This is a genomic window from Lacticaseibacillus daqingensis, from assembly GCF_003946115.1.
In the GTDB taxonomy this organism is placed as follows: Bacteria; Bacillota; Bacilli; order Lactobacillales; family Lactobacillaceae; genus Lacticaseibacillus; species Lacticaseibacillus daqingensis.
The window spans coordinates 55,613-112,799 of record NZ_RHOH01000007.1; the positions used below are offsets into that span (position 1 = coordinate 55,613).

A 57,187-nucleotide genomic window follows, 5' to 3' on the forward strand; every position below is an offset into this window, starting at 1 on the left:
CAGCCGGTGACGGCTGGTTTGTTGCAGGCGCAAGAAGCGCACCGCCACCGTCAAGCCGTCAGCCAACTGGCCGTGCACCGTGGCCAGCTGCGCTTGGGTCACGATAACGGGGTCAAACCCGGCCTGCTGCAGTGCCGCGGCAACCGATCCGCCCCGTGCCAGCGTCTGGCGCATCTGCCGCCAGCGGGGCGCGGCCCGTGGTTGGCTGACCCGCAGGTAGGTAAGGCCATCGGCCAGCGAAAATCCTACCGACAGCAGCGTGATCAAGCGCTCGCAGGCCACGAGTTGGTCTGCCAATTTTAGCTTAGGCAGTTTCTTCATGCACCCGTCCTCCCTCATCCACGACGCGCAGCACCACTTCGGGATGCGTCACCGGCGTGTGAACCAGCCGCACGGCCGCACTAGCCACCAGCGCGGCCGTCACGAGCGCGGGCGCGACCCCTAACCCCACCAAACGCGGGGCCACCAAAGCGGCAGACCGCGCGTGCACGGTAGTCAGTACCAAGTGGCCGCTGATGGCCGCTTCACAGGCCTGTTGGGCCGTGTCAAAGTCGCGCAGCTCCCCGATCAACAACACATCCGGCCGGTGGCGCAAGGCGGCCTTGAGCAGCGCCGCGTAAGTCATCCCGGCGGCCGGGTTGACCTGCAGTTGCAAGAAGGCGGGCTGCACGATTTCGACCGGATCCTCGATGGTCATCACCATCTGCTCCTGCGCCAGCGCCGTGGCCAGTTGATACAACAGTGTGGTTTTGCCACTGCCGGTCGGCCCGCTCACGGCGACCATGCCCCGGGCTTGGGCCACGGTTTGCAGCCGGGCCACGAGCGGCGCGGTAAAGGCATCCAGCGCAGGGACCCCGTAAAGCAGGCGCGCGACCAGGGTTTCTTGGCCGGTGTGATCTGCCACGGTGCTCAGCCGCAAGGGCACGGCAAGCTGCGGTGGCGTGTACGCACCCAGTTGCACGCGCCGGTGTTCGGTGACATTCATCCCCGCTTGATACTTCAGGTAATTGAGCCAGCGCTGACCCGTTGCTGGGCTGACCACATCAAGCGCAACGAGCCCACGTGCCTGACGCAGCACCACGGCGTACCCCGCAGGCTTGGGCAACAGGTACACGTCACTCGCGCGCGCGGCCACGGCCTGCGCTAAAACGGCGAGTAAGTCCTCCATGGCACACCTCCTACTCTATATTCTGCCAATCGCGCCGGTTTCCCTCGAAGGTCACCAAAATTTGGTCGCGGACGCAAAAAAACCGGCGTGATGCGCTCCCGTGGGAGTGGCATCACGCCGGTTTGATCGTCTGAATTAGTCTTCGTCTGGCCATTCAGCGCTGGTGTAGACGTTTTGAACATCGTCATCGTCTTCCAGTGCATCGATCATGTTCTGCATGGTTTCGAGCTTTTCCGGTGGCACGGGCACGGTGTTTTGCGGCACCATGGTCAGCTCAGAAGTCGTGAACTTGAAGCCCTGGGCCTCCAACGCATCGCGCACGGCGGTGAAGTCCTTGGGGTCTGTATAAACGGTGAACTCGTCGTCCGTCGTTTCCAGGTCTTCAGCGCCGGCCTCAAGCACGGCTTCAAACATCTGGTCTTCATCGACATCGAGGTCTTCGCGGTCGATCACGAACATTCCCCGGCGGTCGAACATGTAAGACACCGCACCGGCGCCTGCCATCGTGCCACCGTGGCGCGTGATCGCGACCCGAACAGAGGAGGACGTCCGGTTTTTGTTATCGGTCAAGGCTTGCACCAGCACCGCGATCCCCGCCGGCCCGTAACCTTCATAGGTCACTTCGTCGTACCGCGTTGCGTCGCCGCCATCTGCTTTATCTAGGGCACGCTTGACGTTGTCCTTTGGCATGTTAGCGGCACGCGCCTTATCCATGACTAACCGAAGCGCCGGGTTGTTGTTGGGGTCAGAACCACCTTGCTTTGCTGCCATGAAAAGCTCACGGGAGATTTTCTGGAAAATTTTGCCACGCTTGGCATCTTGGGCGTTCTTACGACCCTGGATGTTATGCCACTTACTGTGTCCTGACATCGTTAAACCCTCTTTTCAAATTATTCGTTGCACATACGCGCATATTATACCAAAAAGGAACCGAGGCGACAACGCCCCCAAATGCAACTCAGCGGCCGCGCCGGCGCTGGCGAAGCGCGATGGCCAAAACGACCCCAACTAGCGCGCCACACGTGTCGAGCATCACGTCTTGAAACAGCGGCGTCCGGTTTTGCGTCAGCATCTGGTGAAACTCATCCAAGGCGGCCACCCCGGTGCTGCTCAACAGCGCCACGATCGCGGTCAGCCCGCGGTCGCGAATGAAGCCGCGCAAGCCGCGGGCCGTGGCAAAGCCAAAGCACAAGAAAATGGTAAAATGCGCCCCTTTGCGCAAAAACCACTCGCAAAACGCAGGAAACCCAAGAGCGGCCGCGGACACCTGCGTCCCCGCGTAGGTAAAATCGATCGCCCGCAGCCACGCGAACGGCGCGTTCTTCGGCACGATCCCATCCAGTAGCGGCACAACCGTCTGCTGCTGGTAGGTCATGCTGGAGCTAATGAACAGCACCCCGATGATCGCGAGTGAGAGCCACAACCAGTTATATTTGCGGAATAATGTCAATGCGTTGTCCTCCAAGTCAGCCATTTCGCCTCCTAGCATACCATATGGCCTAAGATTAGGTTACAATGAGAGAATCCTAACACTCGGAGGCAAACACATGACGTATCCCATCAATTGGCAACTCGATAACATTTTCCCCGGGGGCATCGACTCCCCGGCGCTCAAGGCGCGCATTCAGGATGTGCAGGCCCAACTGCCGACCCTAGCGGCGCAGATCGATGCGTGGACCGCGCCAGAAGATCCCGACTTCACTGGCTTCACGGCCATCATGGCGCGCTGGGAGGATGTCGGCAACGGCCTGCGCACGGCCGGCACCTTTGCCAACATGATCCAGTCCGCCGATTCGGCTAACCAGCAAGCCGGCGTGGTGATGAACCAGATCCAGCTGATCGCCAACGACCTGACGGCGGCGATCACCGCCCTGACCAAAAAACTGGTCGCGTTGGACGATGCGACCTTTGCGCGTCTGACCGCCACCCCGGCACTTGCACCAAGCCAGTTTGGCCTCGGCGAGATGCGCACACAGGGCAAGGAACTGCTGGACGACCAGACGGAAGCGCTGATCAACCAGCTGGCTGTCGATGGCTTCCACGGCTGGTCCACGCACTACGACACGCTGAGCGCCAGCCTGCACTTTGACGTGACGCTTGACGGAACGCCGTTGACGCTGTCCGCTGGCCAAACGCAAAACCGCTTTGAGTCCGACCTCGACCCGGCTAACCGCGAGAAGACCTTCACCGCCTGGACCAACACCTGGGCCCAAAACGCCGCGCCGTTCGCCGACACCCTGAATCACCTCACCGGGTTCCGCCTGGCCAACTACCACGCCCATGGCATCACCGATTACATGCACACCCCACTGCAACTCAACCGCCTGAGCCAGGCCAGTCTCGACCAGATGTGGGCCACCGTCAGCGCCAACAAGGCGCCGTTTGTCGCCTTCCTAGACCAAAAAGCCAAGCTGATGGGTAAGCCCAAGATGGACTGGTACGACCAGTGGGCCCCAGTTGTCGTCGGCGACTACACGCCGAAGCACTACACCTTCGATGAGGCCGCCGAGTTCATCATCACCAACTTCGGCAAGTTCTCGCCGAAGATGGCCGCCTTTGCCCAGCACGCTTTTGAAAACGGCTGGATCGAGGCCGAAGATCGACCCGGCAAGCGCCCCGGTGGCTACATGACCGAGGTGCCAGACGTCAAGGAGGCCCGCATCTTCATGACCTTCGACGGCTCCGCGTCCGGTGTTTCCACCATCGCCCACGAGCTCGGCCACGCCTTTCACGCCAGCATCTTGAAGGACTACCCAGCCCTGCGGCGCGACTACGCGATGAACGTGGCCGAAACCGCCTCGACCTTTGCCGAGCTGATCATCGCCGATGCCACCGTGAAGGCTGCCACCAGCCCCGAAGAAAAGCTCAACCTGTTGGACGCCAAGATGAGCAACCCCAAGGACATGCTCCTGAACATTCACGCCCGCTACCTGTTCGAGCGCAGCTTCTATGATGCCCGCCAAACCGGGACGGTCACCGTGCCGCAGCTGCAACAGCTGATGCAACAGGCGCAAGAAACCGCCTACGCCGGCGGCCTCGCCAGCTTTGATCCGATGTACTGGGCGGATAAGCTCCACTTCTTCATCGATGACGTGCCGTTTTACAACTTCCCGTACACCTTCGGCTACCTCTTCTCCAGCGGCATCTACGCCAAGGCGCAGGCCCAGCCGGGCAACTTCGAGGACGACTACATCGCCCTGTTGACCGACACGGCCAACATGACCACGGAAGAACTGGCGCAAAAGCACCTCGGTGTCGACTTGACACAACCGGACTTCTGGCAGCAAGGCATCGACCTCGCCGCCGCCGATGCCCAGGCCTTCATCGACCTGAGCAACCAGCTGCGCTGACCCCACGCAAAAACGCGTGCTCCCTCACTTAACGGGGGGCACGCGTTTTTGCGTGGGGCTTATTCCACGGTCACCGACTTGGCTAGGTTGCGCGGCCGGTCCACATCATAGCCGCGGTCTAGGCTGGCAAAGTAGGCCAAGAGTTGGGCCGGTATCACTGTCAACAGCGGCATCAAGCAGGCGTCCAAGTCTGGCAGCCGCAGCTGGTCGCCTGGCTCAGCCAGCGCGGCGCTGGCAATGCGCAGCACCTGCGCGCCGCGCGCGGCCACCTCTGCCGCATTGCTACGGGTGTGAGCTGCGGTGGCAGGATCAGTGATGAAGGCGATCACCGGCGTGTCCGCCTCGATCAGCGCAATGGTGCCGTGCTTCAGCTCCCCAGCGGCAAAGCCTTCCGCCTGGATGTAGGAGATCTCCTTGAGCTTCAGCGCCGCTTCCAGGCTGACCAGCCAATCGGTGCCGCGGCCGATGTAAAACGCGCGGGTGGCGCCGGTGAACAGGTGTTGCGCCGCCTCGTGCAGGCGTGGCGCCTGATCGATCAGCTGGGCCTGACCGCTGGCTGCCAGGCTCAGCTGATGCGCCACATTAAAGGCGGCCGCGGCCGGCTGTGCCTGCGCGACCCCCAACCCCTGCGCGAGAATGGCGAGCAGCGCCACCTGTGCGGTGTACGCCTTAGTGGACGCCACCGCGATTTCCGGGCCGGCCGCCAAACTGAGCGCCGCATCGGCTTCGCGGGCCAGCGTACTGCTGGCCACATTGGTCAGCGTCAGCGTCGGCCACCCCTCGGCCTTGGCCTTCAGCAGCACCTGCCGCAGATCGGCGGTTTCCCCACTTTGCGTCAGAAAAATCAGCAGAGGCTTCGCCGCCATCAGCTGCTGGTGGTACGCGAACTCGGAGGCCAAGTGCACCTCTGTCGGTACACCAGCCAACTGCTCAAACAGCGGCTTGCCCACCAGCCCAGCGTGGTAGCTGGTCCCCGCCGCCACCAGGTACAGCCGATCGGCCGCCTGCAAGGCCTGTAGAACGGCCGCAGGGAGCTGAACCTGGCCGTCCGCCGTGTAGCGGGCCAGCAGTCGCCGAAGCACCGTCGGCTGCTCGTTGAGTTCCTTGAGCATGTAAAACGGATACGCCCCCAGTTCCGCATCCCCATCGGTCAGGCGCACCGTCTGTGGGGCGCGCACTACCGGCGTCCCATCCAGCGCTTCAATGCGTACGGTGGTGGCCGTCAGCGTCACCAGCTCATGATCCGCCAGCGCAATGAACTGGTCGGTTTGATCAAGCATCGCCAGCGCATCCGAGGCGACCACGTTGAAGCCGGTCCCCACCCCGATGAGCAGCGGACTCTGGTTTTTGGCCACGAACAGAGTGCTCGGATCCAGCCGGTCCACCAAGCAAAAGGCGTACGAGCCCTCGATCAGCTGTAGCGCACGGCGGAAGGCCGCCTTAGCCGACAGCCCGGTTTGCGCAAAAACGGCGATCAGTTGCACGACGACCTCCGTGTCCGTGTCGCTGGCCAGCGTGACGCCTTGCAGGTACTGGGCCTGTAGCGCGGCCGCGTTCGTGATCACCCCGTTGTGCACCAGGTAAAACCGCTCATCGGCCGACACGTGCGGATGCGCGTTGGCCAGCGTTGGGCGGCCATTCGTCGCCCAGCGCGTGTGCCCGATCCCCATCGTCCCCTGAACGCTTGCATCAACTGCGGCCTCAAGCGCGCTAATGCGCCCGACGCGCTTCACCAAGAAGTCGTGGCCCGCCTGGTCGTTCACGTACAAACCGGCCGAATCATACCCGCGATACTCCAGCTTCGCCAGCCCGGCCAGCAAGACCTCAGGGGCGTTGGGCACCCCAATGACACCAACAATTCCACACATTGCACTCGTCTCCGTTCGATTGGTCTAGTTTTTATCACAAGATTGGTTGTGATAACGCAATGCCTAATTTAAGCGAAAATAAGTCTAGTGTCAACTAAAAATAGTAATTGGTATAGCTAATCTTAATAATTTTGGTCTAGTTCATTCTAGTGATCGACCCACGCAATCTCGCAGATGAAATCGGTGTCATGGCCGGCCAGCCGCCACGACTCGGTGATTGGTCCAGCCCGCTGAGCGACGCAAAAAACGACCCGCAAGGCCGGCGTAACGCCAGGCCTTGAGGATCGTTTTGCGTGTGCTTCGCAGTGAATTAGCAGCCCATTTCTTCGGTGACCACCGCGGTAATTTGATCCACGTAGTCATTCACCAACGCTTCGGTTTTGGCCTCGGCCATCACCCGCAGCAGCGGCTCGGTACCGCTTGGCCGCACGAGGACGCGCCCATCGCCAGCCATCGCCTGTTCGACCCGGTCAATGGCCGCCTGGATCGCTGGATAGTCCTGCCAGTTATCCTTGTCGGTCACTTTCACGTTGACCAGCTTCTGCGGGTAAGTCTGCACCGGCGCCGCCAGCTCGGAAAGCGGCTTGCCGGTTTGCTTCATGACGTTCAGCAGCTGAATCCCGGTCAGCATGCCGTCCCCGGTGTTGTGGTAATCGAACAACACCACATGCCCGGACTGTTCCCCGCCAATGTTGTAGCCATGCGCGCGCATCTCTTCCACCACGTGGCGGTCCCCAACGGCCGTCTGAACCGACTTCATGTCGTTGGCTTCCAGCGCCTTGTACATGCCCAGGTTACTCATCACTGTGGTGACCACGGTGTCTTGCTTCAAGCGGCCCTGTGCCTTCATGTACTGGCCAAGGACGAACATGATTTTATCCCCATCGATGATGTTACCCAACTCGTCCACCGCGATGCAGCGATCGCCGTCACCGTCGAACGCGAGTCCGGCCTGGGCACCTTGTTCCACGACCATCTTGGCCAGTGCCTCAGGGTGCGTTGAGCCCACGTTCTTGTTGATGTTCAGCCCATCAGGATGCGTGGCCATCGTCTCAAACTCGGTGTCCAAGTCGGCGAACAGCCGGCTGACAAAGTTGCTGGTTGCCCCGTTAGCCGCATCGATGCAGACGTGCAGCCCGGCCAGATCATCGGCCAAAGTCTGTTCCAAAAACTGGGTGTACTTGAGCGCCCCTTCTGGGTAATCCGCAACCGCACCGAGCCCTTCAGCTGCCGGCCGCGGCAATGTGTCGACTTCCGCGTCCAGCAGGGCCTCGATTTCTTCCTCAGTGGCATCCGACAGCTTGTAGCCGTCCGGCCCGAAGAACTTGATCCCGTTATCGGCCGCCGGGTTATGCGAGGCCGAAATCTGGATCCCGGCATCGGCGCTTTGCACCTTGATCAGGTAGGCGACCGCCGGCGTGGTGATCACGCCGAGGTTGAGCACCTCGATCCCAACGGATAACAGCCCCGCCGTCAGCGCCTGTGCCAACATTTCACCGGAGGCACGCGTGTCGCGCGCCACCAGCACCAGTGGCTTCTTGGAGCGGTCCTGGCTGTGTTGCGTCAGCACGTAGCCGCCGCAGCGACCGAGCCGAAAAGCGAGCTCCGGGCTCAGTTCCTGATTGGCAATACCGCGAACGCCGTCGGTCCCAAAATACTTCGTCATGATAACTTCCTCATTTCTTCTGCTATTGATCATCATCGCTGGTCGTCGAATCTGTCGCTGAACTCTCGCTACTGCTTTCAGCACTGCTACTACTCTTGCTGCTGGTGCTGGCCGCGGGCACGTCACCGGCCCCGCTTTGCGCGACGGTGATGGTGACCTTGATCGTCTTCGGATCGGTCGCCACCAGTTTGCTGTTCGCATCGAGCAGCCGAATGGTTGATGTCGTTGTGCTGGTCACCGCACTGATGTCCACCGGCACGGTCAGCGTGTCGATCTGGTCAAGCACGTCCTGTGCCCCGTATATCGTGACCCGGTTGGTTGCGGTACTCAGGTCGTACAGGCGACCGGCAGTGGCCTGCCCGGTTTGTGTCAGCTTGAGGCTGACTTTTTTGCTCGGGAGGCGGATCGGCAGGTTCACGTGCACCGTCTGTGGTGACACCACCACGTTGACCGTGTTCCCATCAGCATCCAGCGCCTGCAAGAGCACCTCCTGATCCACGGTTTCCTTGGTGTTGCGGTTCATGACCACGTTCGCCACGATCTGGTAAACACGACTGATCTCGCCCTTCCCCCCGGTCACCTGCGCGGTTTCGATGCTCAACTTGGCCGCGCCTGCCGTGTAACCCGGCGCCAGGCTGTCCTTATTGTACTTCACTTGGATCGGCATGGTCTTGGTCTTGCGATCCTGCACGGTCACCTCAATGGTTTTGGGCCGTAGCGTGTAGGTCAGGTCCTTGTTGAGCCCTTCCTGGTGCAGCTTCACCGTGTGCTTGCCCACCCCCAGCTGGCTCAGATCCGCGATGACGCGGAAGTTCAGCGTGTTGGCGGTCATCGTGACAAGGCTCGTGCTCCCGCTAAGGGTCACGGAAACCTTCTCGGGGTAGCCGGTGATGAAGTACTTATCCGTGTCCGCCTTCAGTTGCAGCGGCACTTTGAGCGTTCGCTCGGTCGTTGCGGTGATGGCGTTGTTGCCCCGCGAGCTCGGAGTCAGACTACTCAGATCCTCCGCGTTCACGTACGCGAACAACCCGACTGCCAGAAGCAGGGCCAAGAGGCGATAGAACCACGCACTTTCCCAAAACTGGTTCAGTTTCATCGCTTCTTCCCCCCTTTTGGCCCCAACCCGGCCAAGAACTGGTTGACTGGGTTGGGTTTGGCGGTGTCAGCCGGCACGAGTTGCGCGGTCAACAGCTTCAGGTAGTCTTCACGGGTGAGGTCACGAATCAGGTGGTTGTTGTTCGTGATGGTCACCCCACCGGTTTCTTCCGACACCACAATGGTCAAGGCATCGGTGACCTCGCTGATGCCGACAGCCGCCCGGTGCCGAGTCCCCAGCTCCTTGGGGATCAGGTTGCTTTCAGACAGCGGCAGGTACGCGGCCGCCACAGCGATTCGGTTGTCGCGAATGATGACGGCCCCATCGTGCAGCGGCGTGTTGGGGATGAAGATGTTGATCAACAGCTCCCCAGACACATCGGCGTCCAACGGGATCCCGGTTTCGATGTAATCCTCCAGACCGGTGTTTTTTTGAATCGAAATTAGCGCTCCGATCCGGCGCTTGCTCATGTACTGAATGGCCTTGTCGAGCTCCTTGACCATTCGCTCCTCAACATCGTGGCGGTTGACCCGCGTCCACGGCAATACCGAGCCGCGGCCCAGATGCTCCAGGCCTCGGCGAATTTCGGGTTGAAAAATGATCACCAGCGCGGGCACCGACCAGGTGATGATCAGGTCAATGATATACCCCACCGTCTGTAGGTGTAAAAACACGCTGACCAGCTTGATGATGGCGATCACGAAGACGCCTTTCAGCAGCTGGACCGCCTTGGTGCCGCGAATCAGCATGATCAGCCGGTACACCACGTACCAGACGACGAGGATGTCAATCAGGTTCGCCAACGTCGACCACCGCAGGAGCGAGGCAAAGAAATCCTGCATGTCTTGTCCTCCATTTTTTCATATTTGTGTTTCATTATACCACGTCCGCTTCGAGTCTACCGGCGCATTCCGCCAGCCAGGCTACCGAGCTGTTGCGCGAGAAAAAAATGCTGTACCAATTGGGCCCAACTGAAACCGGCACCAAAAATTGGTGAAAAATTACACAGAGTTGTGTCACACCGGCCCAACGCACGGGCCAAGACGTTCTTGAAACGTCATGCGAAATCCTGTTACACCGTGTTTTCATCGGCTTTACAACCAATTTTTCAGCGTGTACGATGAACGCGTAAACTCAGATAGGAGATGTTGAGATGTCCTCACTCACTGTGCTAAACCCAAGTCCCACGACTACGCCAGACCCGACCGTAGCCGTCAATGCGCTGGTCGCCACCGCGCAAACCGCGTTCAACGCCTACCAATCCTTCGATCAGGCCGCCGTTGACCGGGTCTGTGCCGCCGTCGTTGCCAGCGCCCGCCAGCACGCCAAGGACCTCGCCTTCTTGGCCTGGAAGGAAACCGGGCGCGGGGTAGCGGAAGATAAAGCCATCAAGAATATCTACGCCAGCCAGTACATCTGGAACGCGATCAAAGACGACCAAACCGTGGGGCTCATTCACGAGGATCCCCAAAACGGTCTCAAGCAATACGCCGAGCCGCTGGGCATCCTCGCCGGGGTCACCCCGGTCACCAACCCGACGTCAACCGTCATCTTCAAGGCGTTGCTTGCGCTCAAGACACGCAACGCCATCATCTTCGGCCTGCACCCCCAGGCCCAGCAGTGCGGTCAGGCCACAGTGCTGGGCCTGGCCGAGGCGGCAACCAAAGCCGGCGCCCCAGCTGGGTTGATCCAGTGCATCGCCCAGCCCAGCATCGCCGCCACCAACGCGCTGATGAATCATCCCCAAGTGGCCCTCGTCCTGGCCACCGGCGGGCCCGGCATGGTCAAGGCCGCGTACTCGACCGGTAAGCCGGCCCTCGGCGTCGGTCCCGGCAACGCCCCGGCTTACATTGAAAAAACGGCCGACCTTGATGCCACAGCCACCGATATCATCCTCAGCAAGAGCTTCGACAACTCGATGATCTGTGCCTCCGAAAACAGCGTGGTCGTGGACCGCAGCGTCTACCCCGCGTTCAAGGAAGCGCTCCGGGCTCGCGGCGCGTACTTCGTGCCCGCCGCCGACGTCCCGGCCCTCACGGAAGCCGTCATCGATCCCGAGCGGCGCACCGTGCGCGGCCCCATTGCCGGCCAAAGCGCGGAAAAAATCGCGCGCCTAGCTGGCCTCACCGTGCCCGCCGGCACCAAGCTCCTGATCGCCAAACTCGACGGCATCGGCCCACACTTCCTGCTGTCCGGCGAGAAACTCTGCCCGGTGCTGTCGCTGTACGTGGCCAACGATCAGGCCAGCGCCTTTGCCCTGTGCCGCGCCTTGCTTGACTACGGTGGCCTCGGTCACACGGCGGTGATCCACACGCAAGACACCCGGGTCAGTGACGCGTTTGGCCTGGCGATGCCAGCCTGCCGCATCCTGGTCAACACCCCCGGCTCCCTCGGGGGGATCGGTGGCCTGTTCAACCGCCTGACCCCGTCTTTGACCCTGGGTACTGGCTCTTACGGCAAGAACTCCATCTCCCACAACCTGACGGACCGTGACCTGCTGAACATCAAAACCGTGGCGGTCGCCACCCGCCACCCCAACGAGTTGATCGGCGAGCTCCGCGACCTGATCCACGCCAACTGATCTCCCTGAATCACGCCCGTGACTGACAAATGCCGGTCACGGGCGTGGTCTTGACTAATATAGTTATATCGAATATTTATTGCATCTTATTTAGCCGACCTAACCTTGTCACGCCCACACTTTGCCATTTGCCAGGTCGGCGGGGCTGTAAAGATTCAGCCAAAAGAATGTTCTCGCCCTTGGCCAAAGCGTTAGAATAAGCGTATAGACAGCGTGTTCACCGGCTGTGCCCTGACTTGCCGATCACGAACACGCGTTGCGCCTTCTGAAAGGATGGACAGTTATGGCAGATGCGGATAAACGCGAACAGTTTGCAGCCACCCCAGCGGCGGCCGTCTTGAAAACCCTGGACACCCAGGTGACCGGCCTCAGCGAACAGGCGGCCCAAACCCGTCTGGCGCAGTATGGGCCCAACACCATCACCCGGACGAAAGGCCAATCGGAGTGGCTGGTGTTCATCAAGAACTTCGCCAGCCTGATGGCGATGCTACTGTGGGTCTCCGGGGCCATCGCCATGCTCACCGGGACGGTCGAGTTGGGGATCGCGATCTGGCTGGTCAATGTGATCAACGGCCTGTTCAGCTACTGGCAGGAGCGGGCCGCCAAAAAGGCGACGAACGCCCTGATGGCGATGCTGCCGACTTATGTGCAGGTACTGCGCGATGGTAAGTTGCAGCAGCGTAACGCCACGGAACTGGTCCCCGGAGACATTTTCAGCCTGCAAGCTGGCAATGCGATCCCGGTGGACGCGCGGCTGCTGGCGGCCACCTCCCTGCAAGTAGACCAGAGTGCGCTGACCGGCGAATCCGTGCCGGAGTCCAAAACCACCCGCTACGACCCAGGAGAAGGTGAGTTTGCCGAAAGCACGCTGGTGTACGCGGGCACCACAGTGGGCGCCGGGACCGGCAAGGCGGTGTGTTACGCCACCGGGATGCACACGGAGTTCGGCAAGATCGCCGCACTGACCCAGAATCAGACCAAGGCCAAGAGCCCACTGGCGCTGGAGCTGGACCGGCTGACAAAGCAGATCTCGCTGATCGCCATCGCCATCGGCCTGAGTTTCTTCCTGGCCGCGATTTTCTTCGTCCACTATCCGGCGGCCAAGGCGTTTATTTTTGCCTTGGGGATGATCGTCGCGTTCATTCCCGAGGGCCTGCTGCCGACCGTCACGCTGAGCCTTGCGCAAGGGGTGCAGCGCATGGCCAAGAAGCACGCGTTGGTGAAGGACCTGAACTCGGTGGAAACACTGGGGGAAACCACCGTCATCTGCTCGGACAAAACCGGCACGCTGACGCAAAACCAGATGACCGTCGAGCACGTCTGGACGCGTGCCCAAGCCTTCACGGTGTCCGGCCGCGGTTACGTGAACAACGGGAGCGTGCAGCGCGGGCACGATAAGCTGCAGTGGGCCGATGACCCCGATTTGGCGACGCTGATCCGGGTGGTTGCGCTGAACAACGACACCAGCGTTCAGGCCGACGCAGCGGGCAAGCCGAAGATCCTCGGCACGCCCACCGAAGCCGCGCTGGTGATTTTGGCGCAAAAGGCGGGCTTTGATCTAACCCAAGCGGCCGCACAGACCCCGCGCCTGCAGGAGTTCCCCTTTGACTCCGAGCGCAAGCGCATGTGCACGATCCACCAGCACGACGCCCACACCCTGTCGGTTTGCGTCAAAGGCAGCCTGAGCGACCTGTTGCCGCAGTGTGACACCATTCAGTTCAACGGCGTCAAGCGCCCCCTGACGGCCAGCGACCGCACCGCGATCAACGCCGCCAATGAGGGGTACGCCAAGCAAGGGTTGCGCAGTCTTGCCGTTGCCTACCGCGAGCTGCCCGCCGCGGCCGATCAGGCCCAACAGCTAGCTAACCTGACCATTGCCAACACCGAGGTCCACCTGACCTTCATCGGGCTGACCGTGATGGCCGACCCACCGCGCCCCGAGATTTATGACGCCGTTGCCAAGTGTCATGCCGCCAAGATCAAGATCATCATGGTGACCGGTGACTCGACCCTGACGGCCAAGTCGATCGCCGTCAAAATCGGCCTGACCTCGGATCAGGCCCGCGTGGTCACCGGCACCGAGCTTGAGCGCATGAGCGAGGCCGAGCTGCAAGCCGCCTTGCGCGGTGAGATCATTTTCGCGCGGGTGGCCCCGGAGCAGAAGTACAAGATCGTGGCCACGCTGCAGAAAAACGGCGAGATCGTCGCCTCGACCGGTGACGGCGTCAATGATGCGCCGGCGCTCAAAAAGGCCGACATCGGCGTGGCCATGGGGGTCACCGGCACCGATGTCGCCAAGGACGCCGCGGACATGATCCTGACCGATGACAACTTCGCGTCCATCGTGGCCGCCATTGAGGAAGGTCGCACCGTTTACAGCAACCTCCAGAAGTTTTTGACCTACATCCTCACCAGCAACGTACCCGAGGCCGTGCCGTCCATCCTGTTCCTGTTCTCCCGCGGGCTGATCCCTTTGCCGATGACCGTCATGCAGATCCTGACCGTGGACCTGGGCACGGACATGCTGCCGGCGCTGGGCCTGGGCTCCGAGCCGGCCGAACCCGGCATCATGCATCAGCCGCCCCGCGCGAAAAACGCCCACCTACTCAGCCGCAGTGTGATCTGGAAGGCCTTTGCGTGGTACGGCCTGCTTGCCAGTGTCATCGCGACCTTCGCCTACTTCTTCGTCAACTGGCAGGCGGGCTGGCCCGACGTGGCGCTTGCGGCCAGCGGCACCGGTTACGCCCGTGCCACCACCATGGTGCTCGGGGCCATCGTCTTTTCCCAGATCGCCAACGCGCTGAACTGCCGCACCAAGCGTGCCTCGGTGCTCAAGACCGGGCTGTTCGCCAATCACCGGGTGTGGGCCGGCATCGCCTTTGAGGTCGTGCTGTTCTTCCTGCTGACCATCACGCCCGGCCTGCAAACACTGTTCAACACCACGCCCCTCGGCTGGACCGACTGGGCCTTCCTGATGGCGATCCCGATCCCACTGTTCCTGCTGGAAGAGGCGCGCAAGGCCATCACCCGGCGACGCCGCTAAAGCACACGACACACCAAAAGCCGCCGCAAATCTGCGACGGCTTTTGTCATGTCGTGTGTTTTTAAATTAAGCCAACCGCTTCAGCACCAGTGCGGCCACCGGCGCCAGCGTGACCGTCCCGGCGCTGTGCCGGTCTCGACCGACCACAATGGCCCCATCTTCAACCAGCACCCGGTAATCACCGGCCGGGATCGACTGCTCAACCGCGGTCGCCTGCGCGTTAAAGGCGAGGATCAGCGGCCCCACAGCGACCACCACCACCCCATCCGCGGCGTGCAGCACCTGACTGGCCGCCGCGATGGCCGCGTAACTGGTTTGACGCAGCGCCGGCTCCTTGCGCCGCAGCGCCAGCAGTCCCCGCAGGTACGCCACCGCATCGGCGTTAGTCGCGGCCAGCGGCCAGTCCACCCCATTGACTGCGTCTGGCGCATTGTACGAGTTGGCGTTTCCCCCTTTACTGCGCAAAAACGCCTGCCCCAGCTGGAAGAACGGCACGCCTTGGCTCAGTGCCACCAGGCTGTTGGCCAGCTTCACGCGCCGCACGCGCATGGCCGGCGTGTCCGTGGGACTGCTGGCCGCCAGCTTATCGACCAAGGTCAAATTGTCGTGCGCCTCGGCGTACTGGACCACCTGCGTTGGGGCAACATACGGGGGCCCGCCCCCCAGCAGCCCGAACGCAACCGCCGCAGCCGCCGCCTGATTGCCGGCCACAAACCCCGGCGCGGCGGCGTCGAAGTTGTTGCCTTTGATGGCATCGCGCAGCTGATCGTTGAAGAAGGCGACCGATGGCAGTTGCGCCGCGTTGCCTTGAGTTGCTTTTTGCGCCGGGGCTAACGGGGTGTTCATGTCCCAGCCCTCGCCCAGCACGAGCGCGCCCGGAGCGACCTCATCCAGTGCCTGACGCACCGCTTGCATTGTGGCCACATCGAGGATGCCCATCAAGTCGAAGCGAAAGCCATCCAGCTGGTAGGTCTGTGCCCAATACGTGATCGAGTCCACGATGTACTTGCGCGCCATGACGCGTTCCGAGGCAAAGTCGTTGCCGACCCCCGTACCATCTGCCAGCTGCCCATCCGGCCACTGCCGAAAGAAATACCCCGGCACGCACCGCGCCAGCGGGCTGGTCGCCGGGTCAAAAACATGGTTATAGACCACATCCATAATGACGCGCAGTCCCCGATCGTGCAGGGCCTGGATCATCGCCTTGGCTTCCTGCACCCGGGCCTTGGGGGTCGCCGGATCCGTGGCGTAGCTCCCCTCAGGCACGTTCCAGTTGACTGGGTCGTACCCCCAGTTGTATGTGGCCCGCGGCGCGGCCTCGTCCACCGAACCAAAGTCAAAGAAGGGCATCAGCTGCACATGGGTGGCGCCACTGCGGGCCAGGTAATCCAACCCGGTGGGCGTCCCAGCCAGCGTGTGCGTCCCGACTTCTGTCAGCCCGAGGTACTGACCTGCGTGCGCGATGCCACTGCTCGGCTGGCTGGACAGGTCCCGAATATTGACCTCAACGATGACCGCATCGGTGGCCGACCCAAAAGCAGGCAGTCGCGCGCCCCAGCGCTTTGGCACCTGGTCTTCTGGGGCCAAGACCACGCCGCGCGCCCCGTTGCGCGTCGCCGCCGTGGCGTAAGGGTCAATGGTTTCCGTCTGGGTGGTTTCAAATTGAAGCTGATACGTGTACACCAAGTCGCGCTGGTCCCCCATCAGCGTGACGCACCAGACCCCGTGGGCGCCGGGCGTCATCGGCCAGGTCTGCACTAACCCGGCGGCTGGTGCGGCGCTGGCGTACACGCATAAGCTGACGCGCTGTGCGGTTGGCGCCCACAAGCGAAAAAGCGACTGGTGCGGCGCATACTGTACGCCTAGCCAGCCGGCGAAGCCGAATTCGGCGTCAAAGGCGGCCGCAGTCGGCGGTAAAGTTGACTGTGTCATCGCCGATCAGCCTCCGTTTGCGCCGCGAGGTGGAACTGAATCGCCGCAAAGTCATCATCCGCATGCGCGGCCACAAAGGCCGTTGCCTCGCGGTTGACCGCCGCCAGGTCGATCCCCTGCTTTTTGGCGGCAAACAAACAGCCACAGTAGCACTGACGGTACACGTTGTAGGTTTTGCACATCTCGACGCTGCGCGCGTAGCCGCCGCGCTTCTTAAAGTCGCTGGGCAGGTACGCCACCGAGTACAGGTGCTGCACCTCAAGGCCGAGTTCGTTGATCACCGCCGCATTCTTGCTTGGACTGATGGTCAACGCGCTGCCGAAGTAGTCAAACCCCAGTTCCTGGGCTTTAGCAGCCACCCGGTCCAGCCGGTACTCGTAACACACGCGACAGCGCGCGCCGCCTTCCGGTTCATCCTTCAGGTGCTTGGTCTGCGCCAGCCAGTCGCTGGGCGTGTACGGCGCAGCCAAAAACTGGACCCGGTTGCCCGTCGTGCGGTTAAAATCGAGGATGAACTGCTCTTGCACCAACCGCCGCCGCTCGTACTCCATGCGCGGGTGGATATTGGGGTTATCGTAGTACACGGTGATGTCTGCGACCTGCGTCAGGTACTCCAGCGTGTACGTTGAGCACGGCGCGCAGCAGCTGTGCAGCAGCAACCGTGGCCGAATCGCGGCCGCCTGCCACCCCTTGATGACACGCTGCAGAATTAAATCGTAGTTGATCTTTTGGCCCTGTTCAAACTGCCGGGCAATCTCTTCGTACTCAAGCATCGCGCCACCTCCAATCTATGCCCGTATTATAGCCGACCCAACCAGCCGACGCAAAACCCTGCGTTTTTGCGTCTTGATCAAAAGCGCAGCCGCCTGCCCCCAACGTTGCGAGGACTCAGACGACTGCGCAGATAAGCGCGTGCTGTTGCGGCTAAAGCAAGGCCTTGGCCATCGCGAAGTCCCCGATGGTGGCAGACCCGTTGTTCGGCACCCCGGACAGGCAGATCAAGGTGGTCAAATCGCCGGCATCAACATAGCCGTTGTTCAGCTCGGCGAAGTACTGGCGCACCTTTGGCAGCTCGGCGTCACTCAGCACAGAGCCACCGAAGACGATTTTCTCCGGGGCCAGGTTGACATAGGTGTTGAACGCCAGCTGAGCGGCGTAGTAGCTGATGTAGTCGAACACCGGCGCGGTGCGCGGCACGGTTTCGCCGGGTTGACCGGTGCGCGCTTCGATCGACGGGCCCGAAGCCATCCCCTCAAAACAGCGGTTGCCGTGGAACCGGCAGACCCCGGCGAAGTGGTCATCCGGGTGCGGCAGCACCACTGCGTGCCCCATCTCGGCGTGCGCACGCCCGCCAACAAATCGCCCGTCCTGAATGGCGCCCCCGCCAATGCCGGTGCCGATGGTGAAGTACACCAGCGAGTGCGCGTCCTTCCCGGCACCGACACTGTATTCCCCGTATGCCGAGGCGTTCACATCCGTGGTGAACGCGATCGGAACGTTCAGCGCGGCCTTCAGCGTGCCCACAATGTCGGCGCCTTCCCAGCCGGCCTTCGGGGTCTTCAGCACATGTCCGTATTCCGGGGTCCCGGGGTTGATCCCGATGGGGCCGAAGCTCCCAATGCCCAGCGCATCCACCGGGTTAGCGGCAAAAAATGCGGCGCACGCGGCCAGCGTTTCCGCCGGTGTGGTGGTGGGCACCCGCTTGCTTGCCAAAATTTGGTACTGTTCATCTGCGACCGCCAGCACAAACTTGGTGCCGCCAGCCTCAATACTGCCGAGACGGGTCATATCTTCACCTTCACTTTATCATTTTTGAATCCGGTTCCATTCTACCGCAACCGCGCCTTGCGCGCCTCTCCAAAAATAAGCGACCACTCGTCAAACTTTAGGCGAACTCGGCCACTACCGCTCGGTAAGCCGGCCCAAACAGCGGCTGCGCCGGCGCGGCCACATCATCCGCATGGGCGGGGTCCGCATACTTGCGCTGATCATACGCCCGCGCTAACAGCCCGCGCGCCGTTTTTGCCGCCGCCGCGGGGAGCTGTGGCAGGCGGCTGGCCAGTGTAGTGCGCGCCCAAGTGACATCATAGGCCGAAAGCGCCACGCCGCGTGCGAAGTCCCAGGCCGCCAGGTGCACCTGCGTGGGGCCCACCGTACCATAGTACCCCAGCCCCTGACCGATCACGCCGTTTTCACTCACCGCGTAAGCGGGCTGGTCCACGCACACACCAAAGTCGCGCTCGATCACTTCGCAGACGCCCAAGCCGTTGTGAATGTGGCCGGAAAAAATGAAGCTGCCTGGATGCCGGCGGAGCACCGCCTTCAACGGGGCGTCTGCGCTGCCGATCCCGCCGTACTGATTGCTGCGCCAGTGGGTCCCCGCCAGTGCCTGATGCACCAGCACCGCGTTGAACTGACCCGCTGCTTCGCCCGCCGTGAGTGTCCGGTCCAGCCACGCCAGTTGCGCCGGTGAACACACCACCGCGTCCTTCAGCCCCACCTCCGTGTTGAGCACCACCCAGCGAATGCCTCCAGTGACGCGGCTGAAGTACACCCGGTGTTGCCCCGTCACCGGTTGCAGGTACGCCTGCCGGTAATTGGGCAACACCGTTTCGGTAAAATACGCCGGCCGTGCGGTGGGCACATTCGTCCAAGTGCGCGCGTGCGGCCCGCGCACATCGTGGTTCCCGAGGCTTGCGATCACCGGCATGCTCTGGGGCAACGCCGCCAGCGCCGTCCACACAGCTTCGAACTGACCCGGCGTCCCGAGGTTCGTCAGGTCGCCGTTGATCACCACGGGACTTTCGGCATCGAGCCGTTGCATCTGGGCCAGCCCCGCCTTGAGCGCCGCCAGGGTGGCCCAGCGCGCATCCACATGTAGATCCGCTAACAAGAAGAAATGCGTGTCCATTGCCCGCCTCCATCGTTGTGATAATGTGAGCGTACACCCGTTGATTGCCGGGAACAAGGCGCAACCTTCGCGATCTAGCGCCTAGGTACAGGCTTTCCGTTGTGTTTTCTTACTGAGCTTCTTGGTTGGCTGTCTGCCACGCTTACTGCCTTCCGGTCTTCGTCCAGCGACGTGGCTATGTTGGTACGGTCTAAGTCGGCCTGACATGCGTAGAAAGCCCACCCTTCATAACCGCGCCACTCCGCTCTGGTTCGTCGAGCTGCGTGGCGCAACGCGGAAGCGGCTAGCTACGCCCAAGCACTCGCGCCTTAGTGCGGGCACAAGCGCTTGGGCTAGGCTACCCGTTCCGCTAAGTGCGCGCCACTCCGCTCTGGTATTCAAAAAGCCGGCACGACATGGGGTTGTCGTACCGGCCGGAGGCCATTAGATCTCGAAACTGGTGGTGCATTGCATTTTCTTGACGTCTTCGATCGTCTGGCAGCCGGTGAGCTGCATGGCGATGTAGATTTCCATCTTCAGGTGATCGGCCACCGACTTGACGCCCTGCCAGCCACCCAGGGCAAGGCCGTAGCTGAACGGCCGGCCGACGCCAACCAGGTCGGCGCCCAGCGCCAGCGCCTTGAGCACATGCGTCCCGCGCTGCACCCCGCCGTCGAAGATCACCGGCACGCGGTGATCCACGACCTTGGCGATGGCCGGCAGGCACTCAATGGAACCCGGGGCCCCGTCGAGCTGGCGGCCGCCGTGGTTGGAGACGTAGATCCCCGCCGCACCCGCCTTGATGGCCGCGTCTGCGTCTTCTGGGGTTTGGATCCCCTTGATGATGATCGGGAGCTGGGCGTAATTCGCCAACTTTTCGATCAGGCCGAGGTTGAGCTTTTGCATCGATTCTTTGAACAGGGAGCCGGCCCCGGCGCCACTTTCACCCGTGTTGTAACCAGCGAGGTTGGCGATTTTGCCCTTCAGATGGTAGTGGTTCATGATGTCCATCTCGCGGTAGCCGCCTAGCGTCGAGTCCGCCGTCAGGATGATGGCGCGCGCGTTGGCCTGGCGGGCCTCATCCAGCAGGTACTGGCAGTAGCCCCAGTCCTTGGGCATGTACAGCTGAAACATGTACGGTGCGCCGGCTGAGACCTGTGCCGTCTCGGCAATGGTCTTGGAGGCAAAGGTGCTTTGCGCCATCATGATGCCTGCTTCCTTGGCGCCCTTGGCCAGGCCCAGCTCACCGCTCGGGTGTGCCAGCGAGTTGCCGGCGATCGGTGCGGTCAGTAGCGGAGAGCTCAGCTTTTCACCCAAAAAGGTGGTGCTTTGGTCGGGGTTTTCCACGTTTTGCAGCACCCGCGGTAGCATGTGCACGTCCTTGAAGGCGTTCATGTTGCGCCACTTAGTGTAGCCATCGTCTGCGGCCTCCACAATGTAGCCGAACTCGCCGCGGCCGATCACGGCCTCTGCGCGTTTCTCGAGGCTCTTCAGGTTCAACACGTCAACGGGTTGAACGTTCCCAAAATCTGGTTCTGTCATCGTCTTTTCCTCCCTGTTTAATACTCAGATGCCCCGGTCACGCCGTCCGCTTGACCCGAATCGTTCAGCGGACTGGTCGCCGGTGACTCCGATGCCCCGGCATACGCATCGATGGCATCCGTGCCCGAGTCCTGCGCAGACCCCGTTGCCGGGTGATCGGACGCGCCACTGGTCGCATCCGGCTCAGCGGTCACCGTGCCTGGCAGCGTCTTGTCGGTGGTCTCGGTTTGCGAGGCGCCGGTGTCGGCGTCGCTCGGTTCAACAGCAGGCGTCTGGCCCGTCTTGCCATCCGCCTTGGAAGCACTGGTGGCCGCATCCGCCCAGCCACCGTTGTCGTAGGCCTGCAGAATGGCTTCGACGCTACCGGTGAACTCGATGGTGCCCAAGTAAGTGCCGTCCACGTCACGCAGCGCGTAGTACTGGATCAGCACACGATGGCCGTGCATCACCAGCGGCCGGCTGACGAAATCACGGGAGCCATCCTTGAAACTGGCGATGATCTTGGCCACGATCGGCCAGGCCTTGGCTGGATAACACTTCTGCACGTGTTCACCCAGTGATTGGATCGAGCGCTCATGCTCGCGGTGCGGCTTGTTGGAGAACCAGCTGAAGTGATCCGTGCGGTCGATCAGGTCGATTTCAAAGGGAATGGTGCTAAAAATCTGCTGGATCTCTTCTAGGGTCAATCGCCCGGTGGGAAATTGAACATAAGACTCAATGTATGGACGTGCTGCCATGATACCCCTCCGTTCACTCAATAAATATTGATAGTTAGATAATGTAAACGCTTTATGGGTTCATTGTAGTGGTCTTCCCGCCGTTCGTTAAGCCCGCGACCTATCTAATCCGGCACTCATCCTTATCCATACGCTCACTATCGCACAACCGCTTGGCACGTTTGGGGCTTGCCAATGCTCGGTGCGCACTGATTGTGGCGTGTCTCCCCCACGCACCACACACGCTTGCGAAAACAAGCACAACACCAAACACAACGACGTCCTTTGCCCGACGCCTGACCGGCATACAAAAACGCCCCGCAGCTGCGGGGCGTCGAGGCGAATGTGAATTAGTCGCCAAGGCCAATGCGGGCGAAGATCTCGTCCACATGGCTGAGGTGGTAGTGGTAGTCAAAAGCGTCATCGAGCGCGGCCTGATCGAGTCGGTCGGTCACCTTCGGATCAGCCTCAAGCAGCGCGCGGAAGTCGCGGTGCTCATCCCAGGCTTGCGCGGTTTTGGGCTGCACTAGGTCGTAGGCTGCTTCGCGGCTCAGGCCGCTTTCGATCAGCTTAAGCATCACCCGCTGGCTGAAGATCAGCCCATGCGTCTTGTTCATGTTGGCGATCATCGCGTCTGGGAAGACGTCGAGGTTGGCAATGATGCGGGTAAAGCGATGCAGGATGTAATCCAACAATCCGGTGGCGTCTGGCAACATCATGCGTTCAGCGCTGGAGTGGGAAATGTCGCGCTCGTGCCAGAGGTTAACGTCTTCCAGAGCCGGAATGCTGTAGCCACGCACGATGCGGGCCAGACCGGAGACATTCTCGGAGCCGATCGGGTTGCGCTTGTGCGGCATCGCGCTAGAGCCTTTTTGCCCGGCGTTGAAGTGTTCCTCAACTTCGTGGACTTCGGTACGCTGCATGTGGCGCACCTGCGTGGCAAAGCGCTCAACGGAGGTCGCGATCAGGCCCAGTGTCTGAATGTACCGGGCGTGGAGGTCACGCGGCAGCACCTGCGTGGAGATCTCCTGCGCGCGGATGCCGAGGTGTGCGGTCACGTAAGCTTCAACGGCTGGCGGCGTGTTGGCAAACGTGCCCACGGCGCCGGAGATCTTGCCGGCTTCGACTTCGGCCGCGGCTTCGTCGAAGCGGTCAAGGTTGCGCTTCATCTCGGAGTACCAGGTCGCCACAACCAGCCCGAAGGTGGTCGGCTCGGCGTGCACGCCGTGGGTCCGCCCCATCATCGGCGTGTGCTTGTAGGCCTTGGCCAGCGTTGCCAGTGCCTCGGTCAGCGCCACCAGGTCTTCGCGCAAAATGGCGTTGGCCTGCTTAAGGACGTAGCCCTGCGCCGTGTCCACCACGTCGGTGCTGGTCAGACCGAAGTGCACCCACTTCTTCTCCGCGCCGAGGGACTCGGACACCGTACGGGTGAACGCCACGACGTCATGGCGCGTCACGGCTTCGATTTCGTGAATGCGATCCACGGTGAAAGTGGCGTTTTGGCGCAGCGCCTGCACGTCTTCTGCCGGGATCTCACCCAGCGTTGACCAGGCTTCGGCCGCCAAGATCTCAACTTCAAGCCATGCTTTGTAACGGTTCTCTTCGGTCCACACCGCCGCCATCTCGGGGCGACTGTAACGGTCGATCATACGAAAAATCCTCCTTGTGGGTTCTATCGTCGGGTCAACTTGACCGCACGGGTCAAGTTACAGTGTCAGGTGAAAATGATCCGTTGCGTCCAATGCCTGCTGCACCGTGGCCGGGCCGCCGAACAAGGCGAGCTCACCGACAAGTGCGGCACCACTGGGGTAAAACTGAAATTGCCAGTCTGGTTTGATCTGGAGCTGGGTCATGGCCGCCGCGCGGTCCGCTTCACGCAGCGGCACCAGCGCCCCCGGTCGGCGAACCGTGACCTCTGGTAGCGGCCAGCCGAGCAGCGCCCGCAGGTGCAGCTCATCCAGCGAGCGGCCGGCAGTGGGCGCGAGCACATGCCCGCTGAGCTGTGGCCCCGGGAAGACCCGTTTGACGTACAGCGTCTGGTTGGCGGCCAAAAACAGCTCGACGCCGAACACGCCGGTGTAGCTGAGCCGCTGGGCGATCACGCGCGCGATGCGTTCGATTTCATGGGTGACCGCGATCCCGCCGGTTGCCGGCACCACCGCCGCCTGCAACTCATGGTTGGCAAAAACGGTTTGGACCACCGGCATCACGCGGATGGTCGCCTCGCTTTTGGCCACCGCCACGGCAAACTCACGCGGCGATTCGAGCCAAGCCTCCAGCACGTACGGGCGCGCCGCCATCACGGCCGCTGCCCGGGTAACGTCTTCAGGCGTGCGCAGCAGCAACTGCTGGTCGGCCCCGATACCCTTTTGGATCGGCTTGAGAATCGCGGGGAAGCCCACTGATTCGATGGCCTTGGTGATATCGCCGGCCGTGACCACTTGCGCGTATGGCAGGATATTCATGTTCAGGTCATCAAGGAAGACTTTTTCCAGGTACCGGTCCTGCGTCACCGCCAGGATGTCCACCCCGGACGGCAACTGGCGCGCCGTGGTCAGCTCCGCCAGCGCATCCCCATCGACGTTCTCGTCCATGTAGGTGATCACCGTTGCCACCTCGGCCACCCGGGCCAGTGCGGCGGCGTCTTGCGCCGCGCCGGTGACGGCCATGTCGGCCACCTCAAGGGCAATGTCCTTGGGATCCGACGCCAAAACCACGGTGTTCAGCCCCAACTGCTTCGCGACGGCCACCAGGCGGTAGGCGCGCACGCCGCCTCCGATAATGCCCAGCACGGCGCCTGGCCGGATAAATTCTGTCATACTTCTGCCTCCTCGCGCCGACCACTGTCGACCCGTATTAGCTTCTATTGTAACGACATCGCCGCGCAGATAATAGTCCTAATCCTTCTCGTTGAGGCCATCTTTGATGTCCAAGTCCGGTTGCGCGTGCTTGGCGTTAAACAGCACATTCAGCCCCACGGCGCTAATGGAAGCCATCAGAATGCCTGAGGAGAACAGCAGCTGCGCGGTTTTAGGCAAAAACTGCACGATGTCGGGCTGGACTGTGACCCCGAGGCCCAGGCCGATGGAGATGGCCGCGACCAGCAGGTTCTTGTCGTTGTGAAAATCCACTTGCTGCAGCATGCGCACGCCTTGAACGGCCACCATGCCAAACATCACGAGCATTGCGCCCCCCAGCACTGGTGCCGGAATGATGGTGGCCAAGGCGCCCACCTTCGGCAACAGGCCCAGGAGCACCAGGAAGATGGCCGAAAAGACCACCGGCTTGCGCGTCTTGATGCCGGACAGCTGCACCAGCCCCACGTTTTGGGAGAAGGTAGTGTACGGGAAGGTGTTAAAAATCCCGCCCAACAGCACGGCCAGTCCCTCGGCGCGGTAACCACGCTTCAGGTCATCCGCCTCAATGCGCTGGCCCACCACGTCACCCAGGGCGAAGAACACGCCGGTGGATTCCACCATGGACACGAGGGAGATCAGGATCATGGTGACGATGGAGCTCCACTCAAAGTGCGGCACCCCGAAGTAAAACGGCGTTGGCACGTGGAACCAGCTCGCCTCCAGCACCGGCTGAAAACTGACCATGCCCATGAAGCCGGCCAGCACAGTGCCGGCGATCAGGCCGATCAGGATGGCGATCGACCGCACGAAGCCGCGGCCCCAGACGTTAAAGGCCAGGATCAACAGCACGGTGAAGGCGCCGACGCCCAGATTGGCCATGCTCCCAAAGCTCTTGGCCGCGGTGTCCCCACCGCCAAGGTTCTGGAACGCCACCGGGATCAGGGACAGCCCGATCACCGTGATCAACGTGCCCGTCACCAGCGGCGGGAAGAAGCGGCGAAGCTTCGCGAAGGTGCCAGAGATCAGGAAGACGAACAGCCCGGCCGCGATGATCGCCCCGTACATCGTCTGAAAATCGAACTTCTGCCCGATCATGATCAACGGCGCTACGGCTTGAACGGCACACCCTAAGACCACGGGCAGGCCGATTCCAAAGAAGCGGTTGGCAAAGATCTGAAGGGCCGTTGCGACCCCACACATGAAAATGTCGATGGACACCAAGTAGGTCATCTGCTCGGTGGTGAAGTGAAGCGAGGCCCCGATCAGGATCGGGACCAAAACGGCCCCGGAGTACATGGCCAGCAGGTGCTGAAGCCCTAAGACGGCGGCCTTTGGGGCGGAAATGTCCGGTTGTTTCTTCACGATGGCCTCCTATCCTAGTCCTGAGCGAAAACGACTTGGCCGTTTTCAAACGCCGCGATGCGCGCCAAGGATTCCACGTGGATGTCGCGCTCGTCCAGGAGCTTGCGGCCCTTCTGGAACGTCTTTTCGATCACGATGCCCACGCCAGCCAACGATGCGCCGGCCTGACCGATGATGTCGATCAGGCCCTCGACCGCCTGCCCGTTGGCGAGGAAGTCGTCAATGATGAGCACGGTGTCATCCGCACTGAGGAACTTCTCGGCGATGGCGATCATGTTCGCCGTTTTCTTGGTGAATGAGTAAACCTCTGCGGTGTACAGGTTGTCCTTCAGGGTCAGCGATTTGTGTTTGCGCGCGAAGACCACCGGCACGTGGAACTGCATCCCCGCGGCCAAAGCTGGGGCAATGCCCGAGCTTTCAACGGTCAGGATCTTCGTGATTTTCGTGTCCTTGAAGCGGGCGTAAAATTCCGCCCCCAGCGCCGCCATCAAGTCCGGGTCGATCTGATGGTTCAGGAAGTTATCCACCTTCAAGACATCTTCCCCCAACACTTGCCCGTCATTCTTGATTCGGTCTTCCAGTAATTTCACCAGTTCGCACATCCTTTTCCAAGAGTTAAATTTTACAAATTCTACCACAGATCCGCAGGTCGCACAACGCGTCTTTCGGAAACTGAGCGATCCCCCATCGGCTTCATTCACCGCAAAAACCGCTTTTAGGCGCGTGATAGCGCTTGTTCGACCCGATTTTCGGGCAAAAAAATAAAACCCGGATCATTCGGGTTTTAAGTCGGGTTGCTTATTTTTGCCAATCATTCATCCGGTTCAACCCGGAAGCGTTCGGCCATCGCGCTAATCTAAGCGATTGAGGTCGTATGTTTCAACGACCCGGATCAGCTTCTCCGGGTAATCCGGATCGGTCGCATAACCGCCGGCTTTGAGCGCGTAGGCCGCCGTCTTGTAGTCTTTGGCCTGGCGCACCGCCAGGTACTGGTTAGCGTTCCAAGCGGTCCCGTTGACAAAGAGCAAGGCGTGGGCCTTCATTGAGGCCACATCGCTGTCGTACACCCTGAAGCGCGCCTTGACCGTCACCCATTGGCCGTTCACGTACTCCTTGGTCGCCAGGAGCTTGGTGGTCGCCGGGTCACTGCCCTTGATGCCAAACAGATTATGGTACTGGCTGGCCAACGTCGAGTGGCCCCAGTCGGACTCAAGGATGGCTTGCGCCAGTGTGATGCTGGGCAGCACCGCGTACTCTTTTTGCAAGGCCTGCGCATACGGGGCCAGACGGTCAATGAACGCGTCCTTCGCCGCCGCGGCGGCCTGGCTTTCGCTTGCGGCCAGCTGTTGCTGGCGCGCGGCTTCCCGGCGCACCATCAGCGTCTGCACGCCAACGATCCCGACACAGATCATCAAAATTGCGATCACAATGCTTAACCCGATTGGGAGCTGGTGCTTGCGGCGCTTCGCCATAGTTGCCTCTTTCGTTTACTTGGGCTGAGGGGCCGGCAGTTGCGCGGCCGCCCACGTCAATAGGTCTAATTTCTTGGTGGCCAGTTGCTGGGCTACCGGCTTGGGCACTACGAAATCAAGGATGTCCTCCAGGCCGTGAACGCCATAGGTGCGCTTGATCCTAAGGTGGTGCGCCAGCGTCCCGTTCGGCTGAGGCACCTGCGTCATCGCAGTGGTCACCTTCGCGTTGGCCAGCCAGGCCATGGCGATCGTCGCCTTGGCGTTTTGGTAGCGCCAGGTCACGCCTTGCTCACTGCGCGCCGTTTCCTCAAGCACCGCCACCTTTTGGGCCAGCATCCATTCGTAATCCGTGAAGAGGTAGCGCAATTTTTGCCGCTGAACATCTGTCAGCGCGGCGTCACCGGCCAAAACGGCGGCAATCGGCACGTGCAGCTGGTCCACCAGCTGCGCACGGCCCTCACCATCCCGGGTCTGAAGCGTTAATGCGGCTAATTCAAGTAATGTCTGATCATTCACCTTAATCACCTCTGTTTCTATTGTACCAGAGCCTTCCGCAAGTGGTACCATGAAGGCGGCGATTGTGCCGCATCTGTCATTCAAGGAGGATCACCATGACCACATATAACTGGGGCATCATCGGACTGGGCGGTATCGGCAGCCAGTTCGCCGCCCACTTACCCAAAGACCAGACGCTGTACGGTGTGGCCGCACACGACCCGGCGCGCGCCGCCGCCTTTGCCAAACAGTACCACGCGCAGCACGCCTTCGCGGATTACGCGGCCCTGTTTGCCGATCCCAAGATCGACATCGTCTACGTGGCCACGACCCACAACTTCCACTACGAGAACATCAAGGCGGCCCTGACGGCAGGCAAGCACGTTCTGGCGGAAAAGGCGATCGTGCTGAACCTCACCCAACTGGATGAGCTGATCGCGCTGGCTGCCGCCAAGAACCTGATCCTGATGGAGGCGCAGACGATCTACCACATGCCGCTGTACCCGACACTCACGGCCTTCGCGCAGCGCCAGCAGCTGGGCCAGCTCAAAACCATCGATGTCACCTTTGGCTCGTACGCCAAAGGAAAGCCGAACAGCCGCCTGTACGACCCGGCACTTGGCGGCGGCGCCATGCTCGACATTGGCGTCTACGCGCTGAGTTTTGCCCGGCGCTTCCTGAGCGCCGCACCAAAGCTCGTCGCCACCCAGTGGACCCCGACCACCACCGGGGTGGATGGGCAAAGCGTCTTGATGCTCAACAACGCCAACCACGAAATGGTCAACGTTGCGCTCAACCTAGAAGCCCGCATGCCTAAGCGGGGGGTGGTCGCTTACAGCGAAGGCTACTTCACCGTTGATCAGTACCCACGCAGCCAGGAGGCGATTTTCACCACCCCTGATCAGCTCAACGCCCCGATCACGGCCGACCTGACCGAAGACGCCTTGGCCTACGAAGCCACGGACATGGCCGAAGCCGTCACCACCGGGGTCAACCCGACACTGGCCTGGACTCGCGACGTCATGGCCATCATGACCGAAGCGCGCACGGCGTGGGGCTTCCGCTACCCCAACGAGTAGTCCAACAGCACCATGTCCCGCAATGGGACACCGTTGACCCGCGGGGTCGGCGCATAGGCCGCAAAAAAGTTGGGCCGCACGCCGCAAATGTGAAACCCGTTGCGCTGGTAAAAGCGCAGGTTGCGCACCTCTGCATCACCGGTGCCCACCAGCATGCGGGCCGCCTGTCCCCGGTAGTGATGCACCAAAAACTGAAGCATTGCAGAACCGCGCCCATGCCCCTGTTTGTCGGGGCTGACGGCGAGGTTTTTTAGTTCCAGCGTGGTCGCGTCACAGCGCACGACCAAGGCGCAACACACCAGTGCCCCGGCTTCAAGGCCGGCCCACAGCGTGCCAGCCATCTCGTACTGCGCCAGCATGACGGGGTCTTCATCGCCCACCAACAGCAGCTGATGCGCCAGGCGCCGCTGGTGGCCCGTCCACGGTTCAATTTGCATGGCGCGCCTCCTTTCTTTCGGTCATTCTAGCACGGTTGTCGGGCGAACGGGGCCGCGCGCACCAAAAAAGGGTCAAGCAATCGCCTGACCCCCTTTGCCATTAATGGCCGAAATTAGTCTTTGTTGACGTTGACCGCCTGTGGGCCGCGATCGCTTTGTTCAACATCGAAGGTCACTGCTTGACCTTCTTCGAGCGTCTTGTAGCCGTCACCCTGAATTGCAGAGAAGTGAACGAATACATCAGAGCCGTCTTCGCGCGTCACGAAGCCGTAACCTTTTTCTGCGTTGAACCATTTAACTGTGCCGTGTTCCATGAATGAACATCCTCCTTGCGCCAAAGCGCGTTTTGATAAAATTGTCTTTTTGGGTAGGTGCTGCCGATTGCAGGTGCGATCTCGGACGCCATTCAAAAAGTACTCTTAAATTCTAGCACCATCCCAAAAAGCGTTCAAGAAGCGCGGCAAAATAATCACGATTCGGGTCGAATTACCGAACAAACAGCCATTTTTTATAAAAGCATTAATTAACTGTCGCGACAGCAATGCTTCCGAACAAATTGGCGGCGCTTTCTTGACCCTGTACGGCGTGCTCGGCGCGGGGCTGGTAATTCACGGATAAATCGGCTACGATTGACTTACCGATAGAAGGGGGCCACCACCATTGAAAAAACTACTCCTCTGGTTACTCGGCGGGCTCGTCTTGCTGGCGGGTTGCAGCAGCCAAGTCTTCGACCAACAAACCCAGTTGAAGGAAGCCACCGCCACCGTGATCACCCAGGTGGCAAAGGAACGGGCAGCGATCGCCGTGGTGGACGAGACTGCCTCGGCGTTCCCTTCCACATTTCAAAAAGCCTATGCCAGCGATCCGACCCATGACTTTGCCACCACAGGGGCAGTCGCCGCACTGGTGACCAAGCGCAAGGCAGCGTTCACGCAACTTGAAGCGGCGCATAAGCAGCTAGAGGCGGCCATCACCAAACTGACCAAGCTCAGCTCACAGGCCAATGACAACCTGCCGCGCACGGCCTTGACCAATGCGCTGGACAGCCTGAAGCTCGCCAAGCTCGACCACAAGACCTTTGACGCTTACTACAGCGAACTAGGCAGCGCCCAGACCCTGTTTTTCGATCAAGTGAGCGCGGCCCCCGACCGTGAAACGGTCGATGCCGCCTTGTCGCGTCTGAATCAGTACGCCAGCTCGCTGAGTCAGCAGGCTGACATCGTCACGGCCAACTTGGAAACGGTCGCGGCCCAAGCCAAAACGCTCCAAAAGGCGATCAACGAAATGGACTAAACGAAACGGGCCGCCCTCACAAGTTGAGGGCGACCCGTTTTGAGTTGTGCTAAGCCTTGCGGTGCCGGTGCTGCACCTGCAGCAACACGGTCCCCAGGATCGGCGTGACCACCGCGGCCATCGCCGCTTCGGCCATGGCGTTGATGGCTAGGGCCGCGATCAGCAGCCAACCCAAGTTGCTGGCATCAGCCCCAGGTACGACTTGCGCGGCGCGACTGGCAAAAAACAGCCAGGTAAAGCCGATCACCAGCCCTGTGTTAGTCAAGGCACCGGCCACGCCGGCCGCCACCATTTTGACTGTCGCGCCGGTGCCGGTACGCACGTTTTTGGCGATGTAGTTGAAGACCAGCGCCGCCACAATGCCCACCATCACACGCGGCACGATCGCGATCACCGGATTTTGGAATAGCAACAGCGTCATCGGATCCGTTGCGCTGGTGTAGGCCTTGATCAAACTAATGGTGCCCCACAGCAGTCCCAGCCCTGCGCCGCCGCGCACGCCCAGCAACACCCCACCGAGGATGACCGTCAGGTGAATGGTCGAAATTGCCGGCCACGCGGGAAAGATGCGAATATAGCCAATCATCGGAATGTACGCTTGCAAGATAATCAGCGCCCCGAAAACACCGAGGATGCTGATCGTGTACGAAGACCCCTTGCGTGTCATGATGTCCCTCCCAGTCTGAACTTGATGCCGCCTATGATACCAAAAAGGTGAGGGCTTGACTAGCACAACGGCCTGATCTGAACCCAGAATCAGTGGTCGAGCCCCTGATCCCCGCCAATTCAGGGGCGTTACCTGATCATGCCTTACCCTGGCGCAAAACCATCATTTCACGAGCCGCACCGGTGGCCGGCTGACCTAAAGTCGCCGATCGTAGTAAAACCAAAACGCGATAAACGTGACACAATAGACCATGAGCAACGCCCCAAACGCCGCAATCATGATGACTCGAAAATCCATCGCTTGGACTCGCGGATCGATCCCAAAAACCGCTGTGACTGCCAACAGGAGGATGGCCAGCGTCACCACCACTTGCAGGGTGCGCTGCGCAGTCCTGAAGGAAATCAACCGTTCGCGCTCATCTGCGGCACTCGCCTCTCCGCTTGTCAGTCTGAAGTGCGGGTCACGCCGATGCTCGCGGTAACGAATGAGGCCAAAACCGATCATCCACCCCACAAACGCGAAGCTTGGCCACCCGAATTCAAACATCACCCGGGTCGCGCCCACCACGGACCGCTGCATGAAATCAAGCGCCGTGAGCGTAAATAAAAGAAACATGACCGCATTGCCGCCTTGTTCAATCACAATTTTTCTCATCATTCTTCCTCCAATGCGAACAGATCATTGACCTCGACATTCAGTGCCTGCGCAAGTAACAAGCCGAGTGTCAGCGACGGGGAATAGTTGCCCTTTTCCAGTGAGATGATCGTCCGTCTCGTCACACCCACTTTTTGGGCCAGTTCTGCCTGCGTCAAACCGCGGGCTTTACGTTGCGCCGCGACGCGATTGCGTAGTCTCATTATCGCCTCCGTGTGAAGTTAACTTCACCAACATTAAATCACGTCGCCCAGGTGAAGTCAACTACACATTTGGTCATTTGGCGCGCTGCGCTTAACGCCAGACCCACACCGCACCGATTGCGGCCAGAAAAAGGCGCCAACAGACAAGCTGCCTATCAACTCCAAAAATTGTCGCGCCAAAAAACCCCTCAACCATTATCGGTTGAGGGGTTCATCCGAGACGTAAACCGTCCTAAAATGCGGGCAAGAAGACTCGAACTTCCACGGGCGCAATGCCCACAAGATCCTTAATCTTGCGCGTCTACCAGTTCCGCCATGCCCGCATGACTCATAAGCACAAGAAATAGTATATTAGGCGCGACGCCTAATGTCAACGCCTTTTCGCCTAAATTGTGGCGAAAAGCCCTTCCCCCGTGCAAAGTGCGCTGCATCCTGGGCATAATAGAGGAAAATCATTGAAAGAAGGACTGCTCATGATTCGCTTGGCCACGCGCGCCGACCTCCCGGCCCTCATGGGGCTGGCCGCCGCCTTGACACAAGAAATGGCGACGCTGGCACCTCAAACCATCCAACCTGCCGCATCAGACGCTGAGGACTTCGCCGCCTACCTCGATGATCCGGCCAGCGCCGTGTTTGTGAACGTGGCCGGTGCAACGATCACCGGCTTTGCCCGGGTGGTGACCGCCACCACCAGCACAGAAGCAACCAGCGTCTTCCACCGGTTCGCCTACCTGATCGACCTGTACGTCGCGCCTACCGCGCGCCGCCAGGGCCATGGCCAGCAACTACTCACAGCCATCCAGGATTGGGGCCAAGCGCTTCAGCTCGACTTCATCCAGCTCAACGTGTTGGCGGCCAACGACGCGGCGCGCGCGTTCTACGCGCGCCACGACTTCGTGGCCAGTTGGCTAACCCTCCAGCGGCCCCTCTAGCCGGTGGCCGCACCGGCCGCACGCGTAGCGGCTCAGGTTGAGCCGGCGCTGGCGCAGGTACTCGGTGCCGCACTGCGGACAACAATACCGGTAGCGGACCGGTGTGGCGGTAAGGCGCGGCGCGTACCGCAGCCCACCGACTTGGGTGAGCAGTTGCTTAAAGTCCGCGTCGCGGTGTTTGTAGCCGCGCCGGGCGCGGTACAGGTGGTAGTGGCACAGCTCGTGCTTGATGATGCCGGCCTGCACGGTTGCATCGCTTGCCGCAAACAGGGTCGGGTTAAAGTCCAAGTGCCCATCGCCGAGGTGAAAGCGCCCGCCGGTGGTGCGTAGCCGCGCGTTGAAGCGCGCCTGATTCACAAAGGGTTGATGAAACGCCTGGAGGGACACCTGCTCCACGAGGCGTTGCAAGTCTTGATCGGTCATGCGGTCACTGTATCACAAAACGGCCAACCGGCCAAACTTGAATCCGCGCCACCGCACCCCTGATAATAAAGGAAGGACGGTGGCAATTTGCGTGCCATCCGAATGAGAAAAGCCAATCAATCTTGCCAGAATTACTAGTTTTTTTCGGAGCCACCCGTTACAATAAGGCCACCAGAAGCGATAGTGTTCGCGATTATGAAAGAAAGTGAGCAATCCATGGGAATCATTCGAATCACCAACATGCAGTTTCACACGTACAATGGCGTCTACCCCGAGGAGCGCAAGCTCGGCCAACGCTTAGCCGTGGATGTCGCCTTGCGCCTGCCGATCGAGACACAGGTGCAACACGATGACCTGGCGGAAACGGTCAACTACGGCGCCGTTTACCGCGAGGTTGAGGCATTCGTGACCACACATTCGTACCAGCTGATCGAGATGCTGGCCAATCAGTTGCTCAAGCACCTGATGGCCACCTTCCCGGTCAGCGGGATCACGTTGAAGATCCGCAAGGGCGCGGTGCCGATCGCCGGCGTGTTTGACACGGTCGAAATCGAGGTCTCAACAGATGACTGACGCGTACATCGGGCTCGGCGCCAACCTCGGTGACCGCGCAGCGCACCTGGCCGAAGCGTTGCGCCTGCTGGGTCAGACGCCGGGCCTAACCGTCACCCGCACCTCTTTGGTGTACGAAACCGAGCCCGTGGGCGGCGTGCCGCAGGATGACTACCTGAACCAGGTGGTCGCGCTGACCACCACGCTACCGCCGCTTGCGCTGTTGAACCGGCTGCACGCGATCGAGGCCGCCCTGCACCGCCAGCGGATCGTGCGCTGGGGGCCGCGCACCGTGGACCTCGACCTACTGCTGTACGGCGACACGCACCTTGAGACGCCCACGCTGACGGTGCCGCACCCGGAGCTAGCCAATCGGCGCTTCGTGCTGGTACCGCTGCTGGAAGTCGCCAGCCCGGCGCTTGCGCCGCAGGTGCAGCAGTGGCTGGCGACCACGCCGGACACCCACTGGCTGCGCCCATACACCCCCGCAAAGGATGAGACACATGGATAAAACCCGCATTGAAAAAGCTGTCACCGAACTGCTTGCCGCAGTCGGTGAGGACCCGACGCGCCCAGGCCTGCTGGAAACGCCGGCGCGCGTGGCGCGCATGTACGAAGAAGTCTTTCACTCACTGGCCGCGCCGACGTTCACGGATTACAAGGCCTTCACGGTACCGGAGGACCCCGGCCTGGTGATGGTGCAACAGATCCCCTTCTACTCGATGTGCGAGCACCACCTCCTGCCGTTTTTCGGCCACGTCAGCATCGGCTACCTGCCTCGCGATCGGCGCATCATCGGCCTGAGCAAACTCTCGCGGCTCGTCGACTTCGTGGCGCGCCGCCCCAACGTGCAGGAGGCGCTGACGGCCCAGATCACCGCCGAGCTGGCCCGCGTTTTGGCTCCGCAAGGCATTGCGGTGGCGGTATCGGCGCGCCACCTGTGCATGGAGATGCGCGGCATCAACCGCGGCGACCTGTTCACCTACACCTCGCGCTACACCGGCGTGTTCCAGACGGATCTAGCGATGCGCACCGAATTCCAGCGCGAATTGAGGCACACCAATGGCAACCTATGAGCAACTGCGCGCCGCAATGGACCACGAGATGCGCGCCGCTGACCCAGCCCGTGTGTCGGCCCTGAAGGCGGCACTGGCGACGCTGGGCCACCCTGACCGCGCGTTTCGCATCATCCACCTTGCCGGCACGAACGGCAAAGGCTCGACTGGGGCCTTTTTAGCGGCGGCACTGACCCACGCCGGCGCTTTAGTCGGTCACTTTGCCAGCCCCCCGTTGGGCGGGGAGCTGAATCAAACCAAGCTGGCCGGGCGCGCCATCCCAGCCGCAACCTACGCGCAGACGCTGACTGCCATTCAGACGCAGCTCGGGGTCACTGGCGCAGCCTTCACCACCTTCGAATGGGACGTGCTGGTCAGCCTGCAGTGGTACGCCACGCAGCACGCCGACTGGGTGGTGCTGGAAGCCGGCTTGGGTGGCGCGACCGATGCGACGAATGCGATCGATGCGCCGGCACTGGCCATTTTCACCCACATCGCGCTGGACCACACCGCGATCCTCGGCCCCACTGTGACTGCGATCGCCCGCAACAAGGCCGCGATCATCAAACCCGGCACCACGGTCGTCATCGCGCCGCACCAGGAGCCGGCCGCGCGCGCTGTGCTCGCGGAAGCGGCGACGGTGCGCGGCGCCACAGCGGTCCGAAACGCGGCCACCATCACCGCCGCGATACAGGCCGCAACCTTTGCCGGCACCCAACTGACACTGGCCGGCCAGCCGGTCACACTGCGGATGCTCGGCGGCCACCAGATCGACAACGCGCGCACGGCCTGGGTCGCCGCGCAGGTCCTGGTGCAGTGGGGCGCCTTGCCCGACCTGACCCCGCTGGTGCACGCACTGGCTACCGTGCAGCTGCCGGGTCGGCTGCAACCGCTGGCCGACCCGCCGCACACCTTCATCGATGCCGGCCACAATCCCGATGCCCTCGCGCAGGTGCTGGCGACGCTGCGCCGCTTGATGGTGCCAGACGCACGGCTACTGGTGGTGGCAGGCTTTTTGGCGGACAAGGACACGACCACGCTGGCCCACCAGCTGGCAAGCGCGGACCGGGTGTGGGTCACGACGCCCACGCACCCGACCCGCGCGCTGAGCGGCGCGGCCCTGCAGACGTTGGTGCCCGGCAGTCAGCTGACCCCCTCCGTGCAAGCCGGTTTGGCGGCGGCAAGCGCGAGAGCCAAACCAACCGATGTCGTGCTGGTGACCGGCTCGTTTTACCTGATCGGGGGGCTGCTGAATGACTGATTTCATCTTTGCCAGCCACAACGCGGGCAAACTTGCCGAGGTGCAGGCGCTGTTGACCCGCTGGGGGCACACCGCCCACGCCTTTGACGGCGCCTTGCCCCCGGAAGGCACGGTGTCGCTGGCCGCGAACGCCTTAGCGAAGGCCCAGGCGGTTCACGCCGCTCTGCCCCGCGCGTGGGTGCTGGCGGACGACAGCGGGCTGTTTGCGCCTGCGCTACCGGGGCAGCTAGGCGTGCAGACGGCGCGCGAGCTGCCGCGCACCGGGACTAATCAGGCGCTGCTGGCCCTGCTGGCGGGCCACGACCGCCATGTCATTTTGACCAGCGCGATGGTACTGATCACGCCGGCAGGCACGACGACCACGGCGACCGGTCAGCTTCCCGCGCTGGTGGCTGACGCACCGCGAGGCATCCACAGCACCGGTTTTGACCGCGTGCTGGTGCCACTGGGCGCGACGCAAACTCTGGCCGAACTGCCCGCCGCCGAGCGCCTGCCCCAGCTGCCGCGCACCCGCGCCCTCACCCAACTACTAGGAGGCCTCACACATGCAGATCACTGAACTGACCCCACCTGCCGCGCCAACGCTGGGCGACCAGGCCCTGCGCGCCGCCGTGGCGCGCGACCGCAGCGTCCTGCTGCGCTTTGACATCAGCGCAACGGAAGCCGGCGCGCTCAGTCGGCTGTTCGCCCAGTTTGACCTGGTTCACACGGCCAACTCGGCGATCGTGCCGCTGACCGCGCTAGCACCGCTTGAACAAGCGCTAGCACGCCGTTGGCCGCAAGCCGCCGCGCAGGTAGCGGCGCTGCGCGAGGCCCATCGGGTGCTTTGGCAGGCCGGGCGCTTCACCTTTGACGTCACCGCCCGGCCGCTGCTGTACGGGATCTTGAACGTCTCACCGGATTCGTTTTACGACGGTGGGCGCTTCGTGGATCAAGCGGACATGAAGGCGCAAGTGGCGCAAATGGTGGCCGCAGGCGTCGACGTCATCGAGGTCGGCGGCCAAACCACCCGCCCGGGCTTCACCGCGATCACGCCGGCAGAGGAGCTCGCACGGATCGTGCCGGTACTTGAATTTCTGCGCGCCGAATACCGCGAACTGCCGCTGGCGGTGGACACGTACAAGCTACCGGTCATGACGGAGGCGCTGGCCCTGGGCGTCGACATCATCAACGACGTCAACGGCTTCACAGACGATCCGGGCAAGCTGGCGCTACTGGCCAACAGCTCGGCCGGATTGCTCACCATGCACAGCAACCGCGACAGCGAGTACACGGACCTCACCCACGAGATGCGCCAATTCTTCACGGCCAACCTGGCGGCGCTTGAGGCGGCCGGTATTGCGCGCGACCGCATCGCACTGGACCAAGGCATCGGCTATGCCAAGGTTGCAGACGGGCAGCAGGACTACGCTATGATGCGCAACCTCGACCAGCTCAATGACTTCCACCGCCCCTTGATGGTGGCCATTTCGCGCAAGGGCTTTGGCGCCCGCCTCTTTGGCCTCGCCAAAGACGACCGCCTGCCAGTCACGCTGGTCGCCGAGGCCGCCATGTTTCTTAAGGGCGGCAACATCCTGCGCGTGCATGACGTGACCGAAACCGCGCAGCTGATCAAAATGCTGCGGACCATCGAAACCGCCTACTGGGTCGGCTGACCCACACCAAGAGGCTGAGACAAAAAGCGGTTTTAGCCCAGAGTATAAGAGAGGCTCCCTGCAAAACCCGAACTTAGGTTTTGTAGGGAGCCTCTCTTATACGGCCAGGGCGTTGCTTTTTGTGTCGTACTATTCGGGAATAGTTGTGATTCATTCTTGGGCCGTTAATTATGTCTCGGTCTCTTTTTGGTCGGTCAATTAGCCGAAGTACTGCAACAAATCGGCGCGAGTCAGCTTCGCCTTGGCCGCCGCGTCGTAATCGGCGACAATGCGCCCGGCGTCCAGCACGATCAGGCGGTTGCCGTAGTTCAAGGCGTCTTCCATCTGGTGGGTGATCATCAGGCAGGTCAGCTGCTCGCGCGCCACGATCTCGGCCGTCAGGTGCATGATGGCCGCGCTGGTGTGCGGATCCAAGGCCGCGGTGTGCTCATCCAACAGCAGCAGCTCCGGCTTGCGCATCGTAGCCATTAACAGGCTCAGCGCCTGACGCTGGCCCCCGGACAGCTGCTCAGTCGGCTTGTTCAGCGCAAGCTCCAGCCCGTTGCCGGTTTGGGCCGCTAGCTGCTTGAACTCAGCCAGCTGGCGGTTCAGCTTGCGCGAGGCCAGAGTTAGCCGGGCGCCGCGCCGTGAGGCCAGCGCCAGGTTTTCGGCCACGGTCATCCGCGGGGCGGTGCCCATCTTCGGGTCCTGGAACACGCGGGCGATCAGCCGCGCGCGCTTTTCCGGGGATTCGCGCGAAATTTCCGTCCCGGCCAGGGTCACGGAACCGCCGGCCAGCGGAATGTCGCCGGTCACGGCGTTGAATAGCGTGGACTTGCCCGCCCCGTTGTTCCCCAGCAACGTGATGAAGTCGCCGGCGTGCACGGCCAAGTTGATGTCGGTCAAAAGCGCTTTGACTTCTTCCCCCACGGCCACGTTGACCTGAATGTCTTTGAGTGCCAGTTGTGTCTCAGCCATTAGCCTTCACCCCGTTTCGCAGCACCCGCTTGATGCGCAGGCGCGATTCGATCTGCGGCACCATGATGGCCACGGCCAGCACGATGGCGGAGATGATTTTCAAGTCATCCGGGTCAAACCCGAGCTTCAGCACGATCAGCAGCACGAAGCGGTACAACACGCTGCCGATCACGGTGGCCAGCAGGCGCTGGCTCAAGCTGAGCTGGCCGAACACGACCTCACCGATGATGATGGCCGCCAAGCCGATGACGATGACCCCGATGCCCATGTTGACATCAGCATAGCCGTTGTTTTGAGCGATCAGGCCGCCGGACAGGCCGATCAGGCCGTTACCCAGCACCAGGCCGAGCACTTGCTGGTGGGCCGGGTTGATGCCGAGGCTGCGGGCCATGGTCGGGTTATCCCCAGCCGCGATGAACGCCTGGCCCAGCTGCGTGTTCAAAAAAAGGATCAAGGCGATGACCACGATGGCACACACCACGGCCCCCACCACCACACTGTCCACGTACAGCGGCAGCGACTTCAGGAACGGATTGTCAAACAGGTTCGCCTGGTTCAACAATGAGAGGTTCGCGCGCCCCATGACGCGCAGGTTGATGGAAAACAGCCCGGTCATCACCAGGATCCCGGCCAACAGCACCGGAATGTGGCCCTTGGTCGACAGCAGGCCCGTGGTGAGCCCGGCGAGCATCCCCGCGAGCATCGCCATCAGCGTTGCCACCAGCGGGTGAATGCCGTGCGTGATGGCCGACACGGCCACCGCCGCGCCGAACGGGAACGTCCCTTCAACCGTCATATCCGGAAAATCGAGGATCCGAAACGTCAGGAACAGCCCGACCCCCAGTAATCCGTACAGTAATCCTTGCCCGATGGCAGATACGCCTAAATCCATCTTACTTGATGACCTCCCCAGTCTTTTGCGCTTCATCGATCACGCTTTGCGGGATCGTGATGCCCAGCTTCTTGGCCTGTTTCAGGTTGACGATCAGGTCCCCACTGGTTTCAAAATGAATCGGTGTGGTGGCCGGCTTCTTGCCCTTCAAGGCCGCTGCTACCATCTTACCAGTTGAGACGCCCAGGTGGTACTGGTTCAGCCCGATCGTGGCCAAGCCGCCGTCCTTGACCATGGTGTCCACGGTTGGGAACACCGGGATCTTTTTGGCGTCGGTGACCGCGACCAGCGTCTGCATCGCCCCGGCGATCGTGTTGTCGGTAGGAACGAACACGGCGTCGACCTGAGATGCCATCTGGCCCGCCACCTGGTTCAGGTCATTGGTGGAGCTGATGCCGAAGCGCTTGACGGTGAAGCCGTACTGGCCGGCTTTTTGTTCGACCATTTTGGCCTGCGTCTGCGCGGAATCATCACTCGACGTGGCGATCACCCCGAGCACCTTGGCGTCGGGCATCAGCTGGCGAATCAACTTCAGCTGCGCGTCAATCGGGGCCTGGTCGGACACCCCGGTGATGTTGCCGCCGGGGCGGGTGTTGCTCTTGACCAGCTTAGCGCTCTTGGGGTCGGTGATGGCGCCCAGGATGATCGGCGTCTTCTTCGTCGCGTTGGCCAGCGCCTGAGCAGCCGGCGTTGCGATGCCGACCACGACATCCGCGTTTTCATCAACGAAGCGCTCAGACATGGTCTTCATGTTGCTCTGATCGTTTTCCGCGTTCTGGAAATCGATCTTCACGTTCTTGCCCACCGTGTAGCCGGCGTCCTTCAAGCCGGCGATGATGCCCTTGTGGATCTGGTCCAGGGCCGGGTGGCTCATCATCTGCAAAATGCCGACGGTGGGCACGGCCTTTTTGGCTGGTGCTTTTTGGTTGTTGGTGCTGACGAAGTAGCCGATGCCGATAAAAGCGAGTAATGCCACGATAACTGCGATCATACGTTTCATAATGTGAATCCCCCTGAATGGTTGTGTGTGTGATGGAACAAAAAACGGCAGGTTCCCACGGTGCGCGGAAATCTGCCGTAAAACACAAACGCCCGCATAGCCCCAGTATGGGTGCCTATGCGGACGAGATGGAAGCCAACATAGACACAACCTGCGCGTCTGGCAGGTTGTGTCGCGACAACCTACCTACTGTTGGCTTTGCCAGCTTTTGATGACAGTAGATAAACGATTGATCATGTCTGCTTCCTCCTCGAAGTTTTCTTGTATCTAACAATAAGGCGCCAAGGCGCGGTTGTCAAACCCTTTTTGATTTTTTTTAGGCCAGCGCCGAAATCTTTTGCAGGTGCTTCATCAGCTTCGCCGTTGCCGTGTCCTGGGCCGTCTCCGCCGCATCAAACGCGGCGGTGTCCAGATCAGCCGGCGCAGCCCCAAGACTGGCGGTCATGGCCTGGCACCCCGCGACAAACTCGGCGTACGCACCCGCCAACAGCTTGTGGTTGCCCATCAGCCGCGCCGGGGCCACCACACCGTTCAGCTGCTGCCCCAGCGCCTCATACTGCGCCGTGCCCGCTGCGAACGCCGCCTTGGTCGCCGTATAGTCGGCCGGATCAAGAGCCGCGACAGTGGCCGCATCGATGGCCTGAAGCAGGGTCTCAAATTTCGGGCTCATGGTCGACTGAATGTCCTCGGTGGTCGTGATGACCTGGTTGACCAGCTGGCCGTAGTGCACCATCTTGAGTTGATTTTTGTTCATGTGCATCCTCCGTTTGCGCCGGCCGCCAGCCCCATCAGGGGTGGTGCATCAAGGCGCTGAATTGGTGAGCGGTCAGGGGTCCTGCCGCTACAAATAAAAGCCCACCGGTCTCCCAGTGGGCCACTAAGGCTAGTTTACTAGTTTTTGCGTTGACGTAACACCCATTTGACGATTTCGACGATCACGATGATCGCCACTCCGGCGCCCAGCACGGTCAGCCACTGGTGCCAATCCAGGCTGGTCACGTGGAACAACCCGTTGAAGCCCGGCACGAGGATCGTGGCGGCCAGCAGGATGAAGGAGGCCAGAATTGCCCAGTTAAAGGCCTTGTTGCGGAAGAAGCCGACCTTGAACAGGCTCTGGTGCACGGACTTGACGTTGAAGGCATGGAACAGCTGGATCAGCCCCAGCGTCGCGTACGCCATGGTCAGCGCATCGGCGTGGATCTCGCCACTGCCGGTGTGCACTGGCCAGGTGATACCGATGAAGTACACGCCAAGCGTCAGCGCACCTTCCAGGAGCCCCTGCCAGATCACCGCCGGGCCAACGCCGCCGGAGAAGAAATTCGACTTGCGCCCGCGCGGTTTCTGGTTCATGATGCCCGGTTCAGTCGGCTCGACCCCCAGCGCGATCGCCGGGAAGGTGTCGGTGACCAGGTTGATCCACAGGATGTGCACCGGCGCGAGCAGGTCCCATCCCAGCATCGTCATCATGAACAGCGTCAGCACTTCGCCGAGGTTAGCCGACAGCAGGTACTGGATACTCTTTTGAATATTGGAGAACACCTTGCGGCCCTCTTCCACCGCGATCACGATGGTGGAGAAGTTGTCGTCGGCCAGCACCATGTCGGATGCCCCCTTGGACACTTCCGTCCCGGTGATCCCCATGCCGATGCCGATATCGGCGGCCTTGAGGGCCGGTGCGTCGTTCACCCCGTCCCCGGTCATCGCGACCACCTTGCCGCGCTTTTGCCAGGCGTTGACGATGCGCACCTTGTGTTCCGGCGCCACGCGCGCGTAGACGCTGTACTTGGTCACGTTGCGGTTGAATTCCTCATCGGACTGCTGGTCCAACTGCGCCCCGGTGATGACCGCGGCATCGTCGCCGGCATCGATGATCCCCAGCCGCACCGCAATCGCCTCGGCGGTGTCCTGGTGGTCCCCGGTGATCATCATCGGGCGAATGCCGGCCGCCTTCGCTTCGGCAACGGCCGCTGCGGCTTCCGGTCGCTCAGGGTCGATCATCCCGACCAAGCCAGCGAAAATCAGGTCGGCCTCGATGGTGTCCGAATCCACCTCTTCCGGCACTTCCGGGATCTGGCGGTAGGCCATCATCAGCACGCGCAGGGCCTGCTTGGCCATCGCCGTGTTTTCGGCCAAAATGGTGTCGCGGTCCGCCGCCGTGAGCGGTCGTACCGTGTCGCCGTCAACGATGCGCGTCACGCGGCGAAGCAGCTGATCCGGCGCCCCTTTGGTAGCCACAAGAAAACCGCCCTGCGGCAACTGGTGGATCGTTGACATCAGCTTACGCTCGGAGTCAAACGGCACCTCGGCCACCCGCGGTTCGCCGGTCAGCTTGGCCTTGAGCGCGAAGTCGTGCTTTTGACCGTAAGCGACCAGCGCTGTTTCGGTCGGGTCGCCGAGCATCGTGCCATCGGCCTGGATCTTAGTGTCGTTGGCGAAGTTCATGATGGTCATCAGCGGGTTGCCGCCGGTGATGCCGGCCGTAGCATCGTGCAGCTGCCCGTCATAGTACACCTTTTCGACGGTCATCTTGTTTTGCGTCAGCGTCCCGGTTTTGTCGGAGGCGATGATGTCCGTGGAGCCCAGCGTCTCAACAGCCGGCAGCTTGCGCACCAAGGCGTTACGCTTGGCCATTTTCTGCGTGCCCAGCGCTAGGATGATCGTGACGATGGCGGGCAGGCCTTCCGGGATCGCAGCCACGGCCAGCGAAATCGCGGTCAAAAACATCTCCGGTAGGCTGGCGGCACCGCGCCACAGGCCAACGCCAAAGACGATGGCCGCGATCACCAGGATCATCAGCGTCAGCGTCTTGCCCAGCGCCTTCAGGTTCTCCTGCAGCGGCGTCGTGGTTTCGTCCGCCGCGTTGATCATACCGGCGATGCGCCCGACCTCGGTTGCCATCCCCGTCGCCACCACCACGCCGACCCCGCGGCCGTACGTGATGTTGGCGTTCATGAAGGCCATGTTGGTGCGGTCACCGATGCCGACGTCGCCGTCTGTCAGTGCCGCAGTGGTTTTCTCCACCGGGACGGATTCCCCGGTCAGCGCGGATTCCTCGCTTTTCAGGTTGGCGGATTCGACCAGTCGCAGGTCAGCTGGCACCACATCACCCGCCTCCAGCAGCACCACATCACCGACCACCAAGTCGGAGCTAGGAATGGTGGCCACGTTGCCGCCGCGACGCACGTGGGCGTTCGGCGTAGCCATTTTCTGCAGCGCGTCGATGGCCTCCTCCGCCTTGCTTTCCTGGAACACGCCAAACATGGCGTTCAGGATCACCACGGCGAGGATGATGCCGGCATCGGCCCACTCATGCACCACAAACCCAGCGATCAGTGCCGCCACCAGCAGCACCACGATCATGAAGTCCTTGAACTGATCCAAGAAGCGCTGGGCCAGCGTTTTCTTCTCCCCCTTGGCGAGGGCGTTGGGGCCGTTTTTGGCCAGGCGGGTCTTCGCCTCAGCCGGGCTCAGGCCCGTGGCGAGGTCGGTGTGCACCGCGTCAAGCGTTTCACGCGTGGTTCTTGAATATGCAGGTCGTTCGGTCAAATTGATTCCTCCTTTGGCGAATAGCGGGGGTAAAAAAAGAGACCCATGGCCGCCCAAATAGGGCAGCTCATAAGTCTCACTAATTAAGGCAGCACCAGAATATTCGCCTAGCTGGTGATACTGCCGCGGCCGCGCCGCTAGTTACTCCCTTATGTCTACGATAACAGTATACCGAGTCGCCGACCGTTTCGCAACTATTCCCAGAACGTATCAAACACGGTGATCGGCAAATGCCGTTTGTGCGCGGATTTTTGGTACCACGCCTCGATCTTCGCCGCGGCCGGTTCCGCCACCGGCCGGCCCTCCAGGTAGTCGTCGATGTCGGTGTAGGTCACACCGAGGGCGACCTCATCGGGCAGCGCCGGGCGGTCCTCCTCAAGGTCCGCGGTCGGCGTTTTTTCGTACAGGTGCTTGGGCGCCCCGAGCACCGCAAGCATCGCCGCGCCCTGCCGCTTGTCCAGCCGCGCCAGCGGGGTCACATCCGCGCCGCCGTCACCGAACTTGGTGTAAAACCCGGTGATGGCCTCCGCCGCGTGGTCGGTGCCGATGACGACCCCGGCGCGGGCGCCGGCGATCGCGTACTGGGCGATCATACGGGCGCGCGCTTTGATGTTGCCCTTGTTGAAGTCGGTGATGGTGGCACCGGTGTCGGTGACCGCCGCCACCATCGCGTCAACGCTGGCCTTGATGTTCACGCGCGCGGTTTCGTCCGCCTGCATGAAGTCGATGGCTGCCATCGCATCCGCCTCGTCCGCCTGCTCACCGTAAGGCAGGCGCACCGCAATGAAGCGGTAGGCCGCGTCGCCAGTTTCGGCGCGCAGCTCCATCATCGCCTGTTCCGCCAGGCACCCGGCCAACGTCGAGTCCTGCCCGCCGGAAATGCCGAGCACGTAGGTTTTCAGTCCCGGGTAGTGGCGGATGTAACGCTTGAGAAACGTCACGCTTCGCCGAATTTCTGCTGCTGGGTCAATGTCCGGCTGCACCTTCAAATCCGCAATAATCTGTTGTTGCATCGCTCGCATTCGCTTTCCTCCGTTGTTCACTGATCGCCGCCGGCCGCCAAGTCAAAAACCGCCCCACAAGCAGGCGGCTTTTGGTGTTACAGTTTGCCCTTGGCGACCTTGGCCTTGATGTGCTTGATCAGGTTCATCTTGTTGTCCCAGGCGGCCTGCGACAGGTCAACCGGGTACTCCTGCGGATTCAAGACACGGGTGTACTCGTCCCAGAGACTGTCGACACTGTGCATGCAGAACTCGCGGATAGCGGTCAGACTTGGCAGTTGGTACACCTGCACCCCGGCACTGAAAATGTCCTGAAGCACCGGCCGGGCGTCGAAGTCGGTGACGGTTTTGTTGATGTAGGTGTAGCTCGGGTGGAACATGTACAGCTCCTGCAGCCCGGCAATGTCTTCATCCGCAAGGCTGACGTAGTCTCCTTCGGACTTGCCGTTGGTGTGCCGCGTGATGCGCCACACCTGCTTTTTGCCTGGCGTCGACACCTTCTCGGCGTTGCTGGACAGCTTGATGGTGTCCACCATTTCACCGTTATCGTCTTCGATAGCCACAAGCTTGTACACCGCGCCAAGCGCCGGGTGGTCATAAGCGGTGATGACCTTTGTGCCCACGCCCCAGGTGTCGATCTTGGCGCCTTGCATCTTCAGGTTCTGGATGGTGTGCTCATCCAGGTCGTTGGACGCAACGATCTTGGTCTCAGTGAAGCCGGCCTCATCCAGCTGCTGGCGCACGCGCTTGGAGATGTACGCCATGTCGCCGGAGTCGATGCGCACACCCTGGAAGTTGATGCGATCGCCCATTTCCTTGGCCACACGAATGGCGGCCGGCACGCCGGAGCGCAGGGTATCATAGGTGTCCACAAGGAAAACGACATCGCGGTTGGCCTCCGCGTACGCCTTGAAGGCGGCGTAGTCATCGCGATAGGCCTGCACCAGCGCATGGGCGTGGGTGCCGGAGATCGGAATACCGAACAGCTTGCCGGCGCGGACGTTGGAGGTCGCGTTGAAGCCGCCGATGAACGCCGCTCGGGTGCCCCAGATCGCCGCCTCAGTTTCCTGCGCGCGCCGGGTCCCGAACTCCATCAGCGGATCCTGGCCGACCACGGCGCGGATGCGGGCCGCCTTCGTGGCCACGAGCGTCTGATAGTTGATGATGTTCAGCACGGCAGTTTCGATCAGCTGCCCCTGCGCCAGCGGCCCTTCCACCTGAAAAATTGGCTCGTGGTTGAACACGAGGTCGCCTTCAACGGCGGAGCGCACGCTACACGTGAACTTGAAGTCACGCAGGTAGTCGAGAAATGCGGCCGGCCACGGCGTCGTTTCCCGCAGGTACGCCAGGTCGCTTTCAGAGAAGGTCAGGTGCTTGAGGTAGTCCACCACGTGCTCAAGCCCGGCAAACACGGCAAAACCGCTGCCGAACGGCAAATCGCGGAAGTAGACTTCAAACACCGCGTTCTTCTCGGCGATCCCCTGCTGCCAGTAGGTGTACATCATGTTCAACTCGTAAAAATCTGTATGAAGGACTAAGCTGTCATCTTCATAGGCCATGCGCTTTTTCTCCTTTATCGACGCCGAAGCGCCGCCGTTGTCGCCCAACTGAGTGGGCGTGTGATTAGATCAACTTGGAGAATATTATACCAGAAAACCAGCGGTGGCTCCCAGTTTGACCCCAACTATCGCAATGAAAACGTCACCATGAGCCGTTATGCGGCCCAATCCGCGTTTGCGCCTTGAGCCAGACTGACCCACCCCGGCGCCCGCTCAACACCCGCTTTTAGGCAAAAAAAAGAAACCGAGACATTTGGCTGATGTCCCGGTTTCGCCCGCACTAGCGTTCCAGATAAAACTCAAAGCGCTCCCCCACGTACTGAGTGCGCACGTACTCGAACGGCCGCCCGTCTTGCAGCAGCGAGATCTGCCGCAGGCGCAGGATCGCCTCACCGCGCTTGATCTCCAGGTAGTCAGCGATGCGCTCGGACGCCAGCTGAGCGCTGACGGTTTGAGTCGCGCCGCCCATGTGGTAGCCGCCCTTCTTCTCCAGCGTGTGGTAAAAGGACTTGGTGACTTCGCTCTTGGAGAAGTCGCGCACCAAGTCGTAGGGCACGGTGGCCACTTCAAAGCTGATCGGGACGGCGTCGGCGTAGCGGATCCGCTCCATGCGCAACACCTGCGCCCCATCCGGCAGCTGCAACTTCTCGCTTTCGGACAGCGAGGGCTTGGCCACGTGGTACGAAATGGTTTTGCTCGACGGCTTTTTGCCTTGGGCGATCATGATGTCGGTGAAGCTGGTCACGCCGGAGACTTTCTCCTGCACTTTGCGGTTCGCGACATAGGTGCCGGCCCCGATCCGCCGTTCGAGGATCCCTTCGTCAACCAGCGTTTGAATCGCCTGGCGAAGCGTCATGCGGGAGACGTTGAAGGTGACCGCCAAGTCGCGCTCGCTCGGGATCCGATCCCCGATCTGCCACTTGCCTGCCTCAATGTCTTGTCGGATCTGGTTATGAATTTGGATATAGACTGGAGATTCCACCGCGTGACGTCCTTTCTCTGCTGCTGTTTGCGTAACTGGACCAATTAGCTTTAGTTTAAATGGTATAGACCAAAAATGCAAGCCCTGTCACAAAAAAGTTGCTAGTCTTCCTGGTCCTTGGCGATGGTCGCGTCCACCCCGGCCACCACAGCCGGCATGAAGCCCGCCGCTTCCATCGCCAAAAGACCGGCCACCGTGGTGCCACCGGGGCTGGACACCTTATCGATCAGGTCAAACGGGCTCCCGTCACTCTGCAGCACCATTGCCCCGCTTCCCAGCACCGCCTGTGCCGCGATCCGGGTCGCCGCGGCCTTGGTCAGCCCATACTTGACCCCCGCCCGCGACAGCGCGTCGATGAACAGGTAGACGAACGCTGGGCTGGAGCCGGACAGCGCCACGAAGGTGGAGAAGTGCGCCTCTTCCAGTGCGATCGTCTCGCCCAGCGCCGCAAACAGGTCGATCACGTGTGGCAACACTGCGGCCGCCGCCGGGTTGGCCGCATACGCCGTCATTCCCGCATTGATGGCCACGTTCAGGTTGGGCATCGTACGCACCAGCGGGTAATCCTTGGTGCCGAGGTACCCCTCGATCTGCAGCAGCGACACGCCGCTCATCAGCGATACCAGCGGCGTCTGCTGTGCCATCAAGGTCGGCTTGAGCTCGTCGATCACATCGCTGGCCAAGCGCGGCTTGACCGCCAGGATCACGAGCTCCGCCTGCTCGACCACCGCCACATTGCTGAAGGCCGTGCGCACCCCGGTTTTGGCCGCGTAGGCCTCATAGTGCGCCGCGGTGCCGCCGTGAATGATGATGTCCGTTGGCGCCAGCGCCTTGGCTTTGAGTAACCCGTCGATAATCGCTTGGGCCATGTTGCCGGCCCCGATAAACCCTAGTTTCATCTCAGTGTCCTCCTGTTATTGGTGCTGGTCAAACCAGCTCAGAATCTCGTTCAGCCGCGCCAGCCGCAGGTTCGGCAGACCCGAGCGCGACAGCTCGTGGGTGCTTTGCGGGAAGCGCACAAAGCGCGTTTCCACGCCGTGCAGCAGGAGCCCCATGTAAAACTCCTCCCCCTGGCCGATCGGGCAGCGCAGGTCGTTTTCACTGTGCAGCACGAGCGTCGGCGTCGTCACCGCCGCAATGTACTTGAGCGGCGAAAAATCCCAGAGTCGCGCAACGTCGGCCGTGTCGCCGGCCCACTGACCGGCCAGCTCCCACGGCGTGAAGTAGTAGCCGATGTCGCTGGTGCCGTAGAAGCTGAGCCAGTTGGCGATCGAGCGCTGCGTGGCCCCCGCCTTGAAGCGGTCGGTGTGGGTAACGATCCAGTTGGTCATGAAGCCGCCGTAAGAGCCGCCGGTGACGTACAGATGGGCCGCGTCCGCCTGCGGATCCATGGCCAGCACCTCATCCACGCCTTGCATCAGGTCGGCAAAGTCGCCTTGACCGTAGTGCCCAATGACCGCCGCCTCGAACGCCTCACCGTAGCCCTGGCCGCCGCGCGGGTTCATCGTGATGACCCCGTACCCGCGGCTTGCCAGCAGCTGCATTTCATGGAAGAACGTGTTGCCGTAGCCGACCGCCGGCCCCCCATGCACATCCAACACAACCGGATGCTTGCCGCTGGTTTGCGGCCGGTAGTACCAGCCCTCAAGGGTGAAATCCGCCCGCTCAAAGCTGAAGTGTTCAGGCGTCACCAAGTCGTGCGTGCGCACGTACTGGGCGTTGGGGTCGACCAAAAGCGTTTCCGCCAGCGTGATCAGGTCCAGCACCTTCAGCTGGCTCGGCTGCGTGAACGTCGATTCCGTGAACAGCACACTGCGCCCGTCGGGGGTCAGCGACCAGTCAGTGATGTGGCGCGCCCCGCCGAGAATGACCGCCAGTGGCTCATTAGGCCCCCCTGCGTAAAGGCTGAACTGCCCGTGGTCAAACCCGGTAGTCAAATAGTAATCCGTGGTGGCAAAGGCCGCGATCCGGTGGCTCAGCCCCTGCTGGACATCGCCGGTGAGCGCGCCGTTGACGGCCAGATCCAGTGGTGCCGTCACATCCTGGAACGCGCCAGTGGCGCGATCGTAATGCCACAAGTGATCTTGCGCGACGTTGGGGGCGTGGTTATCCGTCCCGTACACCAGCAGCTGCTGGCCGTCCTGGGCAAACGCCACCCCGCTGAAGCTACCCGCCGGCACACTGGTGGTGACCGGCGTCAGCGCCCCGGTGGCGAGGTCCAACAGGCTGCAGGTGTCGCCGAAGTCGCTGGGGTCGGCCGGGTGCGTGGCCTGACTGATCGCCGCCACATCCCCGGCCGGTGCCACCGCCGTCAGCTCGATCGGCTGGTCGCTGGTGAACACCACCCGGCCCGTTTTGGCCGTCACGCTTTGGCGCTTGATCCAATAGGTCAGCCCCTCCGGCAACAAGCCCGCTCCATTGAGTTTGTACCGCGCCTGCGTCACGACCACCGGCGCCGGTCGCTCGGCCTTGGCTGGCACCGAATGCGTCGCATAGACCAATGCGGCCTGACCCCAGAAGAACGCGGTCACCCCGGCCGCCTCCCGCGTGAGTTGCCGGGCGCTGCCGCCGGTCACTGCCTGCAGAAAAATCTGGGGGTGCTTCGTGTCGTCCTGGCTGAGAAACGCGAGCCACTGGCCATCCGCGCTCAGCTGCGGCGCATGGTCATGGTGCTGATCGGCACCAAACACCGTCCGCCGCCGCGTGGTGCGATCGAGCTGCACGATCCGGCTGTAGTAAGCGTTGTCCGCCTCATCCAGCCAGTTTTCCTGGTAAAACACTGCCGCGCCCACGCCCACCGGCTGACTGAGTGTCTTGAGCTTAAAGAGATCCGTTGCCTGTACCTTCATCGAATCCGCCTCCTGTGTGCGGTTGGGCCGCACTTTTCTCCAGCCTAGCCGAATGACTGAGGCAAGTCAATGCACAGCTGGCGCTCAGGTGCCCAGCAAAAAACGCTGACCAGATTCGGCCAGCGTTGGGGTGGTCATTCTTTGGGTGGCAGCGCCCACACGGTGAACGTGTGCCCGGTCAGCTTCATCAGCACCTCCAGATAGAAGTGATCCGCGTAAACGATGGTTTGGTTCTCCTCACCGCGCCCTTCGTCGTGGTACTGACCGGTCGTGCCGGGCACGATGCCATCGCGCGCAGGATCAAAGTCCAGCTGCGGGAGCAAGGCCGTCACCAGCCGCCGGGCCGCGACTTTGTACCGTGGCGTGTTCGTCAAGTGCGCAAGGTCCAGCAGCCCACTGGCCGCGATCAGCGCGGCGGAGTTGTCACGCGCCGTGGTCGCCGGGGCGGCAAAGTCCGCCGGGATCAGCCACTGGTGCGCCTCGGCTTGGCCGATGAAGTAGTCGGCGACGCGCTGCGCCATGGCGAGGTAGCGGACGAAGCCGGTTTGCGCATAGGCCATGGCAAACCCGTACAGCGCCCAGCCCTGCCCTCGCGTCCACGCAGACTCAGGCGCAAAGCCCTGGCCCTGCGGATGGCCGGCCACGGCGCCGGTGGCGGGATCAAACGCGACAATGTGGTAGACGCTCCCATCCGCGCGCACCTGGTGGCGCATCACGGTGTCGGCGTGGGCGATCGCGATGTTGGCGAAGCGCGGGTCACCGATCGTCCGACTAGCCCAAAACAGGAGGTTCAGGTTCATCATGCTGTCGATGATCACCCAGCCAGCACGCCCGGGTTGGTTCCAGCAACGAAAGAACTGGCCGGCCGGGTTGTAGCGCCCCGCCAGCACGGTTGCCCCGAGCAGCGCGCGTTCGCGCGCCTGCGGGTCGCGGGTCAGCCGGTAATCGCTGACGGCGGTTTGTAGCGTCACAAACCCGACATCGTGATCGATGGCCGAGAAGTGCTGGTACCGCGTCATCAGACGCTCCTCGTGGGCGCGCGCCAGCGCGCGGAAGCGGTCGTCCGGGTGCAGGCTATCCAGCGCCCAGAGCATCCCGGCAAAAAAGCCATTGGTCCACCACACCGCATCGGTGCCTGCGTCGGCCACATATCGGCCTTCGGTGGCAATGTATGGGATCTTGCCGTCCAAGCGCCCCATTTCCGCCGTCAGTTTTGCGACAACGCGGTCGAGCTGGTCCTCTGGGGTGAGCGGTGGTTGTTGTGTTGCCATACGTCTCCCCCTCACTTGATCGCCTGACCGACGTTATTGGACTGAAACTTCTTTTGCAACAACATGTACAGGATCACGATCGGGACCACACTGGTGGCCAAAACTGCCATCAGCGCGCCGTATTTGAGCGGCTTGTACGTGTTTTGGGTCATGTTCTGGATGATCAGCGGCACGGTGTACTTCTCCGGGTCGTTCAAGATGATCAGCGGGAACAGGTAGGCGTTCCAGTACCCCATGAAGGTCAACAGGCCGGTGGTCAAAATCGCGGGCTCCAGCACCGGCACGGCGATGCGCCAGAAGATCTGCGCCTCACTGGCCCCATCAATGCGCGCCGACTCCATCAGCTCACTGGGGAAGTCCAGGGCGTACTGCCGCATCATGAACACCGCTGTGGTCGAGGCCACACTGGGCAGAATGACCCCGGTGTACGTGTTGGTCAGCCCCATCCCGGACAGAATGTAAAACGTCGGGATGATCAGCGCAAACTGCGGCACCATCCGCGCCAGCATCACGGCATAGAAGATCAGCGTGCCACCGGCAAAGCGGTACTTGGCCAGCACATAGCCGGCCAGGGTGGTGACCAGCATCGACACCAGCGTGCCCACCACGGTGATCAGAATCGAGTTGCCGAGGACGCGGAGGTAGTTGTAGTCCTTTTGCACCTCGGCTAAGTTCTTCAGAAAGTCGGCGCCAAACCCGAAGAAGGGGTTGGGCCCGAGGATGACCTCGTTTTTTTGCGTCGCCGCCAGCAGCATATAAACATACGGCAGAATGAAAACGAGCAGGCCGATCCCCAGCACCAGATACAGCGCCGTGCGCGTGATGCGACGTTTACTTTGCATGCTTGCGTCCTCCCAGGATGAATTGGCCCAGCGACAGCCCCACCGCGACGATCACCATGGTCCACGCGATGGCCGAGGCCTTCCCGAAGTTGACCAGCTCAAAACTGGTCTTGTAGAGGTTGACCCCCACGGTGACGGCCGCGTTTTCCGGTCCGTAGCTGTTTTGAAACAGGATGTTCGGCGCTTCAAAGGCGCCAAGCCCGTTGATCGTGCTCAGGATCATCGCCAGCAGCACCACCGGCTTCAGCAGCGGAATGGTGATGCTGAAAAACTGGCGAATTTTGCTGGCCCCATCGATCTCGGCACTTTCGTAGACCTCACTGGAGATGTTTTGCAGGCCGGCCAGAAACATCACCGTGTAAAACCCCACGTTGAGCCAGACCATGACGATGATGATCGAGATCTGCGACCAAAACGGATCCGTCAACCAGTTGATCGGCTTGGCGCCCATCATCGTGACGATCCGGTTGAACAGACCTTGTGGGTTGTAGAAGGTCAGAAACACCGAGGCGACCGCCACCACCGACGTGACCGCCGGAAGGTAGTACACGGTGCGGAAGAACCCACGACCGTGAATGTGAGGCTGATTCAGCAAAACCGCCAGGATCAAGGCCAAGAACACCGTCACGGGGATCGAGCCCGCCATGAAGATGAAGGTGTTCAGGTAAGCCTTGGCAAACAGCGGGTCCCGAAAGACGCTGATGTAGTTTTCCAGCCCGACGAACTGGATCTGCTCGCCAATGCTGGCGAAGCTGAAATAAAGCGAGATGAGCGTGGGGATCAGCAGCGTGATGATGAAGAAGAGCAGAAACGGGCTGATCATCACCCACGCGGCCCGCGAGTAATTCGAGACCCCTTTTTTCGTGTGATGTGTCATTCTCAATTCCTCCAATTGCCAGCGCCAACAAGAAAGGCCGGGAATTGTTCCCCGGCCTCGGTTGTCACGTCAGCGCCGTGTTACTGCACCACTTTGATGCTGTACTTGGCCGCAAACTTCGCCGCTTGATCCGCCAGGGCGGTCTTCGGGGCGGTGCCATTCTTTTGAATTTCATAACTGGCGGCAGCCAGGTAGGTGTCCAGATCAGCCGTATACGGGAACGCGTACCCCGTGATGCTGGCCTTGGTGATCGTGTTCATTTCCTGCAGGATCTTCTGGCCACCGTAGTAGTCGAAGGTCTGGTTGGCCAGCGTTGACGTGTAGGCCGTGGTGTTCGCCGGCAGCCCCGTCAGCTTCAGGTATTCATCCAAGGAATCCTTGTTGGTCAGCACGAAGCTGATGAACTGCATCGCAGCGACCGGGTTCTTAGCCTTCTTAGCCACGTACCAAGACGAGCCCCCACTCATCGGGGACACCGGCTTGTCGCTGGCGTTCACCAGCGGAAGCGGGGCGATCCGCCAGTCCCCTTTGCCACTCGTGTAGGTGGTTTGCTGCATCGCGGCGAACCAGCCCCCGGCTTGGATCATGCCGCTTTCTTGCCCAATTTTCAGGTAATCGGCCGTGTTGCCGTAGGACACGATGTCGGCATCTTGGATCTTCTTCAAAATCGCGTAGGCTTCCAGCACCTTGGCGTTGGTGATATCAACGTTCCCATCCTTGTCGATCAAGGTGGCGCCGAGCTCCATGGCGATGTTCTTGACCGTGTCAAGCTCCCCGGTGTCGCGCATGTACAGCAGGTTCTTGCCGGTTTGGGCCTTCAGGGTCTTACCGGCCGCGATCAGGTCATCCCAGGTCTTCACCTGGCTCATGTCCACCCCAGCCTGCTTGAACAGCGTGGCGTTGTAGAACATCATGCTGGTGCCCCAGTCGTTCGGGAACCCGTAGACCTTCTTGTTCGGCGCGATCGTCTTGGCGTAGCTCATCTTGGCCGGGTAAAAGTCCTTGCCGTACTGGCCGATAAAGCCAAAGTCCTGCGACGCGTAGAAGCTATCCTGGAACTTTGCCAGAATGGAGCCCGCGTTGCTGTCTTGCAACATGATCAGATCCGGCATCGTCTGCTTTGCGACCAGCATCGGGGTGATCTTTTGCACCATCGGCACAGCCGGCGCCACATCGGTGGTCTTGAGCGTCAAGCTCGTGCCGTACTTCTTGTTGTAAAGCGTCAGTGCGTTCTTCAACCAATCGGTGTTCTTACCCGCCGGCACATACGCGGTCAGCGTGCCCGTCTTCACCCGTGCCGTTTTGAGCGTCGGCGCGCTGCTCGACGTGCTGTTGCTACCGGAGGAACTGGACTTGCCGCCACACGCCACCAGCACCAGCGCGGCCAAAGCGGTCAGCGTCACCATCACCATTGACTTGATTTTCATCTTTTACCATCCTCACTTCAGTTTAATCACGCTTGCGAATCGAATGTCGGTCGATCAACGTTGCGGGGATCAACCGGTGCTGTCCGTCCTGCGCCCCCCGTGGCGCCAGGCGAACCGCCTCATACACCGCCAAGACCGTGTTGGCCCAGGCAGTCGGATCAAAGCCTATTGTGGTGAGTCCCGGCAGGGCGTACGCCCCTGCCAGCAAATTATCGAAACCGATGACGGAGAGGTCCTGCCCAACGCGCAGCCCGGCTTCGAACGCCGCGCGATAAACCCCCAGCGCCATCGCATCGTTCAAGCAGATGAACGCATCGTACTGCTTCACCAGCGTGTGGCTCACGTCATACGCCTGAGTGATCGAGAAGTCCGCGGGGACCACCCGCGCGTCAAAGTTGGTTTGTGGAAACGCGTCTTCGAAGGTGGCGCGCAGTGTATTCAAGCGCTGCGCACTGTTCACGGACGCGCGCCGACCGGCCAAGACGCAAAGCCGCCGGTGGACCGAGGCCTGCATCGCCTGCCACGCCAGCTTCATGCCGCCGACGTTATCGCCGACGACACACGCCCCTGGCCCGGCTGCGGTACCCGCCAAAAACACGGTCGGTAAGCCCAGTGCCAAGATCTCCGCTTGCCGGGTGGCGTCTAGCGTCAGATCCAAGACGATCAGGCCGTCGAATAAGTCTGAGCGTAACAGTTCTGGTACCAGCCGGTCCGTGACCAGCAACTGGTACCCGGTTTGGATAAATGCGGCTTCGATCCGCGCGATCAGCTGGGTGGTCACATCCGCCTGATAGGAATCCACCAGCGCACACACGAGCTTCGAGGTGCGCGTCGCCAGGATCTGGGCCGACAGGTGCGGGGTGTAGTTCAGCGATGCGGCGATCGCCAGGATCCGCTGCCGCGTCGCTTCGCTGACCCCTTCCTGACCGTTTAACGCGTATGAGACAGTTGCAACTGAGACACCAGCGCGCGCCGCGATGTCTTTGAGATTTGGTTTCATGTGCACATTGCCTAGCCTTTGACCAGTTTTGGACTTAAGCGCTTAAGTCATGGCCACTTTATATCACCGAAAACGGTTTCAGTCAATTAATATCACTCGCCGGCCGATTCATGCGCGCCCGGCACCACCTACGCCAAGCGCCAGTGCGCCAGCGCGCGGTCGCCCTCACGCTGAAACAGGTTGAGCTCGCCGATGGTGGGCACACCCGCCACCACGGTTGGGGCCATCAGGTTGGCCGGCGGTTGTGGGGCGACGGTCAGCAGCCACTCATGGGTGGGCCCGTGCAGGGTGAACCCCGCGGTGGCAGCCGCGCCGACGCCGGCGGCCAGCGGCGCCTTGACCACCGCATCAAGCGCGCCAAACACCGTCACCTGCGCGTCCCAGTCCTGAAACGCGTGGGTCAACGTGAGCCGGTGCGTCGTCGCCTGAACATTGTACGCCGGCGCCCATGGGCCGATGGTCACCTGCGGCGTGCCCGCGGAACTCAGGCACATCAGCCCCGGGCCCAATTGCGCCCCGCCGGGCACCACAGTCGGCGTCAGCGTGGAGCCCAATTGAAAGTAACGGGTCGCGGTGTGGGCCCCGGCGGCCTGCACCACATCCAACAGCACATAGGCTGAGCCGTCTGGGAGCCCCAGCCACGTTCGGGTCACCACGGCGTCGGCGTCGCGGTAGCGCATCCGCACCAGCGCCTGTTGCGCCAGCGGCTGCAGCGTCATCGCCAGCGGCTGGCC

The 57,187-nt window shown here is 61.5% G+C and carries 54 protein-coding genes and 1 tRNA gene (2 of these 55 cut by a window edge); 12 read left to right on the plus strand and 43 right to left on the minus strand.

Annotated elements, in window-relative coordinates:
* The 4 genes from EKM88_RS09425 to EKM88_RS09440 form a co-directional block, all read right to left on the minus strand.
* Positions 1–321, minus strand: the start of a protein-coding gene (locus EKM88_RS09425) for a type II secretion system F family protein (protein ID WP_164512065.1). Its footprint begins 651 nt before the window's first position; 321 of the gene's 972 nt are visible here — the first part of the coding sequence; the start codon lies at positions 319–321; the stop codon falls past the left edge of the window.
* Positions 305–1,168, minus strand: a complete 864-nt coding sequence (locus EKM88_RS09430; RefSeq protein ID WP_125705544.1) for an ATPase, T2SS/T4P/T4SS family — start codon at positions 1,166–1,168, stop codon at positions 305–307. Before EKM88_RS09430 ends, EKM88_RS09425 begins: the two co-directional genes overlap by 17 nt.
* 135 nt (positions 1,169–1,303) lie before the next feature.
* Positions 1,304–2,038 carry a YebC/PmpR family DNA-binding transcriptional regulator gene (locus EKM88_RS09435; RefSeq protein WP_125705546.1) on the minus strand — a complete coding sequence of 245 codons (735 nt, stop codon included), beginning with the start codon at positions 2,036–2,038 and terminating at the stop codon, positions 1,304–1,306.
* 88 nt (positions 2,039–2,126) lie between these two features.
* The gene (locus tag EKM88_RS09440; protein ID WP_404819974.1) at positions 2,127–2,618 is read right to left on the minus strand and encodes a VanZ family protein; all 492 of its coding nucleotides are present in this window, start codon (positions 2,616–2,618) and stop codon (positions 2,127–2,129) included.
* 97 nt (positions 2,619–2,715) lie between these two features.
* Here EKM88_RS09440 and EKM88_RS09445 point away from each other — a divergent pair, with 97 nt between their 5' ends.
* Positions 2,716–4,518 carry a M3 family oligoendopeptidase gene (locus tag EKM88_RS09445; protein ID WP_125705550.1) on the plus strand — a complete coding sequence of 601 codons (1,803 nt, stop codon included), beginning with the start codon at positions 2,716–2,718 and terminating at the stop codon, positions 4,516–4,518.
* Between the two features lie 59 nt (positions 4,519–4,577).
* Here the strand turns inward: EKM88_RS09445 and glmS are convergent, their stop codons facing one another.
* The 4 genes from glmS to cdaA all read right to left on the minus strand — a co-directional run bounded on the left by glmS (position 4,578) and on the right by cdaA (position 9,990).
* Positions 4,578–6,386, minus strand: coding sequence for a glutamine--fructose-6-phosphate transaminase (isomerizing) (gene glmS / locus EKM88_RS09450; RefSeq protein WP_125705552.1), 1,809 nt, complete (start codon positions 6,384–6,386; stop codon positions 4,578–4,580).
* Between the two features lie 310 nt (positions 6,387–6,696).
* Complete coding sequence (glmM, locus tag EKM88_RS09455; protein WP_125705555.1) at positions 6,697–8,052, minus strand: phosphoglucosamine mutase; 1,356 nt, start codon at positions 8,050–8,052, stop codon at positions 6,697–6,699.
* Between the two features lie 22 nt (positions 8,053–8,074).
* Positions 8,075–9,142: a CdaR family protein gene (locus EKM88_RS09460; RefSeq protein ID WP_125705682.1), complete on the minus strand. Its 1,068-nt coding sequence runs from the start codon at positions 9,140–9,142 to the stop codon at positions 8,075–8,077.
* Positions 9,143–9,144: 2 nt separating this feature from the next.
* Positions 9,145–9,990 carry a diadenylate cyclase CdaA gene (cdaA, locus tag EKM88_RS09465; RefSeq protein WP_125705557.1) on the minus strand — a complete coding sequence of 282 codons (846 nt, stop codon included), beginning with the start codon at positions 9,988–9,990 and terminating at the stop codon, positions 9,145–9,147.
* 311 nt (positions 9,991–10,301) lie between these two features.
* Here cdaA and EKM88_RS09470 point away from each other — a divergent pair, with 311 nt between their 5' ends.
* Entirely contained in the window at positions 10,302–11,729 is a 1,428-nt protein-coding gene (locus EKM88_RS09470) for an aldehyde dehydrogenase family protein (protein WP_125705559.1), read from the plus strand.
* A 283-nt stretch (positions 11,730–12,012) separates the two neighbouring features.
* Positions 12,013–14,772: a cation-translocating P-type ATPase gene (locus EKM88_RS09475; RefSeq protein ID WP_125705561.1), complete on the plus strand. Its 2,760-nt coding sequence runs from the start codon at positions 12,013–12,015 to the stop codon at positions 14,770–14,772.
* A gap of 66 nt (positions 14,773–14,838) precedes the next feature.
* On the opposite strand, the gene pulA is transcribed toward EKM88_RS09475, so the two are convergent.
* The 12 genes from pulA to EKM88_RS09535 form a co-directional block, all read right to left on the minus strand.
* Entirely contained in the window at positions 14,839–16,704 is a 1,866-nt protein-coding gene (pulA, locus tag EKM88_RS09480; protein ID WP_125705563.1) for a type I pullulanase, read from the minus strand.
* Positions 16,701–17,477 (minus strand): epoxyqueuosine reductase QueH, encoded by a 777-nt coding sequence (locus EKM88_RS09485; protein ID WP_125705565.1) that lies wholly within the window; start codon positions 17,475–17,477, stop codon positions 16,701–16,703. The genes pulA and EKM88_RS09485 overlap by 4 nt, the downstream gene beginning before the upstream one ends.
* Positions 17,478–17,628: 151 nt before the next feature.
* Positions 17,629–18,492 carry an ROK family protein gene (locus EKM88_RS09490; protein ID WP_125705568.1) on the minus strand — a complete coding sequence of 288 codons (864 nt, stop codon included), beginning with the start codon at positions 18,490–18,492 and terminating at the stop codon, positions 17,629–17,631.
* Between the two features lie 97 nt (positions 18,493–18,589).
* Positions 18,590–19,615, minus strand: coding sequence for a metallophosphoesterase family protein (locus tag EKM88_RS09495; RefSeq protein ID WP_125705570.1), 1,026 nt, complete (start codon positions 19,613–19,615; stop codon positions 18,590–18,592).
* Positions 19,616–20,038: 423 nt separating this feature from the next.
* The gene (locus EKM88_RS09500; RefSeq protein ID WP_125705572.1) at positions 20,039–21,136 is read right to left on the minus strand and encodes an alpha-hydroxy-acid oxidizing protein; all 1,098 of its coding nucleotides are present in this window, start codon (positions 21,134–21,136) and stop codon (positions 20,039–20,041) included.
* A 17-nt stretch (positions 21,137–21,153) separates the two neighbouring features.
* Entirely contained in the window at positions 21,154–21,873 is a 720-nt protein-coding gene (locus EKM88_RS09505) for a PAS domain-containing protein (RefSeq protein WP_125705574.1), read from the minus strand.
* Positions 21,874–22,202: 329 nt separating this feature from the next.
* Complete coding sequence (gene purB / locus EKM88_RS09510) at positions 22,203–23,501, minus strand: adenylosuccinate lyase (protein WP_125705576.1); 1,299 nt, start codon at positions 23,499–23,501, stop codon at positions 22,203–22,205.
* A gap of 57 nt (positions 23,502–23,558) precedes the next feature.
* Positions 23,559–24,671, minus strand: a complete 1,113-nt coding sequence (locus tag EKM88_RS09515; RefSeq protein WP_125705578.1) for an ATP-grasp domain-containing protein — start codon at positions 24,669–24,671, stop codon at positions 23,559–23,561.
* Positions 24,672–24,749: 78 nt separating this feature from the next.
* Positions 24,750–26,072, minus strand: a complete 1,323-nt coding sequence (locus EKM88_RS09520) for a nucleobase:cation symporter-2 family protein (RefSeq protein WP_164512066.1) — start codon at positions 26,070–26,072, stop codon at positions 24,750–24,752.
* A 14-nt stretch (positions 26,073–26,086) separates the two neighbouring features.
* The gene (locus EKM88_RS09525; RefSeq protein WP_164512067.1) at positions 26,087–26,662 is read right to left on the minus strand and encodes a xanthine phosphoribosyltransferase; all 576 of its coding nucleotides are present in this window, start codon (positions 26,660–26,662) and stop codon (positions 26,087–26,089) included.
* 261 nt (positions 26,663–26,923) lie between these two features.
* Entirely contained in the window at positions 26,924–27,544 is a 621-nt protein-coding gene (locus EKM88_RS09530) for a glycoside hydrolase family 73 protein (protein WP_125705582.1), read from the minus strand.
* Between the two features lie 15 nt (positions 27,545–27,559).
* Positions 27,560–28,060: a hypothetical protein gene (locus tag EKM88_RS09535; protein WP_125705584.1), complete on the minus strand. Its 501-nt coding sequence runs from the start codon at positions 28,058–28,060 to the stop codon at positions 27,560–27,562.
* Positions 28,061–28,155: 95 nt separating this feature from the next.
* On the opposite strand from EKM88_RS09535, the gene EKM88_RS09540 reads away from it, so the two are divergent.
* Complete coding sequence (locus tag EKM88_RS09540; protein WP_125705585.1) at positions 28,156–29,118, plus strand: Gfo/Idh/MocA family protein; 963 nt, start codon at positions 28,156–28,158, stop codon at positions 29,116–29,118.
* Here EKM88_RS09540 and EKM88_RS09545 read toward each other — a convergent pair.
* Positions 29,103–29,555, minus strand: coding sequence for a GNAT family N-acetyltransferase (locus EKM88_RS09545; RefSeq protein ID WP_125705588.1), 453 nt, complete (start codon positions 29,553–29,555; stop codon positions 29,103–29,105). The genes EKM88_RS09540 and EKM88_RS09545 overlap by 16 nt on opposite strands.
* A gap of 113 nt (positions 29,556–29,668) precedes the next feature.
* On the minus strand, positions 29,669–29,869 hold the full coding sequence (locus tag EKM88_RS09550; RefSeq protein WP_125705590.1) for a cold-shock protein: 201 nt from the start codon (positions 29,867–29,869) through the stop codon (positions 29,669–29,671).
* 346 nt (positions 29,870–30,215) lie between these two features.
* On the opposite strand from EKM88_RS09550, the gene EKM88_RS09555 reads away from it, so the two are divergent.
* Entirely contained in the window at positions 30,216–30,848 is a 633-nt protein-coding gene (locus EKM88_RS09555) for a hypothetical protein (protein ID WP_125705592.1), read from the plus strand.
* A gap of 49 nt (positions 30,849–30,897) precedes the next feature.
* Here the strand turns inward: EKM88_RS09555 and EKM88_RS09560 are convergent, their stop codons facing one another.
* The 4 genes from EKM88_RS09560 to EKM88_RS09575 all read right to left on the minus strand — a co-directional run bounded on the left by EKM88_RS09560 (position 30,898) and on the right by EKM88_RS09575 (position 32,695).
* Positions 30,898–31,515 carry an ECF transporter S component gene (locus EKM88_RS09560; RefSeq protein ID WP_125705594.1) on the minus strand — a complete coding sequence of 206 codons (618 nt, stop codon included), beginning with the start codon at positions 31,513–31,515 and terminating at the stop codon, positions 30,898–30,900.
* 195 nt (positions 31,516–31,710) lie between these two features.
* Positions 31,711–32,169: a DUF2178 domain-containing protein gene (locus EKM88_RS09565; RefSeq protein ID WP_164512068.1), complete on the minus strand. Its 459-nt coding sequence runs from the start codon at positions 32,167–32,169 to the stop codon at positions 31,711–31,713.
* Positions 32,169–32,372, minus strand: coding sequence for a helix-turn-helix transcriptional regulator (locus tag EKM88_RS09570; protein ID WP_125705597.1), 204 nt, complete (start codon positions 32,370–32,372; stop codon positions 32,169–32,171). The genes EKM88_RS09565 and EKM88_RS09570 overlap by 1 nt, the downstream gene beginning before the upstream one ends.
* Positions 32,373–32,610: 238 nt before the next feature.
* Positions 32,611–32,695, minus strand: a tRNA-Leu gene (locus tag EKM88_RS09575).
* Positions 32,696–32,827: 132 nt separating this feature from the next.
* Between EKM88_RS09575 and EKM88_RS09580 the strand changes: the two genes are divergently transcribed.
* Positions 32,828–33,304 carry a GNAT family N-acetyltransferase gene (locus EKM88_RS09580; RefSeq protein ID WP_125705598.1) on the plus strand — a complete coding sequence of 159 codons (477 nt, stop codon included), beginning with the start codon at positions 32,828–32,830 and terminating at the stop codon, positions 33,302–33,304.
* On the opposite strand, the gene EKM88_RS09585 is transcribed toward EKM88_RS09580, so the two are convergent.
* Positions 33,281–33,727 carry a SprT family protein gene (locus tag EKM88_RS09585; RefSeq protein ID WP_125705599.1) on the minus strand — a complete coding sequence of 149 codons (447 nt, stop codon included), beginning with the start codon at positions 33,725–33,727 and terminating at the stop codon, positions 33,281–33,283. The two genes, EKM88_RS09580 and EKM88_RS09585, sit on opposite strands and share 24 nt — an antisense overlap.
* A gap of 216 nt (positions 33,728–33,943) precedes the next feature.
* Here EKM88_RS09585 and folB point away from each other — a divergent pair, with 216 nt between their 5' ends.
* From folB to folP, 6 genes are read left to right on the plus strand one after another with little or no spacing between them, the layout of a single operon-like run.
* Positions 33,944–34,300: a dihydroneopterin aldolase gene (gene folB, locus EKM88_RS09590; RefSeq protein WP_125705600.1), complete on the plus strand. Its 357-nt coding sequence runs from the start codon at positions 33,944–33,946 to the stop codon at positions 34,298–34,300.
* Positions 34,293–34,790: a 2-amino-4-hydroxy-6-hydroxymethyldihydropteridine diphosphokinase gene (gene folK / locus EKM88_RS09595; RefSeq protein WP_125705601.1), complete on the plus strand. Its 498-nt coding sequence runs from the start codon at positions 34,293–34,295 to the stop codon at positions 34,788–34,790. Before folB ends, folK begins: the two co-directional genes overlap by 8 nt.
* On the plus strand, positions 34,783–35,355 hold the full coding sequence (gene folE, locus EKM88_RS09600; protein WP_125705602.1) for a GTP cyclohydrolase I FolE: 573 nt from the start codon (positions 34,783–34,785) through the stop codon (positions 35,353–35,355). Before folK ends, folE begins: the two co-directional genes overlap by 8 nt.
* Positions 35,342–36,595 (plus strand): bifunctional folylpolyglutamate synthase/dihydrofolate synthase, encoded by a 1,254-nt coding sequence (locus EKM88_RS09605; RefSeq protein WP_125705603.1) that lies wholly within the window; start codon positions 35,342–35,344, stop codon positions 36,593–36,595. The genes folE and EKM88_RS09605 overlap by 14 nt, the downstream gene beginning before the upstream one ends.
* The gene (locus EKM88_RS09610; protein WP_125705605.1) at positions 36,588–37,154 is read left to right on the plus strand and encodes a non-canonical purine NTP pyrophosphatase; all 567 of its coding nucleotides are present in this window, start codon (positions 36,588–36,590) and stop codon (positions 37,152–37,154) included. Before EKM88_RS09605 ends, EKM88_RS09610 begins: the two co-directional genes overlap by 8 nt.
* The gene (gene folP, locus EKM88_RS09615; RefSeq protein WP_125705607.1) at positions 37,141–38,250 is read left to right on the plus strand and encodes a dihydropteroate synthase; all 1,110 of its coding nucleotides are present in this window, start codon (positions 37,141–37,143) and stop codon (positions 38,248–38,250) included. Before EKM88_RS09610 ends, folP begins: the two co-directional genes overlap by 14 nt.
* Positions 38,251–38,448: 198 nt before the next feature.
* Here folP and EKM88_RS09620 read toward each other — a convergent pair whose 3' ends face one another.
* The 16 genes from EKM88_RS09620 to EKM88_RS09695 form a co-directional block, all read right to left on the minus strand.
* Entirely contained in the window at positions 38,449–39,207 is a 759-nt protein-coding gene (locus EKM88_RS09620) for an ABC transporter ATP-binding protein (RefSeq protein WP_125705609.1), read from the minus strand.
* A complete protein-coding gene (locus EKM88_RS09625; protein WP_125705611.1) occupies positions 39,200–40,099 on the minus strand; it encodes an ABC transporter permease in 900 nt (299 codons plus the stop codon). Before EKM88_RS09625 ends, EKM88_RS09620 begins: the two co-directional genes overlap by 8 nt.
* 1 nt (position 40,100) lies before the next feature.
* Positions 40,101–41,099: a tryptophan ABC transporter substrate-binding protein gene (gene trpX, locus EKM88_RS09630; RefSeq protein WP_125705613.1), complete on the minus strand. Its 999-nt coding sequence runs from the start codon at positions 41,097–41,099 to the stop codon at positions 40,101–40,103.
* Between the two features lie 316 nt (positions 41,100–41,415).
* A complete protein-coding gene (locus EKM88_RS09635; protein WP_125705615.1) occupies positions 41,416–41,853 on the minus strand; it encodes a hypothetical protein in 438 nt (145 codons plus the stop codon).
* 137 nt (positions 41,854–41,990) lie between these two features.
* Complete coding sequence (locus EKM88_RS09640; protein WP_125705617.1) at positions 41,991–44,645, minus strand: cation-translocating P-type ATPase; 2,655 nt, start codon at positions 44,643–44,645, stop codon at positions 41,991–41,993.
* A gap of 194 nt (positions 44,646–44,839) precedes the next feature.
* Positions 44,840–45,667, minus strand: coding sequence for an ammonia-dependent NAD(+) synthetase (nadE, locus tag EKM88_RS09645; RefSeq protein WP_125705619.1), 828 nt, complete (start codon positions 45,665–45,667; stop codon positions 44,840–44,842).
* A 77-nt stretch (positions 45,668–45,744) separates the two neighbouring features.
* Positions 45,745–47,205: a nicotinate phosphoribosyltransferase gene (locus EKM88_RS09650; RefSeq protein ID WP_125705620.1), complete on the minus strand. Its 1,461-nt coding sequence runs from the start codon at positions 47,203–47,205 to the stop codon at positions 45,745–45,747.
* Between the two features lie 280 nt (positions 47,206–47,485).
* Complete coding sequence (locus EKM88_RS09655) at positions 47,486–48,187, minus strand: GntR family transcriptional regulator (protein WP_125705622.1); 702 nt, start codon at positions 48,185–48,187, stop codon at positions 47,486–47,488.
* 101 nt (positions 48,188–48,288) lie between these two features.
* Positions 48,289–49,086 (minus strand): pyrroline-5-carboxylate reductase, encoded by a 798-nt coding sequence (proC, locus tag EKM88_RS09660; RefSeq protein WP_125705624.1) that lies wholly within the window; start codon positions 49,084–49,086, stop codon positions 48,289–48,291.
* A gap of 15 nt (positions 49,087–49,101) precedes the next feature.
* The gene (locus EKM88_RS09665) at positions 49,102–51,036 is read right to left on the minus strand and encodes a S9 family peptidase (RefSeq protein ID WP_125705625.1); all 1,935 of its coding nucleotides are present in this window, start codon (positions 51,034–51,036) and stop codon (positions 49,102–49,104) included.
* A gap of 134 nt (positions 51,037–51,170) precedes the next feature.
* Positions 51,171–52,307: a glycoside hydrolase family 88 protein gene (locus tag EKM88_RS09670; protein ID WP_125705627.1), complete on the minus strand. Its 1,137-nt coding sequence runs from the start codon at positions 52,305–52,307 to the stop codon at positions 51,171–51,173.
* 11 nt (positions 52,308–52,318) lie between these two features.
* The gene (locus tag EKM88_RS09675) at positions 52,319–53,149 is read right to left on the minus strand and encodes a carbohydrate ABC transporter permease (RefSeq protein ID WP_125705629.1); all 831 of its coding nucleotides are present in this window, start codon (positions 53,147–53,149) and stop codon (positions 52,319–52,321) included.
* Complete coding sequence (locus EKM88_RS09680; protein WP_125705631.1) at positions 53,139–54,026, minus strand: carbohydrate ABC transporter permease; 888 nt, start codon at positions 54,024–54,026, stop codon at positions 53,139–53,141. Before EKM88_RS09680 ends, EKM88_RS09675 begins: the two co-directional genes overlap by 11 nt.
* Before the next feature lie 80 nt (positions 54,027–54,106).
* On the minus strand, positions 54,107–55,453 hold the full coding sequence (locus EKM88_RS09685; protein ID WP_125705633.1) for an ABC transporter substrate-binding protein: 1,347 nt from the start codon (positions 55,451–55,453) through the stop codon (positions 54,107–54,109).
* Between the two features lie 22 nt (positions 55,454–55,475).
* Positions 55,476–56,453: a LacI family DNA-binding transcriptional regulator gene (locus EKM88_RS09690; RefSeq protein WP_125705635.1), complete on the minus strand. Its 978-nt coding sequence runs from the start codon at positions 56,451–56,453 to the stop codon at positions 55,476–55,478.
* A 128-nt stretch (positions 56,454–56,581) separates the two neighbouring features.
* Positions 56,582–57,187, minus strand: partial view of a heparinase II/III domain-containing protein gene (locus EKM88_RS09695; RefSeq protein ID WP_125705637.1) — the 3' portion only. It continues 1,278 nt past the right edge of the window; the window shows 606 of its 1,884 coding nt (coding positions 1,279–1,884); its start codon lies beyond the right edge, outside the window; its stop codon occupies positions 56,582–56,584.

What these genes read in the sequence shown, in the direction of transcription:
- EKM88_RS09540 (WP_125705585.1), top strand. Translation starts at nt 28,156, where the DNA reads ATGACCACATATAACTGGGGCATCATCGGACTGGGCGGTATCGGCAGC.
- folK (WP_125705601.1), top strand. Translation starts at nt 34,293, where the DNA reads ATGACTGACGCGTACATCGGGCTCGGCGCCAACCTCGGTGACCGCGCA.
- EKM88_RS09635 (WP_125705615.1), bottom strand. Translation starts at nt 41,853, where the DNA reads ATGAACAAAAATCAACTCAAGATGGTGCACTACGGCCAGCTGGTCAAC.
- EKM88_RS09650 (WP_125705620.1), bottom strand. Translation starts at nt 47,205, where the DNA reads ATGGCCTATGAAGATGACAGCTTAGTCCTTCATACAGATTTTTACGAG.
- proC (WP_125705624.1), bottom strand. Translation starts at nt 49,086, where the DNA reads ATGAAACTAGGGTTTATCGGGGCCGGCAACATGGCCCAAGCGATTATC.
- glmS (WP_125705552.1), bottom strand. Translation starts at nt 6,386, where the DNA reads ATGTGTGGAATTGTTGGTGTCATTGGGGTGCCCAACGCCCCTGAGGTC.
- EKM88_RS09470 (WP_125705559.1), top strand. Translation starts at nt 10,302, where the DNA reads ATGTCCTCACTCACTGTGCTAAACCCAAGTCCCACGACTACGCCAGAC.
- EKM88_RS09435 (WP_125705546.1), bottom strand. Translation starts at nt 2,038, where the DNA reads ATGTCAGGACACAGTAAGTGGCATAACATCCAGGGTCGTAAGAACGCC.
- EKM88_RS09515 (WP_125705578.1), bottom strand. Translation starts at nt 24,671, where the DNA reads ATGACAGAATTTATCCGGCCAGGCGCCGTGCTGGGCATTATCGGAGGC.
- EKM88_RS09675 (WP_125705629.1), bottom strand. Translation starts at nt 53,149, where the DNA reads ATGCAAAGTAAACGTCGCATCACGCGCACGGCGCTGTATCTGGTGCTG.
- folP (WP_125705607.1), top strand. Translation starts at nt 37,141, where the DNA reads ATGCAGATCACTGAACTGACCCCACCTGCCGCGCCAACGCTGGGCGAC.
- EKM88_RS09610 (WP_125705605.1), top strand. Translation starts at nt 36,588, where the DNA reads ATGACTGATTTCATCTTTGCCAGCCACAACGCGGGCAAACTTGCCGAG.
- cdaA (WP_125705557.1), bottom strand. Translation starts at nt 9,990, where the DNA reads ATGCAGGATTTCTTTGCCTCGCTCCTGCGGTGGTCGACGTTGGCGAAC.
- EKM88_RS09685 (WP_125705633.1), bottom strand. Translation starts at nt 55,453, where the DNA reads ATGAAAATCAAGTCAATGGTGATGGTGACGCTGACCGCTTTGGCCGCG.
- EKM88_RS09690 (WP_125705635.1), bottom strand. Translation starts at nt 56,453, where the DNA reads ATGAAACCAAATCTCAAAGACATCGCGGCGCGCGCTGGTGTCTCAGTT.
- EKM88_RS09495 (WP_125705570.1), bottom strand. Translation starts at nt 19,615, where the DNA reads ATGGACACGCATTTCTTCTTGTTAGCGGATCTACATGTGGATGCGCGC.
- EKM88_RS09670 (WP_125705627.1), bottom strand. Translation starts at nt 52,307, where the DNA reads ATGGCAACACAACAACCACCGCTCACCCCAGAGGACCAGCTCGACCGC.
- EKM88_RS09665 (WP_125705625.1), bottom strand. Translation starts at nt 51,036, where the DNA reads ATGAAGGTACAGGCAACGGATCTCTTTAAGCTCAAGACACTCAGTCAG.
- EKM88_RS09490 (WP_125705568.1), bottom strand. Translation starts at nt 18,492, where the DNA reads ATGACCCGTCTCGGCAGTATTGAGGCTGGCGGCACCAAGTTTGTGCTG.
- EKM88_RS09585 (WP_125705599.1), bottom strand. Translation starts at nt 33,727, where the DNA reads ATGACCGATCAAGACTTGCAACGCCTCGTGGAGCAGGTGTCCCTCCAG.
- EKM88_RS09500 (WP_125705572.1), bottom strand. Translation starts at nt 21,136, where the DNA reads ATGACAGAACCAGATTTTGGGAACGTTCAACCCGTTGACGTGTTGAAC.
- EKM88_RS09545 (WP_125705588.1), bottom strand. Translation starts at nt 29,555, where the DNA reads ATGCAAATTGAACCGTGGACGGGCCACCAGCGGCGCCTGGCGCATCAG.
- EKM88_RS09565 (WP_164512068.1), bottom strand. Translation starts at nt 32,169, where the DNA reads ATGAGAAAAATTGTGATTGAACAAGGCGGCAATGCGGTCATGTTTCTT.
- EKM88_RS09620 (WP_125705609.1), bottom strand. Translation starts at nt 39,207, where the DNA reads ATGGCTGAGACACAACTGGCACTCAAAGACATTCAGGTCAACGTGGCC.
- EKM88_RS09605 (WP_125705603.1), top strand. Translation starts at nt 35,342, where the DNA reads ATGGCAACCTATGAGCAACTGCGCGCCGCAATGGACCACGAGATGCGC.
- pulA (WP_125705563.1), bottom strand. Translation starts at nt 16,704, where the DNA reads ATGACACAGTCAACTTTACCGCCGACTGCGGCCGCCTTTGACGCCGAA.
- EKM88_RS09560 (WP_125705594.1), bottom strand. Translation starts at nt 31,515, where the DNA reads ATGACACGCAAGGGGTCTTCGTACACGATCAGCATCCTCGGTGTTTTC.
- EKM88_RS09625 (WP_125705611.1), bottom strand. Translation starts at nt 40,099, where the DNA reads ATGGATTTAGGCGTATCTGCCATCGGGCAAGGATTACTGTACGGATTA.
- folE (WP_125705602.1), top strand. Translation starts at nt 34,783, where the DNA reads ATGGATAAAACCCGCATTGAAAAAGCTGTCACCGAACTGCTTGCCGCA.
- EKM88_RS09530 (WP_125705582.1), bottom strand. Translation starts at nt 27,544, where the DNA reads ATGGCGAAGCGCCGCAAGCACCAGCTCCCAATCGGGTTAAGCATTGTG.
- trpX (WP_125705613.1), bottom strand. Translation starts at nt 41,099, where the DNA reads ATGAAACGTATGATCGCAGTTATCGTGGCATTACTCGCTTTTATCGGC.
- EKM88_RS09475 (WP_125705561.1), top strand. Translation starts at nt 12,013, where the DNA reads ATGGCAGATGCGGATAAACGCGAACAGTTTGCAGCCACCCCAGCGGCG.
- EKM88_RS09550 (WP_125705590.1), bottom strand. Translation starts at nt 29,869, where the DNA reads ATGGAACACGGCACAGTTAAATGGTTCAACGCAGAAAAAGGTTACGGC.
- EKM88_RS09570 (WP_125705597.1), bottom strand. Translation starts at nt 32,372, where the DNA reads ATGAGACTACGCAATCGCGTCGCGGCGCAACGTAAAGCCCGCGGTTTG.
- EKM88_RS09505 (WP_125705574.1), bottom strand. Translation starts at nt 21,873, where the DNA reads ATGGCAGCACGTCCATACATTGAGTCTTATGTTCAATTTCCCACCGGG.
- folB (WP_125705600.1), top strand. Translation starts at nt 33,944, where the DNA reads ATGGGAATCATTCGAATCACCAACATGCAGTTTCACACGTACAATGGC.
- EKM88_RS09485 (WP_125705565.1), bottom strand. Translation starts at nt 17,477, where the DNA reads ATGCTTGAGTACGAAGAGATTGCCCGGCAGTTTGAACAGGGCCAAAAG.
- EKM88_RS09680 (WP_125705631.1), bottom strand. Translation starts at nt 54,026, where the DNA reads ATGACACATCACACGAAAAAAGGGGTCTCGAATTACTCGCGGGCCGCG.
- purB (WP_125705576.1), bottom strand. Translation starts at nt 23,501, where the DNA reads ATGATCGACCGTTACAGTCGCCCCGAGATGGCGGCGGTGTGGACCGAA.
- EKM88_RS09445 (WP_125705550.1), top strand. Translation starts at nt 2,716, where the DNA reads ATGACGTATCCCATCAATTGGCAACTCGATAACATTTTCCCCGGGGGC.
- glmM (WP_125705555.1), bottom strand. Translation starts at nt 8,052, where the DNA reads ATGACGAAGTATTTTGGGACCGACGGCGTTCGCGGTATTGCCAATCAG.
- nadE (WP_125705619.1), bottom strand. Translation starts at nt 45,667, where the DNA reads ATGCGAGCGATGCAACAACAGATTATTGCGGATTTGAAGGTGCAGCCG.
- EKM88_RS09430 (WP_125705544.1), bottom strand. Translation starts at nt 1,168, where the DNA reads ATGGAGGACTTACTCGCCGTTTTAGCGCAGGCCGTGGCCGCGCGCGCG.